This window comes from Paenibacillus sp. CMAA1364, assembly GCF_054373195.1.
Genome location: NZ_JBITNB010000021.1, coordinates 1 through 56,032 on the forward strand (window position 1 = coordinate 1; position 56,032 = coordinate 56,032).

Annotated in this window: 70 protein-coding genes and 1 other annotated feature (1 of these 71 cut by a window edge); all 70 genes read left to right on the top strand. The window is 41.5% G+C overall.

All coding sequences use genetic code 11. From position 1 onward, the window contains the following. Positions 1-751 precede the first annotated feature (751 nt). Positions 752-1,213, top strand: coding sequence for a CtsR family transcriptional regulator (locus ACH8E3_RS12210; protein WP_458632987.1), 462 nt, complete (start codon positions 752-754; stop codon positions 1,211-1,213). A gap of 27 nt (positions 1,214-1,240) precedes the next feature. Continuing rightward, entirely contained in the window at positions 1,241-1,765 is a 525-nt protein-coding gene (locus ACH8E3_RS12215; protein ID WP_458632923.1) for a UvrB/UvrC motif-containing protein, read from the top strand. Positions 1,766-1,792: 27 nt separating this feature from the next. Next, positions 1,793-2,866, top strand: coding sequence for a protein arginine kinase (locus ACH8E3_RS12220; protein ID WP_458632924.1), 1,074 nt, complete (start codon positions 1,793-1,795; stop codon positions 2,864-2,866). A gap of 32 nt (positions 2,867-2,898) precedes the next feature. Beyond that, positions 2,899-5,361 carry an ATP-dependent protease ATP-binding subunit ClpC gene (gene clpC, locus ACH8E3_RS12225; RefSeq protein ID WP_458632925.1) on the top strand — a complete coding sequence of 821 codons (2,463 nt, stop codon included), beginning with the start codon at positions 2,899-2,901 and terminating at the stop codon, positions 5,359-5,361. Between the two features lie 170 nt (positions 5,362-5,531). After that, entirely contained in the window at positions 5,532-6,899 is a 1,368-nt protein-coding gene (radA, locus tag ACH8E3_RS12230) for a DNA repair protein RadA (RefSeq protein ID WP_458632926.1), read from the top strand. A 14-nt stretch (positions 6,900-6,913) separates the two neighbouring features. Further along, entirely contained in the window at positions 6,914-7,990 is a 1,077-nt protein-coding gene (disA, locus tag ACH8E3_RS12235; protein WP_458632927.1) for a DNA integrity scanning diadenylate cyclase DisA, read from the top strand. 56 nt (positions 7,991-8,046) lie between these two features. Beyond that, positions 8,047-8,772, top strand: coding sequence for a CDP-diacylglycerol--serine O-phosphatidyltransferase (gene pssA / locus ACH8E3_RS12240; RefSeq protein ID WP_458632928.1), 726 nt, complete (start codon positions 8,047-8,049; stop codon positions 8,770-8,772). 418 nt (positions 8,773-9,190) lie between these two features. Then, the gene (locus tag ACH8E3_RS12245; protein WP_458632929.1) at positions 9,191-10,279 is read left to right on the top strand and encodes a PIN domain-containing protein; all 1,089 of its coding nucleotides are present in this window, start codon (positions 9,191-9,193) and stop codon (positions 10,277-10,279) included. A gap of 63 nt (positions 10,280-10,342) precedes the next feature. Continuing rightward, positions 10,343-11,035 carry a 2-C-methyl-D-erythritol 4-phosphate cytidylyltransferase gene (gene ispD, locus ACH8E3_RS12250; protein WP_458632930.1) on the top strand — a complete coding sequence of 231 codons (693 nt, stop codon included), beginning with the start codon at positions 10,343-10,345 and terminating at the stop codon, positions 11,033-11,035. A 2-nt stretch (positions 11,036-11,037) separates the two neighbouring features. Then, positions 11,038-11,520, top strand: coding sequence for a 2-C-methyl-D-erythritol 2,4-cyclodiphosphate synthase (gene ispF / locus ACH8E3_RS12255; protein WP_458632931.1), 483 nt, complete (start codon positions 11,038-11,040; stop codon positions 11,518-11,520). Positions 11,521-11,522: 2 nt separating this feature from the next. Beyond that, complete coding sequence (gene gltX / locus ACH8E3_RS12260) at positions 11,523-12,986, top strand: glutamate--tRNA ligase (RefSeq protein ID WP_458632932.1); 1,464 nt, start codon at positions 11,523-11,525, stop codon at positions 12,984-12,986. A gap of 484 nt (positions 12,987-13,470) precedes the next feature. Continuing rightward, positions 13,471-14,163, top strand: a complete 693-nt coding sequence (epsC, locus tag ACH8E3_RS12265) for a serine O-acetyltransferase EpsC (RefSeq protein WP_458632988.1) — start codon at positions 13,471-13,473, stop codon at positions 14,161-14,163. A gap of 26 nt (positions 14,164-14,189) precedes the next feature. Beyond that, positions 14,190-15,596 (top strand): cysteine--tRNA ligase, encoded by a 1,407-nt coding sequence (gene cysS / locus ACH8E3_RS12270; RefSeq protein WP_458632933.1) that lies wholly within the window; start codon positions 14,190-14,192, stop codon positions 15,594-15,596. Then, positions 15,593-16,030, top strand: a complete 438-nt coding sequence (locus ACH8E3_RS12275; protein WP_458632934.1) for a Mini-ribonuclease 3 — start codon at positions 15,593-15,595, stop codon at positions 16,028-16,030. Before cysS ends, ACH8E3_RS12275 begins: the two co-directional genes overlap by 4 nt. A gap of 35 nt (positions 16,031-16,065) precedes the next feature. Further along, positions 16,066-16,812, top strand: a complete 747-nt coding sequence (rlmB, locus tag ACH8E3_RS12280; protein WP_458632935.1) for a 23S rRNA (guanosine(2251)-2'-O)-methyltransferase RlmB — start codon at positions 16,066-16,068, stop codon at positions 16,810-16,812. A gap of 6 nt (positions 16,813-16,818) precedes the next feature. Further along, entirely contained in the window at positions 16,819-17,340 is a 522-nt protein-coding gene (locus ACH8E3_RS12285; protein WP_458632936.1) for an NYN domain-containing protein, read from the top strand. A 170-nt stretch (positions 17,341-17,510) separates the two neighbouring features. Further along, the gene (gene sigH / locus ACH8E3_RS12290) at positions 17,511-18,161 is read left to right on the top strand and encodes an RNA polymerase sporulation sigma factor SigH (protein WP_458632937.1); all 651 of its coding nucleotides are present in this window, start codon (positions 17,511-17,513) and stop codon (positions 18,159-18,161) included. Between the two features lie 393 nt (positions 18,162-18,554). Further along, the gene (gene rpmG, locus ACH8E3_RS12295) at positions 18,555-18,704 is read left to right on the top strand and encodes a 50S ribosomal protein L33 (RefSeq protein ID WP_082865682.1); all 150 of its coding nucleotides are present in this window, start codon (positions 18,555-18,557) and stop codon (positions 18,702-18,704) included. A gap of 27 nt (positions 18,705-18,731) precedes the next feature. Further along, on the top strand, positions 18,732-18,923 hold the full coding sequence (gene secE / locus ACH8E3_RS12300; protein ID WP_458632938.1) for a preprotein translocase subunit SecE: 192 nt from the start codon (positions 18,732-18,734) through the stop codon (positions 18,921-18,923). Positions 18,924-18,945: 22 nt separating this feature from the next. Then, positions 18,946-19,482 (top strand): transcription termination/antitermination protein NusG, encoded by a 537-nt coding sequence (gene nusG / locus ACH8E3_RS12305; RefSeq protein WP_458632939.1) that lies wholly within the window; start codon positions 18,946-18,948, stop codon positions 19,480-19,482. A gap of 68 nt (positions 19,483-19,550) precedes the next feature. Then, positions 19,551-19,976 carry a 50S ribosomal protein L11 gene (gene rplK, locus ACH8E3_RS12310; RefSeq protein WP_458632940.1) on the top strand — a complete coding sequence of 142 codons (426 nt, stop codon included), beginning with the start codon at positions 19,551-19,553 and terminating at the stop codon, positions 19,974-19,976. A gap of 88 nt (positions 19,977-20,064) precedes the next feature. Next, entirely contained in the window at positions 20,065-20,757 is a 693-nt protein-coding gene (gene rplA / locus ACH8E3_RS12315) for a 50S ribosomal protein L1 (RefSeq protein WP_458632941.1), read from the top strand. A gap of 70 nt (positions 20,758-20,827) precedes the next feature. After that, positions 20,828-20,984, top strand: a sequence feature (ribosomal protein L10 leader region). A 59-nt stretch (positions 20,985-21,043) separates the two neighbouring features. Continuing rightward, a complete protein-coding gene (gene rplJ, locus ACH8E3_RS12320; protein WP_458632942.1) occupies positions 21,044-21,547 on the top strand; it encodes a 50S ribosomal protein L10 in 504 nt (167 codons plus the stop codon). Positions 21,548-21,611: 64 nt separating this feature from the next. Beyond that, a complete protein-coding gene (rplL, locus tag ACH8E3_RS12325; protein WP_458632943.1) occupies positions 21,612-21,971 on the top strand; it encodes a 50S ribosomal protein L7/L12 in 360 nt (119 codons plus the stop codon). 156 nt (positions 21,972-22,127) lie between these two features. Further along, positions 22,128-22,751, top strand: coding sequence for a class I SAM-dependent methyltransferase (locus ACH8E3_RS12330; RefSeq protein WP_458632944.1), 624 nt, complete (start codon positions 22,128-22,130; stop codon positions 22,749-22,751). A gap of 325 nt (positions 22,752-23,076) precedes the next feature. Then, complete coding sequence (rpoB, locus tag ACH8E3_RS12335; protein ID WP_458632945.1) at positions 23,077-26,622, top strand: DNA-directed RNA polymerase subunit beta; 3,546 nt, start codon at positions 23,077-23,079, stop codon at positions 26,620-26,622. A gap of 85 nt (positions 26,623-26,707) precedes the next feature. Beyond that, the gene (gene rpoC / locus ACH8E3_RS12340) at positions 26,708-30,322 is read left to right on the top strand and encodes a DNA-directed RNA polymerase subunit beta' (protein ID WP_458632946.1); all 3,615 of its coding nucleotides are present in this window, start codon (positions 26,708-26,710) and stop codon (positions 30,320-30,322) included. Positions 30,323-30,492: 170 nt separating this feature from the next. Then, positions 30,493-30,744: a ribosomal L7Ae/L30e/S12e/Gadd45 family protein gene (locus ACH8E3_RS12345; protein ID WP_458632947.1), complete on the top strand. Its 252-nt coding sequence runs from the start codon at positions 30,493-30,495 to the stop codon at positions 30,742-30,744. A gap of 138 nt (positions 30,745-30,882) precedes the next feature. After that, complete coding sequence (gene rpsL / locus ACH8E3_RS12350) at positions 30,883-31,302, top strand: 30S ribosomal protein S12 (RefSeq protein WP_458632948.1); 420 nt, start codon at positions 30,883-30,885, stop codon at positions 31,300-31,302. A 45-nt stretch (positions 31,303-31,347) separates the two neighbouring features. Continuing rightward, entirely contained in the window at positions 31,348-31,818 is a 471-nt protein-coding gene (rpsG, locus tag ACH8E3_RS12355) for a 30S ribosomal protein S7 (RefSeq protein ID WP_458632949.1), read from the top strand. Positions 31,819-31,862: 44 nt separating this feature from the next. Next, positions 31,863-33,941 (top strand): elongation factor G, encoded by a 2,079-nt coding sequence (gene fusA / locus ACH8E3_RS12360; RefSeq protein ID WP_458632950.1) that lies wholly within the window; start codon positions 31,863-31,865, stop codon positions 33,939-33,941. Positions 33,942-34,039: 98 nt separating this feature from the next. Continuing rightward, on the top strand, positions 34,040-35,230 hold the full coding sequence (gene tuf, locus ACH8E3_RS12365; RefSeq protein ID WP_458632951.1) for an elongation factor Tu: 1,191 nt from the start codon (positions 34,040-34,042) through the stop codon (positions 35,228-35,230). 360 nt (positions 35,231-35,590) lie between these two features. After that, positions 35,591-35,899, top strand: coding sequence for a 30S ribosomal protein S10 (gene rpsJ / locus ACH8E3_RS12370; protein ID WP_458632952.1), 309 nt, complete (start codon positions 35,591-35,593; stop codon positions 35,897-35,899). Between the two features lie 41 nt (positions 35,900-35,940). After that, positions 35,941-36,564: a 50S ribosomal protein L3 gene (gene rplC / locus ACH8E3_RS12375; protein WP_458632953.1), complete on the top strand. Its 624-nt coding sequence runs from the start codon at positions 35,941-35,943 to the stop codon at positions 36,562-36,564. Between the two features lie 25 nt (positions 36,565-36,589). Then, on the top strand, positions 36,590-37,213 hold the full coding sequence (gene rplD, locus ACH8E3_RS12380; RefSeq protein WP_458632954.1) for a 50S ribosomal protein L4: 624 nt from the start codon (positions 36,590-36,592) through the stop codon (positions 37,211-37,213). Then, complete coding sequence (rplW, locus tag ACH8E3_RS12385; protein ID WP_458632955.1) at positions 37,213-37,506, top strand: 50S ribosomal protein L23; 294 nt, start codon at positions 37,213-37,215, stop codon at positions 37,504-37,506. The genes rplD and rplW overlap by 1 nt, the downstream gene beginning before the upstream one ends. A gap of 30 nt (positions 37,507-37,536) precedes the next feature. Beyond that, positions 37,537-38,367, top strand: a complete 831-nt coding sequence (gene rplB / locus ACH8E3_RS12390) for a 50S ribosomal protein L2 (protein WP_458632956.1) — start codon at positions 37,537-37,539, stop codon at positions 38,365-38,367. A gap of 70 nt (positions 38,368-38,437) precedes the next feature. Continuing rightward, entirely contained in the window at positions 38,438-38,716 is a 279-nt protein-coding gene (gene rpsS / locus ACH8E3_RS12395) for a 30S ribosomal protein S19 (RefSeq protein WP_458632957.1), read from the top strand. A 33-nt stretch (positions 38,717-38,749) separates the two neighbouring features. After that, on the top strand, positions 38,750-39,082 hold the full coding sequence (rplV, locus tag ACH8E3_RS12400) for a 50S ribosomal protein L22 (protein ID WP_458632958.1): 333 nt from the start codon (positions 38,750-38,752) through the stop codon (positions 39,080-39,082). A 14-nt stretch (positions 39,083-39,096) separates the two neighbouring features. Next, positions 39,097-39,762: a 30S ribosomal protein S3 gene (gene rpsC, locus ACH8E3_RS12405; protein ID WP_458632959.1), complete on the top strand. Its 666-nt coding sequence runs from the start codon at positions 39,097-39,099 to the stop codon at positions 39,760-39,762. Between the two features lie 2 nt (positions 39,763-39,764). Beyond that, positions 39,765-40,199, top strand: a complete 435-nt coding sequence (gene rplP, locus ACH8E3_RS12410) for a 50S ribosomal protein L16 (protein ID WP_458632960.1) — start codon at positions 39,765-39,767, stop codon at positions 40,197-40,199. After that, a complete protein-coding gene (gene rpmC / locus ACH8E3_RS12415; protein ID WP_458632961.1) occupies positions 40,189-40,386 on the top strand; it encodes a 50S ribosomal protein L29 in 198 nt (65 codons plus the stop codon). Before rplP ends, rpmC begins: the two co-directional genes overlap by 11 nt. A 44-nt stretch (positions 40,387-40,430) precedes the next feature. Continuing rightward, positions 40,431-40,697, top strand: coding sequence for a 30S ribosomal protein S17 (gene rpsQ, locus ACH8E3_RS12420; RefSeq protein ID WP_438348977.1), 267 nt, complete (start codon positions 40,431-40,433; stop codon positions 40,695-40,697). A gap of 36 nt (positions 40,698-40,733) precedes the next feature. Further along, the gene (gene rplN, locus ACH8E3_RS12425) at positions 40,734-41,102 is read left to right on the top strand and encodes a 50S ribosomal protein L14 (RefSeq protein WP_458632962.1); all 369 of its coding nucleotides are present in this window, start codon (positions 40,734-40,736) and stop codon (positions 41,100-41,102) included. A 52-nt stretch (positions 41,103-41,154) separates the two neighbouring features. After that, the gene (gene rplX / locus ACH8E3_RS12430; RefSeq protein WP_458632963.1) at positions 41,155-41,508 is read left to right on the top strand and encodes a 50S ribosomal protein L24; all 354 of its coding nucleotides are present in this window, start codon (positions 41,155-41,157) and stop codon (positions 41,506-41,508) included. 31 nt (positions 41,509-41,539) lie between these two features. Beyond that, a complete protein-coding gene (rplE, locus tag ACH8E3_RS12435) occupies positions 41,540-42,082 on the top strand; it encodes a 50S ribosomal protein L5 (RefSeq protein ID WP_458632964.1) in 543 nt (180 codons plus the stop codon). Positions 42,083-42,129: 47 nt separating this feature from the next. Then, on the top strand, positions 42,130-42,315 hold the full coding sequence (locus ACH8E3_RS12440) for a type Z 30S ribosomal protein S14 (protein WP_068591169.1): 186 nt from the start codon (positions 42,130-42,132) through the stop codon (positions 42,313-42,315). Between the two features lie 31 nt (positions 42,316-42,346). Next, positions 42,347-42,745, top strand: coding sequence for a 30S ribosomal protein S8 (gene rpsH, locus ACH8E3_RS12445; protein WP_458632965.1), 399 nt, complete (start codon positions 42,347-42,349; stop codon positions 42,743-42,745). Between the two features lie 32 nt (positions 42,746-42,777). Further along, a complete protein-coding gene (rplF, locus tag ACH8E3_RS12450) occupies positions 42,778-43,320 on the top strand; it encodes a 50S ribosomal protein L6 (RefSeq protein ID WP_458632966.1) in 543 nt (180 codons plus the stop codon). 83 nt (positions 43,321-43,403) lie between these two features. Continuing rightward, positions 43,404-43,772: a 50S ribosomal protein L18 gene (gene rplR, locus ACH8E3_RS12455; RefSeq protein ID WP_458632967.1), complete on the top strand. Its 369-nt coding sequence runs from the start codon at positions 43,404-43,406 to the stop codon at positions 43,770-43,772. 28 nt (positions 43,773-43,800) lie between these two features. Next, entirely contained in the window at positions 43,801-44,298 is a 498-nt protein-coding gene (gene rpsE, locus ACH8E3_RS12460) for a 30S ribosomal protein S5 (RefSeq protein ID WP_458632968.1), read from the top strand. A 12-nt stretch (positions 44,299-44,310) separates the two neighbouring features. Next, the gene (gene rpmD, locus ACH8E3_RS12465; RefSeq protein ID WP_458632969.1) at positions 44,311-44,496 is read left to right on the top strand and encodes a 50S ribosomal protein L30; all 186 of its coding nucleotides are present in this window, start codon (positions 44,311-44,313) and stop codon (positions 44,494-44,496) included. A 43-nt stretch (positions 44,497-44,539) separates the two neighbouring features. Beyond that, positions 44,540-44,980, top strand: a complete 441-nt coding sequence (rplO, locus tag ACH8E3_RS12470; protein ID WP_458632970.1) for a 50S ribosomal protein L15 — start codon at positions 44,540-44,542, stop codon at positions 44,978-44,980. Beyond that, positions 44,981-46,279 carry a preprotein translocase subunit SecY gene (gene secY / locus ACH8E3_RS12475; protein WP_458632971.1) on the top strand — a complete coding sequence of 433 codons (1,299 nt, stop codon included), beginning with the start codon at positions 44,981-44,983 and terminating at the stop codon, positions 46,277-46,279. A gap of 39 nt (positions 46,280-46,318) precedes the next feature. Continuing rightward, positions 46,319-46,963, top strand: a complete 645-nt coding sequence (locus ACH8E3_RS12480; RefSeq protein ID WP_458632972.1) for an adenylate kinase — start codon at positions 46,319-46,321, stop codon at positions 46,961-46,963. Between the two features lie 5 nt (positions 46,964-46,968). Then, positions 46,969-47,184, top strand: coding sequence for a hypothetical protein (locus ACH8E3_RS12485; RefSeq protein WP_458632973.1), 216 nt, complete (start codon positions 46,969-46,971; stop codon positions 47,182-47,184). A 58-nt stretch (positions 47,185-47,242) separates the two neighbouring features. After that, positions 47,243-47,551: a KOW motif-containing protein gene (locus ACH8E3_RS12490; RefSeq protein ID WP_458632974.1), complete on the top strand. Its 309-nt coding sequence runs from the start codon at positions 47,243-47,245 to the stop codon at positions 47,549-47,551. Positions 47,552-47,553: 2 nt separating this feature from the next. Then, positions 47,554-47,769 (top strand): translation initiation factor IF-1, encoded by a 216-nt coding sequence (gene infA, locus ACH8E3_RS12495; protein ID WP_068537283.1) that lies wholly within the window; start codon positions 47,554-47,556, stop codon positions 47,767-47,769. Positions 47,770-47,837: 68 nt separating this feature from the next. After that, complete coding sequence (gene rpmJ / locus ACH8E3_RS12500; protein ID WP_438348991.1) at positions 47,838-47,951, top strand: 50S ribosomal protein L36; 114 nt, start codon at positions 47,838-47,840, stop codon at positions 47,949-47,951. A 19-nt stretch (positions 47,952-47,970) separates the two neighbouring features. Then, positions 47,971-48,339: a 30S ribosomal protein S13 gene (gene rpsM, locus ACH8E3_RS12505; RefSeq protein WP_458632975.1), complete on the top strand. Its 369-nt coding sequence runs from the start codon at positions 47,971-47,973 to the stop codon at positions 48,337-48,339. A gap of 19 nt (positions 48,340-48,358) precedes the next feature. Further along, positions 48,359-48,754: a 30S ribosomal protein S11 gene (rpsK, locus tag ACH8E3_RS12510; protein ID WP_068537278.1), complete on the top strand. Its 396-nt coding sequence runs from the start codon at positions 48,359-48,361 to the stop codon at positions 48,752-48,754. A 134-nt stretch (positions 48,755-48,888) separates the two neighbouring features. Beyond that, complete coding sequence (locus ACH8E3_RS12515) at positions 48,889-49,833, top strand: DNA-directed RNA polymerase subunit alpha (RefSeq protein ID WP_458632976.1); 945 nt, start codon at positions 48,889-48,891, stop codon at positions 49,831-49,833. 32 nt (positions 49,834-49,865) lie between these two features. Beyond that, positions 49,866-50,231: a 50S ribosomal protein L17 gene (gene rplQ, locus ACH8E3_RS12520; RefSeq protein WP_458632977.1), complete on the top strand. Its 366-nt coding sequence runs from the start codon at positions 49,866-49,868 to the stop codon at positions 50,229-50,231. Between the two features lie 150 nt (positions 50,232-50,381). Then, positions 50,382-51,152, top strand: a complete 771-nt coding sequence (truA, locus tag ACH8E3_RS12525; RefSeq protein ID WP_458632989.1) for a tRNA pseudouridine(38-40) synthase TruA — start codon at positions 50,382-50,384, stop codon at positions 51,150-51,152. 202 nt (positions 51,153-51,354) lie between these two features. Further along, entirely contained in the window at positions 51,355-51,792 is a 438-nt protein-coding gene (gene rplM, locus ACH8E3_RS12530) for a 50S ribosomal protein L13 (RefSeq protein WP_458632978.1), read from the top strand. A gap of 20 nt (positions 51,793-51,812) precedes the next feature. Beyond that, on the top strand, positions 51,813-52,205 hold the full coding sequence (gene rpsI, locus ACH8E3_RS12535) for a 30S ribosomal protein S9 (RefSeq protein WP_458632979.1): 393 nt from the start codon (positions 51,813-51,815) through the stop codon (positions 52,203-52,205). A 192-nt stretch (positions 52,206-52,397) separates the two neighbouring features. Beyond that, complete coding sequence (locus ACH8E3_RS12540; protein WP_458632990.1) at positions 52,398-53,090, top strand: phosphoadenylyl-sulfate reductase; 693 nt, start codon at positions 52,398-52,400, stop codon at positions 53,088-53,090. Between the two features lie 31 nt (positions 53,091-53,121). Next, entirely contained in the window at positions 53,122-54,291 is a 1,170-nt protein-coding gene (gene sat, locus ACH8E3_RS12545) for a sulfate adenylyltransferase (RefSeq protein ID WP_458632980.1), read from the top strand. A 71-nt stretch (positions 54,292-54,362) separates the two neighbouring features. Then, positions 54,363-55,127 carry an N-acetylmuramoyl-L-alanine amidase CwlD gene (gene cwlD, locus ACH8E3_RS12550; RefSeq protein ID WP_458632991.1) on the top strand — a complete coding sequence of 255 codons (765 nt, stop codon included), beginning with the start codon at positions 54,363-54,365 and terminating at the stop codon, positions 55,125-55,127. 56 nt (positions 55,128-55,183) lie between these two features. Then, positions 55,184-56,032, top strand: the 5' portion of a protein-coding gene (locus ACH8E3_RS12555; protein ID WP_458632981.1) for an Mrp/NBP35 family ATP-binding protein. It continues 252 nt past the right edge of the window; the window shows 849 of its 1,101 coding nt (coding positions 1-849); the start codon lies at positions 55,184-55,186; its stop codon lies beyond the right edge, outside the window.

Here is a 56,032-nt window from a genome sequence, read left to right on the forward strand (position 1 = left end):
GCCGATGGTACTTGGACCGCAGGGTCCTGGGAGAGTAGGACGTCGCCAAGCACAAGAACCACTGTTGATGTATATCGACAGTGGTTTTTATTTGTGTATTTAGTTGCTCGAAGTACAACTAAATTCCATTGAATCGTCCTATGCGCAAATTTAATTGCAAAACCAACACTTAGTTACTCCAAACCAGCTGCTTTCTGCTAATATCCAAGTTTTAAATGTCTTTTAAGCAACTAATACACACTCCAGTACCTCATCTATCCATTTAAGTACTATATAAGCAACTAATCTGGTTACATCATAAGCAACTAATGCTCGCTACATCACAAGCTGCTTCCATATAACTGCACTCATGTTTCAATCCCGCTCTTCCACGCATCCACTCATGATTCCGTATTGTCGCGTTACTACTAACACATGTATACCCAATCTAACAGGCGGATTCGAACCTCAATACACCCCTTTTACACTATTGCTTATCGTCATTTCTCAGAGAGGTATTATCCCTGATCATACATAAATTTGGGGATAAAGCAGACCCTTCATATAAATATGAGTCACCTGGAATATTTTCAATTAGACAGGACCACACTAAAAATACAATAGACCCCTTGGCAAACGCCAAGAATGTGCTATAATATTAACAAAGTCAAAGAAAGTCAAAGTCAACCGATGAAGAGATGAGGAATTGAAGTGTATCTTGGAATGTGGGTTACCCACGATAGAGTTGAGTTTGATAACTGGAGGGTGAATGATGCGTAATATCTCTGATGTTATTGAACAATATCTGAAGAATATTCTGCATGAAAGTCCCGAAGGAACAGTGGAAATTCAACGCAATGATCTAGCTGAGAAGTTTGTGTGTGTGCCATCACAGATTAATTATGTCATCAGTACTCGCTTTACGCTTGAGAAGGGCTATCTTGTGGAAAGTAAAAGAGGTGGTGGAGGTTATATTCGAATTCAACGAATAGACCTTCCTGAACACGCCGATTTGCATACCCATCTTAGACAGACGATTGGTGAAGATATGGACCAGACGACAGCAGAAGGCCTGATCTATCAACTGGAGGGATCTTGTTTCCTAAGTAAACGCGAAGCAACTTTAATGCGTGCAGCGATCTCTAGAGAATGCCTTATGATCAAGCTACCTTACAGGGATGAGATACGTGCCAGAATGATGAAAGCGATGCTGATCTCTTTATTAGGCAAATGACCTACGAACAAAGGGAGGAAGACCGACATGCTTTGTCAAGAATGCGAGAATAAACCGGCAACACTTCACTTCACCAAAATCGTAAATGGAGAGAAAACCGAATTTCACGTCTGTGAATCATGCGCACGTGACAAAGGAGAGATGATTCCCGGGGTTACAGGGGGATTCTCTATTCATAGCTTATTGTCAGGATTTATTGATTTCGACACAGCCAAGAAGGTAGGGGCGGGTACATCGAAAGTTGAGCAAACACTACGTTGTGAAGAATGTGGAATGACATATTCGCAATTCAGTAAAGCTGGGCGATTCGGATGTAGTGCTTGTTATAAGTATTTCAATGATCGATTAGACCCACTATTCAAAAGAGTTCACGGAAGTACAACGCATGTTGGTAAATTGCCCATTAGGGGTGGCGTTCAAATACAAGTTAAACGGCGTTTACATGATCTTAAATCTGAGTTACAACAGAAAATAATCCAAGAAGAATTTGAAGAAGCTGCAGCGCTTCGTGATCAGATACGAGAACTTGAAAAGGGTTTGTCAGGAGTGTAAAGTTCTTTTTATAAGGAGGAATGTGTGATGCCAAATCTCCGTTTTACCGAACAAGCACTTAGTGACTGGATGCTACGTTCTACGCATGATTCTGATATTGCCATAAGTAGCAGAGTTCGAGTGGCACGAAATTTACAGCATGTTCCGTTTCCTTTGCTTGCAACAAGTGAGCAATCTTTGGAAGTTAGAGATAGTCTAACAGATATGAATAAATACGAAGAACTTAATACTTATGGTATATTTTACATGCTTCATCTAGATGATATTACCGCATTGGACAAAAGGGTGCTTGTTGAGAAACATCTAATAAGTCCCAATCTGGCAAATGAATCAGAGCATGGTGCAGTTATTCTAAGTGAAGATGAGTCGATAAGCATCATGATTAACGAAGAAGATCATTTGCGGATTCAATGTCTGTATCCCGGTTTCCAAGTACGCGAGGCCTGGGAGAAAGCAACATCCCTTGATGATATATTTGAGGCACATATAGATTACGCATTTGATGATCGACGAGGATATTTAACGAGTTGTCCCACGAATGTTGGTACAGGACTTAGAGCTTCCGTCATGATGCATCTACCTGCACTTGTCATTACGAAACAGATCAACCGCATTTTATCTGCCGTATCTCAAGTGGGTTTGACGGTGAGAGGAATTTACGGTGAAGGCAGTGAAGCAGTAGGTAATATTTTTCAGGTATCAAATCAGATAACACTAGGACAGACAGAGAATGAAATTATCGACAATCTGGATAGTGTTGTGTTACAAATTATTGAGCATGAGAAGAATGCTCGCGAGCGATTAGTGAGTGAATCTAAATTAAGAATGACAGATCGTGTGCAACGCTCATATGGTATTCTGTTGTATGCTGAAATGTTAGATTCAAAAGAAGCTGCCCAAAGACTATCTGATGTTCGATTAGGTGTAGATTTGGGTATTATTAATGGACCAAGTAGTTCTGTTATGAATGAATTGAATGTGATGACCCAACCAGGGTTTCTACAGAAGACTTTCGGGGAAGCAATAAACAGTGAAGAACGTGACGTCTTTAGGGCCAAGTTAATCCGAGAGAAGTTAAGTTCACAAGATAATAAACAATAAGGGTACTTTAAATATCATGGAGGTGTAGGAGTATGATGTTCGGGAGATTTACGGAACGGGCGCAGAAAGTACTTGCTTTAGCCCAAGAAGAAGCGGTTCGTCTAGGTCATAATAATATTGGTACAGAGCATATTCTTCTAGGCTTAATACGTGAAGGAGATGGTATCGCTGCGAAAGCTCTAGTCGCACTGGGTCTAGGTCTTGAGAAGATTCAAGATGAGGTAGAGACGTTGATTGGTCGGGGACAGGAACAGCCAACTAATATTGCTTACACACCAAGAGCTAAGAAAGTTATTGAACTCTCTATGGATGAGGCTCGTAAGCTTGGACATACCTATGTAGGAACAGAACATATTCTACTAGGTCTGATTCGCGAAGGCGAAGGTGTGGCTGCACGAGTACTTAACAATTTAGGAGTTAGTCTGAATAAAGCTCGTCAACAAGTATTACAACTGCTGGGTAGTAACGAGACGGTATCTAGTCACAGTGGAACACAGGTGAATGTGAATACACCCACTTTAGATAGTCTAGCAAGAGATCTAACGGCTTTTGCCAGAGAAGGTAATCTAGATCCTGTTATCGGTCGTAGTAAGGAAATTGAGCGAGTCATTCAGATATTGAGTCGTAGAACGAAGAATAATCCAGTATTAATTGGAGAACCTGGTGTAGGTAAGACAGCGATAGCTGAAGGGTTAGCTCAGAAGATTATTCAGAATGAAATACCAGAGACACTTCGCGATAAAAGAGTGATGACGCTTGATATGGGATCCGTTGTTGCTGGAACGAAATATCGCGGTGAATTCGAAGATCGTCTCAAAAAGATCATGGAAGAAGTTCGCCAAGCAGGTAACATTATTCTGTTCATCGATGAGTTGCATACATTGATTGGAGCAGGTGGAGCAGAAGGCGCTATTGATGCCTCTAACATTCTTAAACCTTCACTTGCCCGTGGTGAGTTACAATGTATTGGAGCGACAACGCTAGATGAATACCGTAAATATATTGAAAAAGATGCAGCATTGGAGCGCAGATTCCAGCCGATTACAGTGGATCAACCCTCCCCTGAAGAAGCGGTTCAGATTCTGTTCGGCTTGCGTGATCGTTATGAAGCGCACCATCGTGTGAAAATTACAGATGAAGCTATTGTTGAGGCGGTTAAATTATCTGATCGTTATATTACAGATCGTTTCTTACCCGATAAGGCTATCGATTTAATTGATGAAGCTGGTTCAAAGGTAAGACTGAATTCATACACGATTCCTCCTGATTTGAAGGAACTAGAGAATCGTCTAGAAGATATTCGTAAAGAAAAGGATTCTTCAGTTCAAAGCCAAGAATTCGAGAAAGCTGCAGCGCTTCGCGATACGGAACAGAAGATTCGCGAAGAGTTAGACATAACGAAGAATCAGTGGAAAGAAAAACAAGGAAGCACTGACTCTGAAGTGACACCTGACGATATCGCACAGATTGTTGCTAGTTGGACGGGTGTTCCAGTAAGTAAATTAAAAGAAGAAGAGACGCAACGTCTTCTGAATATGGAATCCATTCTACATGAACGTCTTGTAGGGCAAGAAGAAGCGGTTAAGGCAGTGAGTAAGGCGGTACGTCGTGCACGTGCTGGACTCAAAGATCCAAAACGTCCAATAGGTTCATTTGTATTCCTAGGGCCTACGGGTGTAGGTAAGACAGAATTAGCACGTGCAATGGCAGAGGCACTATTCGGAGATGAGAATGCAGTTGTACGGATCGATATGTCTGAGTATATGGAGAAACATGCGACATCTCGTCTAGTTGGAGCACCTCCTGGGTATGTAGGATATGAAGAAGGTGGGCAATTAACGGAGAAAGTACGCCGTAAGCCTTATTCTGTTGTTCTGTTGGATGAAATCGAGAAGGCACACCCAGAAGTGTTTAATATTTTGTTACAAGTACTTGAGGATGGTCGACTCACGGATTCCAAAGGACGTGTGGTTGATTTCCGTAATACATTAATTATCATGACTTCCAACGTAGGTGCTGAAGCGATCAAGCGTAATTCAACGTTAGGATTCACAGCAACACAAGATGGTGGGGCAGATTATTCCAACATGAAGGATAAAGTCATGGGCGAGCTAAAGAAAACATTCCGTCCAGAATTCTTGAACCGTATTGATGAAATTATTGTGTTCCATTCCTTGGAAGAGAAACATATTGCCAAAATCGTCACCTTGATGTCAGAGGAACTACGCAAACGGTTGAAGGAATTCGATGTTGACTTTATCTTGACAGATGAAGCCAAAGCCTTCTTAGCCAAAGAAGGTTACGATCCAGCATTTGGAGCTAGACCACTTCGTCGAGCCATCCAAAAGCATATTGAAGATCGTTTATCAGAAGAGTTACTCATGGGCACGATTAGCAAAGGGGATTCCCTTCTAATTGATAAGGGAGAAGATGGATTAACCGTCACCAAGACAGAACCATTGGCCCTTTCAGATGTTGCGGAAGAACAACAATAGATTAGACTAAAGGATCACTAAAGAGTAGCACTCTCCTATAAAAGGGGGTGCTACTTTTATTTGGTTAGATGCAGCAACTCATTATATATTATAATAAAGATAAGGATGTTCATTTTTTAATCCAAATGTACGATAAACCATAATAGAGGGTTAAAATAAAGGAGAAGGTCATGGCTAAGCTCAAAGTAAAGTTTAACTGTACGGAGTGTGGATATGAATCTCCGAAATGGTACGGTAAATGTCCAGGATGTCAGGCATGGAACTCGATGGTCGAGGAAATTGAAAGTGTTGTGAAGACGCAGGGAATGAACTCTTCTCTTTTTCAGAGTAAAGAAAAGCCTCTCGCCATCATAAATATAGAAAGTAGCAAGGAAGCTAGAGTGAACACAGGGATTGGGGAACTGAACCGTGTGCTTGGTGGAGGAATTGTACCAGGATCGTTAATCCTCGTCGGAGGGGACCCGGGTATTGGTAAATCAACGTTATTACTTCAAACATCACACTCACTCTCCATCTTTGGTCTTCGCGTACTATATATTTCTGGTGAGGAATCCGTACAACAGACGAAGTTAAGAGCTGATCGATTAGGAGCACTCTCCGCTGAGTTATTTGTTCTATGTGAGACGAATATGGAATCCATCGAAGTGGCTATTGAGAATGTGAAGCCAGACTTTCTTGTTATCGACTCGATACAGACCGTATATATTCCAGAGGTATCTAGTGCGCCGGGTAGTGTTTCTCAGGTTCGTGAATGTACAGCTCGATTTATGCGTGTATCTAAAGGTCTAGGTATCGCAACTGTATTAGTTGGCCATGTTACCAAAGAAGGTGCCATCGCAGGGCCAAGAATGTTAGAACATATGGTGGATTGTGTTCTCTATTTTGAAGGGGAGAGACATCACACATATCGCTTGCTAAGGGCTGTGAAGAACAGATTTGGTTCAACAAACGAGATCGGGATATTTGAGATGAATGAGAGCGGTCTGAAAGAGGTGGAGAATCCATCCGAGTTATTTCTTTCGGAAAGACCTCTTGGTGTCGCGGGTTCTACAGTTGTTGCTAGTATGGAAGGTACAAGGCCTGTGCTCGTTGAATTACAAGCATTGATTACGTCGACCAATTTCCCCTCACCTCGTCGAATGTGTACCGGAATAGATCATCATAGAATGAGTCTGATTATTGCGGTTCTCGAGAAAAGAATGGGGATGTTCTTACAGAATCAAGATGCGTATCTCAACGTCGCCGGTGGTGTGAAGCTGGATGAGCCAGCGGTAGACTTAGCCATAGCGGTAAGTATAGCATCGAGTTTTCGGGATGTTCCAACCAAGGCATATGATGTATTCTTTGGTGAGGTTGGTCTCACAGGTGAAGTTAGAGGTGTATCGCGTGTGGAGCAACGTGTGAAGGAAGCGGAGAAGTTGGGATTCAAGAGAGTGATCTTACCTGAGAAAAGTCTGAAGGGATGGCGTCATCCCAAAGGAATTGAACTTATAGGTGTAACGACAGTTGCACAAGCATTATCTGTTGCGTTAGATTAGGGGGTATTTATATTATGAAGGAAACCAATCAAATAGATATCATGAATGACTTATTAAAGTTAGTTGCACCGGGAACCCCCTTTAGGGATGGGCTTGAAAATGTCTTGCGTGCAAAAACAGGTGGATTAATCGTTGTTGGTTACAGCCCAGAAGTTATGGAGGTTGTCGATGGCGGATTCTCAATCAACTGCGATTTCTCACCCAATTATTTGTACGAATTAGCGAAGATGGACGGAGCTATAATATTAAGCGAGGACCTGAAGAGGATCTTGTATGCTAATACACAATTGATCCCTGATTCCTCCATATCATCTTCTGAGACAGGTATTCGTCATAGAACTGCGGAGCGAGTGGCTAAACAAACAGGGAAGCTTGTAGTATCGATCTCACAGCGTCGTACGATCATTACTCTATATCAAGGTAACTTACGTTATTCTCTAAAAGAGATTGGTGTCATTCTCACCAAAGCTAACCAAGCGATTCAGACGTTGGAGAGGTATCGTTCGGTACTTAATCAAGCGCTGACGAATCTTTCGGCATCCGAGTTTGAAGAACTTGTTACGATTCCAGAAGTGCTCAGTGTGATCCAGAGGGTAGAAAGGGTTGTTCGGATTAAGACGGAGATCAAACGATATATTACTGAATTGGGAAATGAAGGCCGTCTTATCAGTATGCAATTGGAGGAATTAGTTAGTAATATGGAAGTTGAAGCCTGGCTTCTGTATAGAGATTATGCGAAGGTAGACAAGGAAGATAAGATCCGTGAGATCATCGCAGGACTTAAACGGGCTACGGATGATGAATTGTTAGATCTTAACTATATTGCTCGATTGTTAGGATATTCTTCTTCTTCTGTCACATCAGAGGAATCTATTGTTCCTAGAGGGTATAGAGTACTTAACAAAATCCCTCGATTGCCTAATGTAATCATAAATAATCTGCTCGAGCGATTCGAAGAATTCCCTAGAATTATGAAAGCATCGGTCGAGGAATTGGATGAAGTGGATGGCATTGGAGAAGTTCGAGCGAGGAATATTAAAGAGGGTCTACATCGTCTTCAAGAGCAAGTATTTATTGACAGACAAGTGTAAATACCATACAATCAATGGGTGATTGAGGCTTAAATGAACGATACTGAGGTGGATAAATGATAACAAAATCAATTCCGAACATGTTTACGTTAGGTAACTTGGCTCTGGGAATGATAGCAATGATGATGGCGCTGGATGGAAAGTTTAGCATGGCCGCGATTATGATTATTATTGCAATGTTGTTGGATGGTCTAGATGGACGTGTAGCGAGGGCGCTAAATGCGCAGAGTGAGTTCGGGAAAGAGCTTGATTCTCTTTCAGATATGGTGTCTTTTGGAGCAGCACCTGCACTTCTTTTGTATATGGTTGCATTACAAGGAATGCCAGATTCAATTGCATGGACAGCGACAGCCATCTTTCCGATGTGTGGAGCTTTTCGTTTAGCAAGATTTAATGTTAGAACAGGAACAGCAGGTTACTTCGTCGGTTTACCAATTCCAGCAGCTGGGGGAGTACTAGCGACGTTAACTCTTTTTCATAATGAAATATCCGGAACTTATATGATTATTATTATGTTGTTGTTATCTTATTTAATGGTGAGCAGAGTAAGATATCCTAACTTCAAGAAGATTGGTCTTCCTAAAAAGGTCATCGTTGGTGCTCCTGTGGTGATTGTAATTGCTGTAGCCATTGCAGTGATGTTCCCAGAACAAATATCTAAAGTCATATTTATTCCTCTTGCCGTTTACGCGATTTACGGTGTTAAGAAAAGTATAGATCGATCGATCAGACAACGAAGAAAAAAAAAGAATGAAGAAGATCCTCTTCACATCGATCGTTAATAGTACGGTATATTTATAAAAAGCATTTATTTCCTGCCTTCAAGGCAATGAAATAAATGCTTTTTGTCTATTACAGATTTATTAACTCCATCATGACATATTAAATAATCCTAACGTAGCGCATTTGGTGGACACATGTGTTGCTATGGTGACGTAGTAATAAGTCAGATACTTGAATTTGAAAACCCTGTAAACCTAACGAACACATAGGACCCTTCACCTTTACTATTATGAATTTCATTCATTATATGCCAGTTGTTTACTTATTCTCAACTAAAAACAAATCGAGATTTGCAAAAGGTTATCTTAGCGTAATTTAAAATAAATTATTATGCGAGATAGGGATAACCTTATCGGAACTGGATCATACTGGATAATGATGAAGTAGCAGTATATATTTGAGGAGGTGTGGGTACTGATGTTAAAAAGAAGTATTTTGGTATTTATCGGTCTATGTGGTGTTTGGTTTGGATATGCGTTATATGATTCATTAGGTCAATCATTTCCCGAATGGATGAACCTATTCGGTGGGAAGGAAAGTGTTGGAGGAAGATTAGTTTTCACAGCGTTAGGTGCTATTTTATTTATGTTGATTGGCTCATTGAGTATAGAAAAACTGGTGGTTAGATTGCAATCATTTGTAGCGTCTTTCTCTAGAATGCCTATGAATGAACTTGCAGCGGGAGCAGCAGGATTAACAGGAGGGCTCTTACTAGCCTTGTTGCTGTATCCTAGCCTTGCATGGATCGGAACGGTAGGACAGTTGATCGCCGTTGGGTTGACACTTGTGTGCGGATATATAGGGTTTAGAATTGCTATGGAGAAAAGAGTGGAACTGGCTGCATTATGGACAACGGGAAGATGGAGTAGGGAAGAATTATCGGATGAAAGAAAGTTAGAGGAGCATAAGATCCTTGATACAAGCGTCATTATTGATGGTCGAATTGCGGATATTTGTAAGACTGGATTCATTGAAGGGACGATTGTCATTCCTGAATTCGTACTTGAGGAGTTGCAACATATTGCCGATTCATCTGATCTACTGAAGCGCAACCGCGGACGTAGGGGTCTTGATATTTTGAACAAAATTCAAAAAGAACTAGATATTAAAGTGATGATCTATGAAGGAGATTTCGAGGAGATATCTGAAGTGGATAGTAAACTTGTTAAATTGGCTAAGGTGTTAAAGGGAAAAGTGGTTACAAATGACTTCAACTTAAATAAAGTGTGTGAATTACAAGGTGTCTCTGTTCTTAATATTAATGACCTTGCTAATGCGGTTAAGCCGGTTGTTCTGCCAGGTGAAGAAATCATGGTTCAGGTAATTAAGGATGGTAAGGAACATGGACAAGGTGTAGCCTATCTTGATGATGGTACGATGATTGTCGTAGAAGGTGGACGGGAGTACATTGGAATGTTGATGGAAGTGTTAGTGACAAGCGTTCTTCAGACGTCTGCTGGACGAATGATCTTTGCGAAACCGAAACTGTTGGAAAAAGCTCAGTAAAAACGGTATGATGGAGATAACTATTTCTTCGTAGTACATGGGGATGAAGACAGGGGTATCAATATGGACAATCGTCTGGGAATCGTTATTGTATCTGCCGGTAAAGGTTCTCGTATGGGTACGAAAGAGAGTAAACAGTATTTAAAGCTTGCGGATAAACCTATTATTGTACATACACTTGAAGTGTTTAATAGGTTGCCATTAGTAAGTGAGATTGTCCTAGTTACAGGTGAAGAGGATATAGAACGTGCGAAGGCATGGGTACAGGATTATCACTTGAGCAAAGTAGTGAAGGTAATATCAGGTGGAAGCGAGAGACAACATTCTGTATATAAAGGTTTATTAGAAATCCAATCAGAATGGGTTATGGTCCATGATGGGGTGAGACCGTTCGTGCATCCATCGGATATAGAGCAATGTTATGAAGTGGCATTACGTGTCGGAGCATCAGTCTTGGCTGTACCTGTGAAGGACACCATTAAGAAAGTGGATGCATCCGGAATTATTGTGGCGACACCAGATCGCCAGAGTCTGTGGGCTATTCAGACCCCACAGACTTTTCGTATTTCAGATCTTCTGAGAGCACACGAAGATGCACAGCGTGTTGAATTCGTAGGCACAGATGATTCTATGCTAGTGGAAAGAATCGGAATTCCTGTTGCAGTTGTACAAGGAAGTTATTCCAATATCAAACTGACGACACCAGATGATTTAGAGTATGCTGAATTTATTGAGGAACGTAAGGGGGAAGCTTAATTATGATACGTGTTGGACAAGGGTTCGATGTACATCAACTAGTAGAGGGTAGACCATGCATTATAGGGGGGGTAACCATTCCTTATGAGTTAGGACTAGTTGGGCATTCCGATGCGGATGTTCTGTTGCATGCAGTTACCGATGCGATACTAGGTGCTTTAGGCTTAGGGGATATTGGGAAGCATTTCCCAGATACGGATCCTCGTTATAAAGATGCGGATAGTCTTAAGTTGTTGGAAGAAGTATGGGTTCTTGCTAAAGAAAAGGGATATTCACTTGGTAATATTGATTCAACTATCATTGCTCAGAAACCAAAGATGGCACCATATATACCTCAAATTGCGGAAGTTATCGCCATGGCGCTTGATGCTGATATCAGCCAAGTGAATGTTAAAGCGACAACAACGGAGCAATTAGGATTCGTCGGAAGAGGCGAGGGAATCGCTGCTCAATCAATTGTATGCTTAACGAAGAAGGAGGGATAATCATGACCAATGAAGTGCGCGTGCGCTATGCACCTAGTCCGACAGGACATTTACATATTGGTAATGCTAGAACAGCTCTTTTTAATTATTTATTTGCTCGTAATTTAGGTGGGAAATTGATTGTTCGAATTGAGGATACAGACCTGAAGCGTAACGTAGAGGGTGGAGAAGAAAGCCAACTTAAATATTTGAAATGGTTGGGTATCGATTGGGATGAGAGTATAGATGTAGGGGGCGAATACGGACCATACCGTCAGACAGAGCGTCTCACGATGTATGAGAAGTATTGGCAGGAATTATTAGATAAGGGATTTGCTTATCATTGTTATTGTACAGAAGAGGAATTGGAACAGGAGCGCGAAGGTCAGATTGCTCTTGGGCAGACACCTCGTTACTCTGGACAACATCGTGATTTAACAGATGAACAATGTCGTGCTTTTGAAGCAGAAGGACGTATAGCTAGTATCCGCTTTAGAGTGAAAGAGGACACGACATATACCTTTGACGATATGGTAAAGGGAGAGATCTCCTTTAACACGCATGATACTGGAGATTTCGTAATTGTGAAGAAGGATGGGATTCCGACGTACAACTTTGCTGTTGTTGTTGATGACCACCTGATGAAAATTACACATGTATTACGTGGAGAAGATCATGTTTCTAATACGCCACGACAGTTAATGATCTATGAGGCACTAGGTTTTGAACCTCCACAATTTGGGCATATGACGTTAATTGTGAATGAACATCATAAGAAACTCAGCAAACGTGATGAATCGATTGTGCAATTTATTGAACAATATGATCAATTGGGATATTTGCCAGAGGCTCTGTTTAATTTCATCTCTCTACTCGGATGGTCACCTGAGGGCGAAGAGGAAATGTTTAGTAAGGATGAATTGGTCAGTATTTTCAATGCAGCACGTTTATCCAAGAGTCCCGCGGTGTTTGATCAGAATAAGTTAGCTTATATGAACAATCATTATATTAAGCAGGCAGACCCAGAACGTATTGCTAAGTTAGCTATCCCCCATCTACAAATGGCAGGGCGCTTACCTGAGGAATTGAATGCAGAGCAAGAGGATTGGGCGAATTCACTTATTGCTCTGTATCAAGAGCAACTCAATTGTGCTTCGGATATCGTGGCGTTATCGGAGATGTTCTTCCGTACTGAAATCGAATGTGGTGAAGAAGAGAAGGCTATCCTAGCCGAGGAACAGGTGCCTACAGTGTCAGCGGCTCTCCTTGCTAAGTTGAACGCCTCAGAGGAATTCAGCCCAACGAATATAGCTGTTCTTATTAAGGAAGTTCAGAAAGAGACAGGTTTCAAAGGGAAGCAATTGTTCATGCCTATTCGTGTAGCGTTAACAGGACAGATTCATGGCCGTGACCTGAATCAGACGATCTATCTTCTGGGGTTAGATAAGGTTAAGAACAGGCTTAAATCACAAATCGCTGGCTCATAACATAATGTAAGAAATGAATTTCTCTTAAAGACCTTGTCAGTTGGCTTTCTATTCGTTATAATACACCCAACTAACTTTATGCTACTATGTGTAATAGTAGGTCGTATGTCTTTTGGAATATGTGTGAATAGCTAAGATCAGGAGAAGTACATTATTAAGGCATGTTCCAGAGAGGATAACCAGGCGAGTTCATACTCTCCTAAGGCTGTGAGTTATCTATATGTCGGTAATCGAAATGCGCCTGTGAGCTGATTGATCAATGAATAGAGTTGTATTCTGCTCTATAGATTAGATCTGTCCGGATTGTCATCCGTTATAAGACACTAAGATGAGATGGATATCATATTCAATGTGTATTATGAGTATGTTGAACAACTCAAGCAGAGTGGAACCGCGGTCAACGCCTCTGCAGCATATGCTGCAGGGGTGTTTTTTGATTTCTATATGGATGACATGGACACGGGTATTGTAATAAGGAAAGCCGATAAGTGTCGAAGAGGAGAACGATATGTTTAAGAACATGAAGTCAGATATCCAAGCGGTATTTGAAAATGATCCCGCAGCTAGAGGATTATTCGAAGTTATCTTCACCTATTCGGGACTTCACGCCATCTGGGCACAGAGAATTTCTCATATGTTTTATAGACGTCGTTGGTTTACATTGGCAAGGGTTATCTCACAAGCTAGTCGTTTTATGACAGGTATTGAGATTCACCCAGGTGCAACGATTGGAAAGAGACTATTTATCGATCACGGAATGGGCGTCGTTATTGGCGAGACGTGTGAGATTGGCGACGATGTAGTCATATATCAAGGGGTAACTCTTGGAGGAACAGGGAAGGAAAAGGGTAAACGACATCCGACGATTGGCAATAATGTCGTTATCGCATCGGGTGCTAAGGTGTTAGGTTCTTTCACAGTAGGAGATCAATCTAATATTGGAGCTAATTCGGTTGTCTTAAAGGAAGTCCCACCCAATAGTACTGTTGTGGGTATTCCCGGTAAGATTGTGAAGAAGGATGGAAGACGGATTGATCGCCTTAGCCACCAATTACCCGACCCCGTCAGAGATGCCATGCAGTTGCTTGAGGGGCAGATTGATGCACTTCGCCATGAACTGGAACGTGTGAAGCAAGAAAACCAACAGTTGCACAAACAAGAACAAAATCAAGATTAATAGCTTGAACGAAAGGAATGGAACATATGGCTCTAAAAATGTATAACACACTCACTCGTAGTAAGGAACTCTTTATACCGCAAGAACCTGGAAAGGTAAAAATGTACGTATGTGGACCAACCGTCTACGATTTTATTCATATTGGTAATGCACGTCCTATGATCGTATTTGATATCGTTAGAACCTATCTCGAACAGCTTGGTCATGTGGTGAACTATGTTGTTAATTTTACAGATGTAGATGATAAGCTTATTCGTAAGGCCGAACAAATGGATCTCACAGTTCCGGAGGTTGCAGATACTTTTATAGGGGCATTCTATGAAGATTTAGAAGGAATGGGATTGACGCGTGCTACGATCAATCCTCGTGTGACAGATAATATTGATTCCATCATTGAATTCATTCAAGAACTTGAAGCTAAGCAATTCGCTTATGAGAATGGTGGGGATGTATTCTACCGTACCCATAAGTTCAAGGAATATGGCAAGCTATCCCACCAAAATATTAAGGAATTGCAGTTCGGCATTCGAATTGGTGTGGATGAGCGGAAGGAACATCCAGAGGACTTCGTGCTTTGGAAGGCCGCAAAGACCGGAGAAATCTCTTGGTCAAGTCCATGGGGTGAGGGAAGACCGGGATGGCATATTGAATGCTCAGCTATGGCTCGGCGTTACTTAGGTGATACAATCGATATTCATGGCGGTGGGCAGGATTTACAATTCCCTCATCATGAATGTGAAGTAGCCCAGACCGAAGCATTAACGGGTCAGAAATTCGCGAATTACTGGATGCATAATGGCTATATCAATATTGATAATGAGAAAATGTCTAAGTCGTTAGGTAATGGTATATTGGTCAAGGATTTACGTAAACAGTATAGATGGGAGTCTATCCGCTACTTTATGTTATCTAGCCAATATCGCAATCCACTCAATTTTAACAATGAGACGATGGAGCAGGCAGAGAAAAGTATAGAGCGGATTCGTAATGCCGTGAATAATCTTAAACATCGCCTAACTGCGGTATCTACAGGGATGCCCGAAGATGTTAATGAGTCTTTAAGTGTAAGACTTGCAAACATTTTAGATACTTATCATGCCAAAATGCAAGATGATTTCAACACACCAGACGCGATTACAGCGATGTTTGAGTGGGTGAATGAAGCGAACTTGTTACTACAACAACCTGTTGTAAAGGCAGTAGATATACACGCGTTACTTCATGCTTTTGAAGAAATGAATAGCGTGTTAAGATTATATGCTGTCGGAGACACTGACCTTCTTGATGAGGAAGTGGATACGCTCATCAGTGAACGGGAGCAGGCACGCAAGGATAAACAATGGGGTCGTGCAGACGAAATTCGTGATCTACTAGCTTCGCGCGGTATTTTATTAGAAGACACAGCGCAGGGAATGCGATGGAGACGCAAATGACGGAGGGTAACGACTTGAACCCATTCGAGGGTGGATTATTCCCGTTCCCTCCGACAAAAAAGGCTAATCTGATCCCCCCAATTGTATTAGCATACATTGGAGATGCCCTTTATGAAGTGGCTGTACGTCAATATTTAATCTCTAAGCCCAACCTTAGACCACATCATCTTCATACATCAGCTACGAAGATGGTGTCGGCGAAAGCGCAAAGCAGAATCATAACCTATCTGGATCAATTCTTAACTGAAGAGGAAAAGAATGTAGTTCGGCAAGGCCGTAATGCGAAGTCCGGAGGGGTTCCAAAGAATGCTGATGTGTTGGAATATCGCCATGCTACTGCCTTCGAATCTTTAATTGGATATCTCTATTACACGGAACAAATAAAGAGAATGAATGAACTCATATTACTTAGTATTAAGTTCATGGATCAATAAGCTGTCAAATTGAAAACGGAAGAAGGACGAAGAAGATGGAAGAGGAAATGATTGCTGGGAAACATTCTGTAACCGAAGCACTGAAATCGGGTAGAAGTATCAATAAAATATGGATCTCTGAAAATGCTCAAAAACATTTAACGCTACCCATTGTGGCTGAAGCTAAGAAACGTGGAGTTGTGATTCAGCAAGTCGACAAACGAAAGTTAGATCAACTAGTGCCAGATGTTCAGCACCAAGGTGTTGTAGCACAAGTGGCACCTTATGAATATGCAGAAGTAGAAGATATTCTACTGCATGCACAACAAAAAGGTGAGGTACCTTTCTTGTTATTGCTCGATGAAATAGAGGATCCTCATAATTTGGGGTCCATTTTAAGAACGGCAGATTGCACAGGTGTGCATGGTGTGATCATTCCCAAACGTCGCTCTGCTCAAGTGACGGCAACCGTATCTAAGACATCTGCAGGAGCTGTTGAATATGTACCTGTAGCCCAAGTGACTAATCTAGGACAGACCATTGATAACTTGAAAGAACAAGGTATCTGGGTTGTGGGGACAGACGTTGATGCAGTTCAAGAATTATATGAGACGGATGTATTCACGGGACCAGTAGCCATCGTTGTGGGTAACGAGGGTAAAGGTATGGGTCGATTAATAAGAGAGAAGTGCGATGTGTTGGTAACATTGCCTATGGCAGGGAAGATTAACTCGTTAAATGCATCCGTAGCTGCTGGAGTGGTCATGTACGAAGTGGTTCGTCAACGTCGTAAGTCAGAGTAGTTAACGATGGTAGACTTGCAGGATGTTCTTCTTGTAGATGCATACAACATCATTGGGGGATGGCCCGAGCTGGCCAGACTAGCAACCATGAATATGCAAGAAGCGAGGGACCGTTTACTTGAGAGACTAGCAAATTATCAGGCGTTCTCTGGAAAAAGAGTCATTGCAATCTTTGATGCCTATCGTGTGCCAGGCCTTGGCAAGTCTTTCTCACAGAATAAAGTATCCGTCCATTTCACCAAGGAAAAGGAGACAGCTGATGAGACAATTGAACGCTTAGTAGTAGAAATGATGCACAGGCGTCGTCAAATCTACGTTGCAACGAGCGATTCGATCGAACAGCATGTTGTTTTTGCAAAGGGAGCATTACGTATATCAGCTCGTGAATTACTTATTGAGGTAGAGAATTGTGAACAAGAAATTCAAAAACAAATTGAATTGGACAAGAGCGTTACCAATGGAAATACATTAGATACGAAATTAAGCGAAGAACAGCGAATGATGTTTGAACGCTGGCGACGAGAATGACAAAGTGGAGTAGATAATCAACTGGTAAAACCTACAAACTCCAACCAATGTTGTTATAGTTGTCTTAAATTAGCTATATTGTGGTTGACGGTTGTAGGTTACATAATATATACTGGGGCTATATTTCACAGAGTAACGGTGTACCTTTCGTTGCAGCCGGGGGGATTCTGGTGGGTGTCGACTTTAAGGATTTAGTAGTGTCAGATTATGTATCTCTCAGTGATGAGGATATTGTTCAAGCTTTCCGATTAGGGGAGAGTGAAGCACTTGAGTTCTTGATTAATAAGTATAGAAACTTTGTACGAGCTAAAGCCAGATCCTACTTCTTGATTGGTGCTGATCGCGAAGATATCGTTCAAGAAGGAATGATTGGGTTATATAAATCGATAAGAGATTTCAAAGCGGATAAGCAATCCTCGTTCAAAGCGTTCGCTGAATTGTGCATTACAAGACAGATAATTACAGCGATTAAGACAGCTACACGACAGAAGCATATTCCATTGAATTCTTACATATCGCTGGACAAGCCCATTTATGATGAAGATTCAGATCGAACGTTGCTAGATGTCATTACCGGCACTCAAATATGCGACCCGGAGCAACTAGCAATTAATAAGGAAGAGTTTATGGGCCTTGAAGAGAAAATGTCAGAAATTCTAAGTGATCTTGAACGTAGAGTGCTCATGTTGTATTTAGATGGGCAATCCTATCAGGAAATATCGATAGATTTAGATAGGCATGTTAAGTCAATTGACAATGCCCTTCAACGTGTTAAACGTAAGTTGGAAAGATACTTAGAAGAAAAAGATAACTATAAATAATGCTTAGATAGAAAAGGCTCATTTGCGAGTCTTTTTTTTATCACGGAATGGGATATGGATGTTTAGAGCCTGTAAGAATGACTATACTAGTATATGATTGCAGATGGCTCTGGAATAGAGAAGATAGATTGACAACGACTTTTCGAAGCGGGATAAAATGGTCACTTGTGAGGTTCAATCTTTCGTTGACATGATATGAGCCATGTGATAGAGTGATTTAGGTAAGCCTAAATTCGCGTGGTTTTAATGGATAAGAGAGTATCAGTCATCATGTATTCTTTCTTGTTCATCTCGCAGAAATGGCTTTTTCTTTCAGCGATGGAAGTGAAACTGTTTCTAATTGGGATCAATATAGGGTCTTCTTGAAGAAGACATCTACGGGAGGTGCACATCATGCGGGTAATTATCACTTTGGCTTGTACAAATTGCAAACAAAGAAACTACGCAACCACAAAGAACAAGCGGAATCACCCCGACCGCATGGAGATGAAGAAATTTTGCAAGTATTGTAACGAGCAAACTCCTCATCGCGAAACCAGATAAGATAGTCTTATTGGAGGTGTAGTCGGCGTGAAACGTAAGTTCAAGTCAATTTTTTCCTTTTTCTCTGAGAGCTGGGCAGAACTTAAAAAGGTTCGCTGGCCTAATCGTAAAGAGCTGACAAACTATACACTAATCGTTATCGGTACAGTTACGTTTGTTACGATTTACTTTTGGGTGCTCGACATCGGTATTTCCGCTGTGATCGAAGCGATTATTTAAGAAGGGTCCCAGGTGGCGTAATATGGAAAAGAGCTGGTATGTTGTTCATACCTATTCAGGGTATGAGAATAAGGTCAAAGCCAATTTGGAAAAACGTGTAGAGTCGATGGGTATGGAAGATAAGATATTCCGTGTTCTTGTTCCTATGGAAGAAGAAATCGTAAACAAAGACGGTAAGAAAAAGACTGTCATGCGTAAAGTTTACCCTGGATATGTCATTGTCGAAATGATCCAAACTGATGATTCTTGGTATGTTGTTCGCAATACACCAGGAGTAACAGGTTTCGTAGGTTCAACAGGCTCAGGTTCTAAACCTACAGCCCTGCTTCCTGAAGAAATGGAGCAGATTCTCAAGCATATGGGAATGAATGAACCGAAACCCCATGTTGAATTTGAACTTAAGGAATCCGTTAAGATTAAAGTCGGACCTTTTGCGAATTTCGTTGGCTCTGTCGAAGAAATTTTGGTGGACAAGAGTAAAGTCAAGGTACACGTTAATATGTTTGGACGGGAAACACCAGTTGAATTGGATTTCGATCAAGTGGAAAAGATTGATTAATCTTTATGTTTCTTGTGGGAGGGCAGCGATGTCCGCTTAACCACTATTGAGTCAAGGAGGTGTTTTACATGGCTAAAAAGGTAATCAAAATGGTAAAACTGCAGATCCCTGCAGGTAAAGCGAATCCGGCACCACCGGTAGGTCCAGCATTGGGTCAAGCAGGTGTCAACATTATGGCATTCTGTAAAGAGTTCAATGCGCGTACAGCAGATCAAAATGGATTAATTATTCCAGTTGAAATCTCTGTATTTGAGGATCGTTCCTTTACATTCATCACCAAGACTCCTCCTGCTGCAGTTCTACTTCGCGTAGCTGCAAAGATTGAGAAGGGTTCTGGAGAACCAAACAAGAAGAAAGTTGCTACAGTGAATCGTACAGTTGTACGTGGAATCGCTGAGCAAAAAATGCCTGACCTTAATGCTGCATCCGTTGAGGCTGCAATGCGTATGGTTGAAGGTACTGCTCGTAGTATGGGAATCAAGATCGAAGATTAGTATTAGATTTTTCTGCGACACGCAGATCTGAATAAGATCAGCAAATGTGGGAGGAATATCCGCTAATACCACAAAGGAGGAATATTTCATGGCTAAACATGGTAAGAAATATCAAGATGCTGCTAAACTAATTGATAGTGAAACAGTATATGAGCCTTCAGAAGCCGTATCTTTGGTGAAAAAGGCAGCGACTGCTAATTTTGATGAAACTGTTGAAGTAGCTGTTCGTTTGGGTGTAGACCCTCGTAAACAAGACCAAGCCGTTCGTGGAGTAGTTGTCTTGCCACATGGTACAGGTAAAACTCAACGCGTATTGGTATTTGCAAAGGGTGACAAAGCGAAAGAAGCGGAAGCGGCTGGTGCAGATTTTGTTGGTGATGTAGATATGATCAACAAGATTCAACAAGGTTGGTTCGATTTCGATGTCTGCGTAGCTACACCTGATATGATGAGTGAGGTTGGTAAACTGGGTCGTCTGCTTGGTGGTAAAGGTCTAATGCCTAACCCTAAAGCGGGAACAGTTACTTTTGATGTTGCCAAAGCTGTTCAAGAAATTAAAGCGGGTAAGATCGAATACCGTCTCGACAAAGCGGGTCAAATTCACGCGCCAATCGGTAAAGTATCATTTAGCGATGAACAGTTGAATGAGAACCTTAAATCATTGGTAGAAGCGTTGAACCGTGCGAAGCCAGCATCTGCTAAAGGTGTATATCTGAAGGGGATTGCTATTTCCTCTACGATGGGTCCAAGCGCACGCGTAAACTCAGCAACTTACAAATAAACTTATATTGACTTGGTTGATATAATTTGATAATATGTAAGAGTTGTTGTAAATGACTTCGTATTAATTATAAAGTTGAATATGCTTACCGTAGACAGTAGGTGCCTGTGGCATAATTTCCTACCGAGGTGTTGTGATAGAACGTCAGAATGACTTGGATGCAAATCCAAATAAATGATGCTTCATCAGGCCTTCGTGAAATCTGCGAAGGCTTTTTAAATGCCTAAGTAGAATGGTCAGTGGTTTGTTATACTGCTGTACAGTAAACTATCAGGAGGTGTAGAGAATGGCAAATGCAAAAATTATTCAAGCTAAACAAGATGCAGTAGATGTTGTAACGGAAAAGTTGCGTAATAGTGTAACTACTGTTGTAGCGGATTACCGCGGATTGAACGTTACCCAAATCACTGAATTGCGTAAGCAACTTCGTGAAGCAGGTATTGAAATGTCAGTATTGAAAAACTCTTTGTTGCGTCGTGCGACTGCTGCTACTGAACTTACAGAATTGGATGAGATCTTAGTTGGTCCATCAGTTGTAGTGTTTGGTGCAGAAGATGTTGTAGCGCCTGCAAAAATTCTTAACGATTTCGCTAAGAAGAATACGGCATTAGAAATTAAGGGTGCTGTAGTAGAAGGTAAAGTCGTTAGCGTTGATCAAATTAAAGCGTTGGCAGAACTTCCGTCTCGCGATGGACTTCTTTCCATGCTTCTCAGTGTATTGCAAGCGCCTGTGCGTAACTTCGCACTTGTCGTTAAAGCAGTTGCTGAAAAAGAAGATCAAAGCGCTTAATGTCTTTGATTCTTATAAGTTCCGTATTAAACAAAATATTATAATATAAATTGGAGGTTCCACCATGACTAATGAACAAATTTTAGAAGCGATTAAAGGTATGTCTGTATTGGAATTGAACGATCTTGTTAAAGCAATCGAAGAAGAATTCGGCGTAACTGCTGCTGCTCCAGTAGCTGCTGCAGGTGCTGTTTCAGCTGCTGCTGAAGAGCAATCTGAATTTGACGTAGTATTGACTGGCGCTGGTGCTTCTAAGATCAACGTAATCAAAGCAGTTCGTGAAATCACTGGTCTTGGTTTGAAAGAAGCTAAAGATCTAGTTGACAACGCACCAAAAGCTTTGAAAGAAAAAGTATCAAAAGAAGAAGCAGAAGCTGTAAAAGCAAAATTAGAAGAAGTAGGCGCATCTGTAGAATTGAAGTAATTACTTCTTATCGTTCTATAGCAGCAATGCTTGCTATCATCTTTAGAGAAACAAACCCCTTGAATTTAGTTCAAGGGGTTTGTTTATAATTAATGTATGTCTAAGATGAAGAAAATAGGAAAAAATAGAAATAAACGAATAATTCGGAGGTTTAAGATGCCGCAGCATTATTATTCGAACGAACCCATAGTACAACATGATAGAAAAACAAATGAACAGGTCTTAAGAGGAGAAAAATACCAATTCATCAGTGATGCGGGTGTATTCTCGAAGAATGGTGTGGATTTTGGTAGCAAAGTATTAATTGAAGCTATGGATATAGGGCGTGAAGCTCATGTGCTTGATGTCGGATGTGGATATGGACCGATTGGATTGGCTGCAGCGAAGTTAGCAAGCAATGGTCATGTGACTATGATTGATGTAAATAACAGAGCGATTAAGTTGGCTAAAGAAAATGCTCAGTTAAATGGTATATCGAATGTTTCCATTGTGGAAAGTGATTTATACACAGCGGTGAAGGGACAACGGTTCGACGTTATTCTAAGCAATCCACCCATCCGTGCAGGAAAAGAAACAGTCCATGCCATATTTGAACAAGCATATGATCACTTGATTGAAGGCGGAACATTGTGGGTCGTCATTCAGAAAAAGCAGGGGGCTCCTTCTGCTAAAGACAAACTAGAGAAGTGTTTCGGGGAAGTACAAGAAGTAACCAAGGAAAAAGGTTATCGTATATTTAAGGCCGTCAAACAAGGTGGGAATTCGAATCTAAACTATTGACTTGACATTTCAGATATGATACTATTATGAAATGTCAGTATTAGGATAGGCTTCTTGTCTTTAGTTTGCTCAAATATGTTGGTTGCTATTAGTTACTAAACATATAAGGTGTATATCACATAAAGATATGCATGTGTTGTGATGCTAAAGATTTTAAAGCCTATGCGATGTAAGACCCATTGGGATTTGCTCTTTGTTCGAAAGAATTCGGGTAAGGGCTTTTCTTTATTTGTGGGAGCGAGGTCTGTATGGTTACATTATAAATGCCCAAACAGAGGTTCGCAATGTATTTTTAAAGTGAGTAGACATGAGGGGTGAGTTAAAGTTGGCGGGACATCTTGTTCAGTATGGTCGACGCACTCGGCGAAGTTATGCGCGAATTAACGAAGTACTCGAAATTCCGAACCTGATTGAAATTCAACAAAAATCTTACGATTGGTTTTTGGAAGAAGGATTACGTGAGATGTTTCACGATATTTCGCCGATCCAAGATTTCACAGGTAATTTGGTTCTAGAGTTTATAGACTACAGTCTGGGTGAGCCTAAATATAGCATGGACGATGCTAAAGAGCGTGATGTTACGTATGCGGCTCCGTTGCGTGTTAAGGTAAGGCTTATCAACAGGGAAACAGGAGAAGTCAAAGAACAAGAAGTGTTCATGGGTGACTTCCCACTGATGACGGAGACAGGTACATTTATTATCAACGGTGCAGAACGGGTAATTGTCAGTCAGTTGGTACGCTCTCCTAGCGTCTATTTCAGCACCAAAATTGATAAGAACGGAAAACGGAATTATTCAGCAACTGTGATTCCTAACCGTGGAGCATGGCTTGAACTGGAGACAGATGCGAAGGATATTATGTATGTCCGTATTGATCGTACTCGTAAAATTCCAGTAACAGTTCTACTTCGCGCACTGGGATTTGGTAGTGATGCTGAAATTCTAGATTTATTAGGTGACGATCAATATATTCTTAATACGTTGGATAAAGATAACACGGATTCAACTGAGAAAGCGCTCATAGAGATTTATGAACGTCTTCGTCCAGGTGAACCACCTACGTTAGACAATGCAAAGAGTCTATTAGTGGCAAGGTTCTTTGATCCGAAACGTTATGATCTTGCGAATGTAGGTCGGTATAAAATAAACAAAAAATTACACATTAAAAATCGCTTGTTTAACCAAAAGTTGGCGCAAAACTTAGTTGACCCAGAAACGGGAGAAATCTTGGCAGAATCTGGTCAAATGGTAGATCGTCGATTGTTGGATGAATTGATTCCTTACTTGGAGAATGGTGTTGGTCTTAAGACTTATCATGTGGCCAATGGAGCGCTTAATGCGGGTGAAGTTCCACTTCAAAGTATTGACGTGTTCTCACCTAACGAAGAGGGTAAAGTTATCAAAGTGATTGGAAATGCCAATATTGATAAATCGATTAAGAATATTACACCAGCTGATATTATTTCATCCATCAGTTACTTCCTTGATTTACTTCAAGGTGTAGGGAATACAGATGACATTGACCACTTGGGTAACCGTCGTCTACGTTCTGTTGGTGAATTGCTTCAGAATCAATTCCGTATAGGTCTTTCTAGAATGGAACGTGTCGTTCGCGAGAGAATGTCTATACAGGATGCGAACGTGATTACGCCACAAGCGTTAATTAACATTCGACCTGTTATAGCATCGATCAAGGAGTTCTTCGGTAGCTCCCAGTTGTCGCAATTTATGGATCAGACTAACCCTCTTGGCGAATTGACACATAAACGTCGTTTATCTGCTTTGGGACCTGGTGGTCTGACTCGTGAGCGTGCTGGTTTCGAAGTTCGAGATGTGCATCCGAGTCATTATGGTCGGATGTGTCCAATCGAGACACCGGAAGGTCCGAATATCGGTTTGATCAACTCATTATCCACATTTGCTCGTGTCAATGAATATGGATTCATTGAAGCGCCATATCGTTGGGTTGATCCGAAGACAGGAATCGTTACGGAACATATCGATTATCTAACTGCGGATGAAGAGGACAACTATGTTGTTGCACAGGCGAACGCTATATTGACAGAAGATAGTAAGTTCCAGGATGACATTGTTATCGTTCGTTATAACAAGCAGGCTGACAACATTCTATCTATGCCAAGTGATCGCGTCGATTATATGGACGTTTCTCCTAAGCAAGTGGTATCAGTCGCTACGGCGCTTATACCGTTCCTTGAGAATGATGACTCTAACCGAGCATTGATGGGATCTAACATGCAACGTCAAGCGGTACCGCTTCTCATTCCGAAAGCTCCACTAGTTGGAACTGGAATGGAACATAAAGCAGCAAAAGATTCTGGTGTATGTATTGTATCCAACTGTGACGGTATTATTGAACGATCTTCAGCCAATGAAATTTGGGTACGCCGTGTTGAGATGGTGGACGGCAATGAAGTGAAGGGTGATATCGAGAAACATAAACTTCATAAATTTATGCGTTCGAACCAAGGAACCTGTATTAATCAACGTCCTATCGTTAAAAGAGGAGACGTTGTGAAAAAAGGGGACATCCTTGCAGATGGACCATCTACGGAAATGGGCGAACTTGCTCTTGGACGAAACGTTGTCGTTGCGTTCATGACGTGGGAAGGTTATAACTACGAGGATGCTATTCTTCTAAGTGAGAAGATGGTAAAAGAAGACGTATATACTTCAATTCATATTGAAGAGTATGAGTCTGAAGCTCGTGATACGAAGCTTGGACCTGAAGAAATTACACGTGATATTCCTAACGTAGGTGAAGATGCACTACGCAATTTGGATGAGCGTGGCATTATCCGCATAGGTGCCGAGATTAGTGCTGGAGACATTCTAGTTGGTAAAGTCACACCAAAAGGTGTAACGGAATTAACTGCAGAAGAGCGACTGTTACATGCTATCTTTGGAGAAAAGGCTCGCGAAGTACGTGATACATCTCTACGTGTTCCACATGGTAGTGATGGTATTATCGTTGACGTGAAAGTCTTCACTCGTGAGAATGGTGATGAGTTACCTCCAGGTGTTAACCAAATGGTTCGTGTATATATTGCACAGAAGCGTAAAATCTCTGAAGGTGACAAGATGGCAGGACGACATGGTAACAAGGGTGTCGTTGCGCGTATTCTACCTGAAGAAGATATGCCATTCCTTCCAGATGGTACACCAGTTCAAGTTGTATTGAACCCGTTGGGTGTGCCATCGCGTATGAACATCGGTCAGATTCTTGAAGTACACATTGGTATGGCAGCAATGAGACTAGGAATTCATATTGCTACGCCAGTATTTGATGGAGCTAATGAGGAAGATGTCTTCGATACGATGGAAGAATCGGGTATGCAACGTAACGGTAAGACGAAGTTGTATGATGGTCGTACCGGTGATTTGTTTGAACGTGAAGTTACTGTTGGTGTCATGCATATGATCAAATTGGCACACATGGTTGACGATAAAATCCATGCTCGTTCAACAGGACCTTACTCTCTTGTTACACAACAACCATTGGGTGGTAAAGCTCAATTTGGTGGTCAACGTTTCGGAGAGATGGAAGTATGGGCGTTGGAAGCTTACGGTGCTGCATATACATTGCAAGAGATCTTGACTGTTAAATCGGACGATGTTGTCGGTCGAGTTAAAACGTACGAGTCCATTGTTAAAGGTGAGAATGTGCCGGAACCAGGTGTTCCAGAATCATTTAAGGTTCTAATTAAAGAACTTCAATCCCTTGGTATGGATGTTAAGATCCTTAGTGGTGATGAACAAGAAATCGAGATGAAAGAACTCGATGATGAAGATGAAGTGGCAGGCGACAAGTTGAGTCTCAACTTGGAAGGCGCGGAAGTCGGACGGGAATAAGAAGAATGTGATCGGCAGTTAGGCTTGCCTTGCTGCCCAATCACGTTATTTACTAATGTAATACTAGATTAAGGAGGGTTGCTCCTTGTTGGACGTTAATAATTTTGAGTATATGAAAATAGGGCTTGCTTCTCCTGAGAAGATTCGATCATGGTCCCGTGGAGAAGTTAAAAAACCGGAAACGATTAACTATCGTACGCTTAAACCGGAAAAAGAGGGTCTGTTCTGTGAGAAGATCTTTGGTCCAACAAAAGATTGGGAATGTCATTGTGGTAAGTATAAGCGTGTTCGTTATAAAGGTGTTGTCTGTGATCGTTGTGGCGTTGAAGTAACTCGCGCTAAAGTCCGTCGTGAGCGCATGGGACACATCGAACTTGCTGCTCCTGTATCTCATATCTGGTATTTCAAAGGTATTCCAAGCCGTATGGGTCTAGCATTGGATATGTCTCCAAGATCACTCGAAGAGATCATATACTTCGCGTCATATGTTGTAACAGATCCTGGCGAAACACCACTAGAGAAGAAACAACTTCTGTCTGAGAAGGAATATCGTAGTTATCGCGAGAAATATGGCTTCGGTTTCCATGCAGGCATGGGTGCAGAGGCTGTCAAGAAACTTCTACAAGATATTGAAGTGGATAAGGAATTAGTATTCCTAAAAGAAGAACTGCGTACAGCACAGGGTCAACGTCGTAACCGTGCGATCAAGCGTCTTGAAGTAATTGAGGCTTTCCGCAATTCTGGTAACAAACCAGAGTGGATGATTATGGACGTGCTGCCAGTTATTCCTCCTGAACTTCGTCCGATGGTACAGTTAGATGGAGGGCGTTTCGCAACGTCTGACCTCAATGATCTATATCGTCGTGTCATAAACCGTAACAATCGTTTGAAACGTCTACTTGATCTAGGAGCGCCTGACATTATTGTTCAGAATGAGAAGCGTATGCTACAAGAAGCTGTGGATGCACTAATCGATAATGGTCGTCGTGGCCGTCCGGTTACAGGTCCTGGTAATCGCCCGTTGAAATCTTTAAGTCATATGCTTAAAGGTAAACAAGGACGTTTCCGTCAGAACTTGCTAGGAAAACGTGTAGACTATTCTGGTCGTTCTGTTATAGTCGTGGGTCCTTATCTGAAGATGTACCAATGTGGTCTTCCTAAGAAAATGGCGCTGGAGTTGTTCAAACCTTTCGTAATGAAAGAATTGGTCAACAAAGGGTTAGCTCATAACATAAAGAGCGCTAAACGTAAAGTTGAACGCGTCAGTCCTGAGGTATGGGACGTACTAGAAGAAGTGATTAAAGAGCATCCGGTGCTACTTAACCGTGCCCCTACACTTCACCGTCTTGGTATCCAAGCGTTTGAACCAATCCTAGTTGAAGGTCATGCAATTCGACTTCATCCACTTGTATGTACAGCATATAACGCGGATTTCGATGGTGACCAAATGGCTGTTCACGTTCCATTATCTGCGGAAGCTCAGGCGGAAGCTCGTATTCTTATGTTGGCATCAGGCAATATTTTGAATCCGAAAGATGGTAAGCCAGTCGTAACACCATCACAAGATATGGTTCTTGGAACTTTCTACCTCACAATGGATAACAAAGAAGAAAAAGGATCAGGAATGATCTTGCGTACTGTGAATGAAGCACTATCCGCTTACCAACGTGGAGAAGCTGGTCTGCATGCACGTGTTGCTATTCCTGTTAAAGCTCTTGGGAAGACGATCTTCACGGAGAAACAACAAGGAGCTATGTTGCTCACAACGATTGGTAAGATTATCTTTAATGAAATCTATCCAAGTTCATTCCCTTTTATTAATGAGGCGACGCGTGAGAACTTGTTCCAAGGAACACCTGAAAAGTATTTTGTGTATGAAAAAGGTGCTAATATCCGTGAGTTGATGATGAATCTTCCGATTAGTGGTGCGGTAGGTAAGGAATATCTAGGACAAATTATTGCTCGTTGTTTCGAGACATATCATACAACGGAAACGTCTATCATTCTTGATGACATCAAACAACTTGGATTTACGTATTCTACACGTGCAGGAATTACAGTTGCGGTATCTGACGTTATTGTTCCTGTCGAGAAACAGGGAATCCTTAAGGAATCTGACGCCAAGGTTACTGTTGTTACGAATCAATACCGTCGTGGTTTGATTACGAATGAAGAGCGTTATGATAGAGTCATTGATATTTGGTCCAAAACGAAGGACGAGTTAACAGATGTCCTTATGAAGTCGATGGATCGTTACAATAACATCATGTTAATGGTTGACTCTAAAGCTCGTGGTAACAAATCTCAGATCACACAGTTGGGTGGTATGCGTGGATTGATGGCTAACCCATCAGGACGCATCATCGAACTTCCGATCAAATCCAACTTCCGTGAAGGACTAACGGTTCTTGAGTACTTCCTATCAACTCACGGTGCGCGTAAAGGTCTAGCCGATACAGCACTACGTACAGCGGATTCAGGATACCTTACACGTCGTCTTGTTGACGTAGCTCAAGATGTTATTGTTCGCGAAGAGGATTGTGGAACAGATAAAGGATTTAGCGTTGCTAAGATTCAAGACGGTAAAGAAGTTATCGAGGATCTTTATGATCGTATTGAAGGACGTTATTGCTTCGAAACGATTCGTCATCCAGAGACAGGCGAAATCATTGTTAAGCGTAATGATTTAATTGACTCTGATAAAGCGAGTGCTATTGTTGAAGCTGGTGTTGAGAAACTCCAAATACGTTCTGTTCTTAGCTGTAGAGCTCGTCATGGTGTATGTAAGACTTGTTACGGACGCAACTTGGCTACTGGTAAACACGTTGAGATTGGTGAAGCGGTCGGAATTATCGCAGCGCAATCAATCGGGGAACCAGGAACACAGCTTACAATGCGTACGTTCCATACTGGTGGTGTTGCAGGAGACGATATTACGCAAGGTTTACCGCGTATTCAAGAGCTCTTTGAAGCACGTAATCCAAAAGGTCAAGCAACGATCAGTGAGATTGATGGTGTAGTGAAAGAAATTAGAGAAACCAAAGATCGCCGTGAGATTGAAATTCAGGGTGAAGCAGAGACGAAAACGTATCTCGTTACTTATGGATCTCGTCTTCGCGTTAGCGAAGGACAAGAGATTGAAGCTGGTGACGAATTAACGGATGGATCTATTGACCCTAAGGAAATCTTGCGTATCAAAGGTATTCGTGGTGTGCAGAATTATATTCTACAAGAAGTTCAACGTGTATATCGTAACCAAGGTGTAGAAATTAATGATAAACACATTGAGGTTATGATTAAGCAAATGCTTCGCAAGATTCGAATTGTTGATGCTGGAGAGACAACATTGCTTCCAGGAGCATTCTCGGACATTCATGAATATGAAGCAGCTAACAAAGTAGCAATTCTATCTGGTAAAGAACCAGCAGTTGCGAAACCAGTTCTTTTAGGAATAACCAAGGCTTCCTTAGAAACAGACTCATTCTTATCAGCCGCATCTTTCCAAGAAACAACTCGCGTGTTGACGGATGCTGCTATAAAAGGTAAAGTCGATAAACTTCTTGGATTAAAAGAGAATGTTATCATCGGTAAATTAATACCTGCGGGTACAGGTATGAATAGATACCGTAGTGTGACATATGCTGATCCAGAAGCTGCAAACAAAGGGTTAGAAACAAAAGAACCTGTTTCAGTAGAATAGATTTAGTGGGGTGTATTGAAGTTATGCTTATTACAGATAACTTCAATGCACCAACTATATTATCATGAGAGATTCAAGAATACGCTTGACATCACTTTTATGAGATGCTAATATATCATAGGTGCACGAGTGTTTGGGTCATGCCTGTTCTTTTGGAGGAATCGTAAACGATGTCTAATGATAAAGGATTGCAGGATATGCATGTACGTATCGGGACTAAACAAACCGTTAGATCGGTGGAATTAGGCCAAGCTACGGAAGTTTATGTGGCTTTAGATGCGGAACAACGGCTTATTTCAAAGATTGTAGCGTTGTGCGAGAAGCATAATGTGAACATAACGTATGTGGATACCATGATTGAATTGGGTGAAGCATGCAGCATTGAAGTGGGTGCAGCAATGGCTGCTGTCATCAAACAATAGTTTTGAAAGATGTTTTTGTTAAGAAGGAGAATACTTCTGGCAAGAACTTTTCATTTGTCTTTTTATGAACCGCCTGGCTCTGTGGGCTTGGAAAATGGTTATAGAGAGACATTATTATGGGAAGGGGGTGGCAACAAAATGCCAACAATTAATCAGTTAGTTCGTAAAGGACGTCAATCTAAGATTTACAAGTCTAAATCCCCAGCTTTGCATAAAGGGTACAACGCTTTGAAGCGTGAAGAGACTGGATTGAGCGCTCCACAAAAACGTGGTGTATGCACGCGTGTAGGTACTATGACTCCACGTAAACCAAACTCCGCACTTCGTAAGTATGCCCGTGTTCGTTTGACGAATCGTATAGAGGTGACTGCTTATATTCCAGGAATCGGACACAACTTGCAAGAGCACAGTGTCGTATTGGTTCGTGGAGGAAAAGTAAAAGACCTTGCAGGAGTACGTTATCACATCGTTCGTGGTGCACTTGATACTGCAGGTGTAAACAATCGTATGCAAGCTCGTTCCAAATATGGTACGAAGCGTCCTAAGGTTAAAAAATAATATTGAATCCAATAAGGATTGATGAATTGAGAAAGGGGGATATCTATGCCACGCAAGGGTCCAGTTACTAAAAGAGACGTATTACCAGATCCGTTGTACAACAGCAAGCTTGTAACACGTCTAATCAACCGTATCATGTTGGATGGTAAGAGAGGTACTGCTGCAACAATTCTATACAATGCGTTCAAGATTATTCAAGAACGTACGGAGAGTGATCCGATGGAAGTGTTTGAAACAGCTATCAAGAATATCATGCCAGTTCTAGAAGTTAAAGCTCGTCGTGTAGGGGGTTCTACTTACCAGGTACCTCTAGAAGTGAAGCCTGAAAGACGTACTGCTTTAGGTCTTCGTTGGCTTGTTAATTACTCCCGCAACCGCGGAGAGAAGACAATGGAAGAACGTTTGGCTGCAGAAATTATTGATGCTTCCAACAACACAGGCGCTGCTGTTAAGAAGCGCGAAGATACACACAAAATGGCTGAAGCTAACAAAGCGTTTGCTCACTACCGTTGGTAGAATTATTGCATTAACAATTTTGAATTTGAAGGGAGACTATTTTTATGACAAGAGAGTTCTCCTTGAATAATACACGTAATATCGGGATCATGGCTCATATTGATGCTGGTAAGACAACTACCACGGAGCGAATTTTGTTCTACACAGGCATTACGCACAAAATCGGTGAAACACACGAGGGTGCTGCGCAAATGGACTGGATGGAGCAAGAGCAGGAGCGCGGAATTACAATTACTTCCGCTGCTACTACAGCTTCTTGGAAAGGTCACCGTATCAATATCATTGATACCCCGGGACACGTTGACTTCACAGTTGAAGTTGAACGGTCCCTTCGTGTATTGGATGGGGCAGTAGGTGTATTCAGTGCAAAAGAGGGCGTAGAACCTCAGTCCGAAACCGTATGGAGACAGGCTGACCGTTATGGCGTACCACGTATTGCATATGTCAACAAGATGGATATTATTGGTGCTGATTATCTTAACGTTATTGATGCTATGCGCGATCGTCTACGTGCGAATGCAGTAGCAATTCAATTGCCTATCGGTGCTGAGAGTGACTTTGATGGTATTATTGACCTTATAGAGCAAAAAGCTCACATCTTCAAAGATGATCTTGGTCAAAATATTGAAATCACTGAAATTCCTGAGGATTACAAGGAAAGAGCTGAAGAACTTCGTGCTGAAATGGTTGAAAAAATCGCTGAGCTAGACGAAGATCTTACAATGAAATTCCTTGAAGGTGAAGAGATCTCTGTTCCAGAATTAAAAGCTGCACTTCGTAAAGGTGTTGTAGAAACGAAGATCTTCCCAGTTATCTGTGGATCTTCTTACCGCAACAAAGGAGTTCAGTTGATGATGGATGCAGTAGTTGATTATCTTCCTGCACCAACGGATGTTCCTTCAATTATTGGTCACTTGGATGATGGTACAGAAACTGTGCGTCATTCGGATGATAGCGAGCCATTTGCAGCACTAGCATTTAAAATTATGACAGACCCTTACGTTGGAAAACTTACGTTCTTCCGTGTATATTCCGGTATTCTGAATTCCGGTTCATATGTACTGAATGCAACGAAGAACAAACGCGAGCGTATCGGTCGTATTCTACAAATGCATGCCAACAGTCGTCAAGAGATTTCTGTAGTTTACTGCGGAGATATTGCGTCAGCTGTAGGTTTGAAAGATACAAGTACAGGGGATACACTTTGTGATGAGAAGTTCCCGGTAATCTTGGAGTCCATGGACTTCCCAGATCCAGTTATCTCTATTGCAGTTGAACCTAAGACAAAAGCTGACCAAGACAAATTGGGTGTAGCTCTCGGTAAATTAACTGAAGAAGATCCTACGTTACGTGCTCACACAGATGAAGAGACGGGTCAGACTATTCTGGCTGGTATGGGTGAACTTCACCTTGATATCATCATTGAGCGTATGCGTCGTGAATTCAAAGTTGAGACCAATGTGGGTAAACCACAGGTTGCATATCGTGAAACATTCCGTACTCCAGCACGTGTTGAAGGTAAGTTCGTACGTCAATCCGGTGGTCGTGGTCAATATGGTCACGTATGGGTAGAATTCGAACCGCTTGAAGCAGGTACTGGTAATCAGTTCGAGAGCAAAGTTGTGGGTGGATCTGTTCCTAGAGAATATGTCGCTCCAGCACTTGCAGGAATTGAAGAAGGAATGAAGAATGGTGTTATTGCAGGCTTCCCTCTAGTTGACGTCAAAGCAACTATCGTAGATGGTTCTTATCATGATGTCGATTCCAATGAGATGGCATTTAAAGTAGCTGGTTCTTTAGCGCTTAAAGCTGCTAAAGATAAGTGTAAGCCAGTTCTTCTTGAGCCAATCATGAAGGTGGAAGTAACAGTGCCAGAAGAGTACATGGGTGATGTTATGGGACTACTTAGTTCCCGTCGTGGACGTATCGAAGGTATGGACGCTCGCGCAGGAGCGCAAGTTGTTCGTGCTAAGGTGCCTCTATCCGAAATGTTCGGATACTCAACAACACTTCGCTCTGGTACGCAAGGACGCGGTGTGTTCTCAATGGAACTATCTCATTATGAAGAAGTTCCGAAGAGCATTTCTGAAGAAATTGCTGCTAAGCACAAAGGTGAAGAGTAATTTAAGTTTCCCATGCATAACAGAGTGGAAGTCGAATGATCTCACTCTGCTGTGTATGAACACAAACAATTTATATATTGAAGGAGGATGTATTTAAAATGGCAAAAGCTAAATTCGAACGTAATAAAACACACGTAAATATCGGTACTATTGGTCACGTCGATCACGGTAAGACAACTCTTACTGCAGCAATTACAACTGTATTGAGTAAAACTTACGGAGGTGCTGCAATCGCATTTGATCAAATCGATAAAGCTCCAGAAGAGCGCGAGCGCGGAATCACAATTTCTACATCACACGTAGAATATGAGACTCCTAACCGTCACTACGCACACGTTGACTGCCCAGGTCACGCCGACTATGTTAAGAACATGATCACTGGTGCTGCACAAATGGATGGAGCGATCCTTGTTGTATCTGCAGCAGACGGTCCAATGCCACAGACTCGCGAGCACATCCTATTGTCTCGTCAAGTTGGTGTTCCATATATCGTAGTATTCTTGAACAAGTGTGACGTTGTTGAAGACGAAGAGCTTCTTGAATTGGTTGAAATGGAAGTTCGTGACTTGTTGAATGAATATGACTTCCCAGGTGACGATACTCCAATCTTCAAGGGTTCTGCTCGTGAAGCTTTGGCTAATCCAGAAGGCGATTGGGCTAAGAAGATCGTTGAAATGTTTGAAGTCATCGATACTTATGTTCCAGATCCAGTTCGTGATACTGACAAACCTTTCTTGATGCCAATTGAGGATGTATTCTCAATCACTGGTCGTGGTACTGTTGCTACTGGTCGTGTTGAGCGTGGTACAGTTAAAGTTGGAGAAGAAGTTGAAATCATCGGTATTGTTGAAGAGTCCAAGAAATCAGTAGTTACTGGTGTGGAAATGTTCCGTAAATTGCTAGATTCTGCTCAAGCTGGTGACAACATCGGAGCATTGCTTCGTGGTGTTGACCGTACACAAATTGAGCGTGGTCAAGTACTTGCTAAGCCAGGTACTGTTAAGCCTCACACTGATTTCTCAGCTCAAATCTACGTATTGTCTAAAGAAGAGGGTGGACGTCATAAGCCTTTCTTCACTGGATACCGTCCACAGTTCTACTTCCGTACAACTGACGTAACTGGTGTTATTTCTTTGCCAGAAGGAACTGAAATGGTTATGCCTGGGGATAACATTACTGTATCCGTAGCATTGATCAACCCAATCGCGATTGAAGAAGGTACTAAATTCTCCATTCGTGAAGGCGGACGTACAGTAGGTGCGGGCGCAGTAGCATCAATCACTAAGTAAGAACGAATTCGTTCTTATTATTATAAGCAACAGTGTACTATAACGAGCAACAGTGTGATGTGAACGCAATTTAATTGAGGGCCTTATCCGTAAAGGATAAGGCCCTCAATGTTTTATAGTATATGACATTGTATTTTTAAATGGATAAGAAGTGTTATCTATCTCTGCTCGTTCCATTATCTTTAAGAAAAAACTTGCAATATCTTTTAGTATTATATATAATAATGAATGTTGTTCTGAGACGTTGCGATGAAGTGAGAGGTTACTGACACACCAGGCCCCTTTGCCATGGGGTGGTGGTTAGAAAATTTTCGCGGAGTATGTCCGATACCAAATTGGGCGATAGAAGGAGGGACTAAAATGGCAAAGCAAAAGATTCGTATTCGTTTAAAAGCTTATGATCACAGAATTTTGGATCAATCTGCAGAGAAGATTGTTGAAACTGCAAAACGTTCGGGTGCAAGTGTATCCGGGCCGATTCCACTTCCGACTGAGAAACAAATCATTACTATTCTCCGTGCGGTACACAAGTATAAGGATTCGCGGGAACAGTTCGAGCAACGCACACACAAGCGTTTGATCGACATTGTTGATCCGACTCCACAAACAGTGGATGCCTTAATGCGTTTGGACTTGCCGTCCGGTGTAGATATTGAAATCAAATTGTAATTATTAAGAAATAGACTTTTTAAATGAAAAGAGGTGTCAACATGAAAGGTATCTTAGGAAAAAAACTCGGTATGACTCAAGTATTTACCCCTGAAGGTAATGTAATTCCTGTAACGGTAGTCGAAGCAGGACCTTGTGTTGTTTTACAAAAGAAAGATCTAGAGAACGATGGTTATGAAGCAGTTCAACTAGGCTTTTCCGATAAAAAGGAAAGAAACGCGATCAAGCCTGAAATAGGTCATGCGAAAAAGGCAAACACTGCGCCTAAGCGCTACGTTCGCGAAATTAGCGGAATTGATTCCACAACTGTTGAAGTGGGTCAAGAATTGAAAGCTGATGTGTTCACTGTGGGTGAATTTGTTGACGTAACAGGTACTTCCAAAGGTAAAGGTTTCCAAGGTGTAATTAAACGTTGGGGTCAAAGTCGTGGACCAATGTCTCACGGATCACGTTATCACCGTAGACCAGGTTCCATGGGTTCGATTCAAGCGAACCGTGTTCCTAAAGGTAAAAGACTTGCAGGACATATGGGACATACAACGATTACTGTTCAAAGACTGGAAGTAATCAAGGTAGACGTGGAACGTAATGTTCTTCTTATCAAAGGTGCTATTCCAGGACCTAAGAATGGTTATCTGAAAATCAAAGAAACGGTGAAGAAGTAATCACCTGTAGAAAGGAGAAACAACAATGCCCAAAATAGTCCTTTTTAATATTGACGGTAGTGAAGTTGGAGAAGTGGAATTGAGTGACAGTGTGTTCGGTATTGAGCCGAATGTACATGTTATGAACCAAGCTGTCTTGCTTCAAAGAGCTTCAACTCGCCGTGGTACTCACAAAGTCAAGGGACGTTCTGAAGTTCGTGGTGGTGGTCGTAAGCCTTGGAAACAAAAAGGTACAGGACGCGCACGTCAAGGATCAATTCGTTCCCCACAGTGGAAAGGCGGCGGTGTAGTATTTGGACCAACACCACGCAGTTATACTTTCAAGTTGCCTAAGAAGGTTCGTCGTTTAGCGATTAAATCTGCATTGTCATCAAAAGCGATCAGTAATGATATTATCGTTCTAGATGCATTGACATTGAATTCGCCTAAAACGAAGGAATTCGCAGCGATATTGAATAATTTAAAAGTTGAACGTAAAGCGCTAATTGTTACCCCTGATTATGATGATACAGTAGCTAAGTCTTCTCGTAACATTCCAGGTGTGAAATTTGTAGCAGCGGACGGCATTAATGTCCTTGACGTACTATTGTACGACAAGTTGATCATTACGAAAGAAGCAGTTCTGAAGGTAGAGGAGGTGTTCGCGTAATGAAGGATCCACGCGATGTGATCAAGCGTCCAGTTATTACGGAACGTACGGCCGAATATATGAATGATATGAAATACGCATTTGAAGTTGAGATTCGTTCTAACAAGACTGAGATTAAACAAGCTGTTGAAGCTATTTTCAAAGTTAAAGTTACTAATGTTAACACGATGCGTGTTCCGCAGAAATTCAAGCGTCATGGCAAATATTCTGGTTACAGATCAGAATGGAAGAAAGCTATTGTAACGCTAAGTAAAGATAGCAAGCCGTTAGAGTTTTTTGAATCAGCTGAGTAATTAAATAGCTAAAGTAAGGAGGGAAATTTAATGCCAATTAAAAAGTATAAACCGACATCGCCGGCTAGAAGAAATATGTCAGTGTCTACATTTGAAGAGATCACTACAAACGAACCGGAGAAATCCTTGTTGAGTCCGCTATTCAAAAATGCTGGACGTAATAACCAAGGTAAAATTACTGTGCGTCATCATGGCGGCGGTCATAAGCGTAAATACCGTATTATGGACTTCAAACGTACTAAAGACGGCATACCAGGTCGCGTTGCTACGATAGAATACGATCCGAACCGTACTTCAAATATTGCTTTGATCCATTATGCAGACGGAGAGAAGCGTTACATTATTGCTCCTCAAGGTCTAAAAGTTGGAGATGTGATCGAATCTGGTCCTGCATCTGATATCAAGATTGGTAATGCACTTCCTTTAGGAAACATTCCAGTCGGTACTGTAATTCACAACATTGAATTACAACCAGGTAAAGGCGGACAATTGGTTCGTGCAGCAGGAACTGAGGCTCAGCTTCTTGGTAAAGAAGAAAAGTACGTAACAGTGCGTTTGTCTTCTGGAGAAGTTCGTCACATTCTTAAAACTTGTCGTGCTACAATCGGTTCTGTGGGTAACGGAGATCACGAACTAATTAAGATTGGTAAAGCAGGACGTAATCGTTGGTTGGGCAAACGTCCAACAGTCCGCGGAGTAGTAATGAACCCGAACGATCACCCACACGGTGGTGGTGAAGGACGTGCTCCAATTGGTCGCAAATCTCCATTATCACCTTGGGGTAAACCGACACTTGGTTACAAAACACGTAAAAAAGGTAAAGCTTCTGACAAATATATCGTTCGTGGCCGCACGAAGTAATGCACATTGTGCATAACATTGTGAAGAGTACGAAAGTAACGAGAAGATTTGATGAAGGGAGGATTCACATATGAGTCGAAGTTTAAAAAAAGGACCTTTCGTCGATGCTTACTTGTTGAAAAAGGTAGAAGTGATGGAAGAATCAACTAAAAAGGCAGTTATTAAGACTTGGTCCCGTCGTTCCACTATATTCCCGCAGTTCATTGGACATACTTTCGGTGTATATGATGGCCGTAAACACGTTCCAGTATATGTAACAGAAGATATGGTTGGACACAAATTGGGCGAGTTCGCTCCAACTCGTACTTACAAAAGTCATTCGGATGACGATAAGAAAACAAGAAGATAATTTTAAGCTCTTTGTCTGAGAGGAGGTAAAACAATGGAAGCAAAAGCACATGCTAAATCTATTCGGATTTCTTCTCGAAAAGTTCAACTGGTTGTTGACTTGATTCGTGGCAAGCAAGTAGGCGATGCAATCGCAATTCTTCGCCACACTCCGAAAGCCGCTTCCCCGGTTGTGGAGAAATTGTTGAACTCAGCGATTGCAAATGCTGAGCACAATTATTCACTAGATATTAACAAATTGTTTGTTAGTGAAGTATATGTAAACCAAGGGCCAACGATGAAACGTTTCCGTCCTCGTGCGATGGGTCGCGCTAGCAAGATAAATAAACGTACTAGCCACATTTCTTTGGTGGTATCTGAAAAATAAGGGAGGGATAACGAGTGGGTCAAAAAGTAAATCCGATTGGATTGCGTGTAGGTATTATTCGTGACTGGGAATCAAAATGGTTCGCAGGCAAGGATTTTGGTACTCTATTGGTAGAAGACTTTAAAATTCGTGATTACGTTAAGGCTAAATTAAAAGATTCAGCTGTCTCCCATATTGAAATTGAAAGAGCTGCTAATCGAGTGAATGTTACTATTCATACTGCTAAGCCTGGTATGGTTATTGGTAAGGGTGGCGCTGAAGTAGAAGTACTTCGTAGCCAAATTACTAAAATTGCAGATGGTAAGAAAGTTCACATTAACATATCGGAAATCAAACACCCTGAACTAGATGCTATTCTCGTTGCAGAGAGCATTGCACAACAATTGGAACGTCGCGTTTCATTCCGTCGTGCTTTGAAACAAGCTATGCAAAGAACAATGCGCTCTGGTGCGAAAGGGATTAAAACACAAGTCGGCGGACGTCTTGGCGGTGCTGAGATTGCTCGTTCAGAAGGCTACAGCGAAGGAACTGTTCCACTTCATACGCTTCGTGCTGATATTGACTATGGTACAGCTGAAGCTGCTACTACTTTCGGTCTTATCGGAGTGAAGGTGTGGATCTATCGTGGAGAGGTTCTTCCAGCGGCTAAGAAACAGGCTGTGCAGGAAGGAGGCAACTAATCATGTTGGTACCAAAACGTGTAAAACACCGCAAGCAACAACGCGGTCATATGAGAGGTCAAGCTAAAGGCGGAACTGAATTGAACTTCGGTGAATTCGGTCTAGTAGCTCTTGAGCCTTCATGGATTACTAACCGTCAAATAGAAGCTGCGCGTATCGCTATGACTCGTTACATCAAGCGCGGTGGTAAAGTGTGGATCAAGATTTTCCCGGATAAGCCAGTTACACAGAAGCCTCTAGAAGTTCGTATGGGTAGTGGTAAAGGTAACGTGGAAAAATGGGTAGCAGTAGTTAAGCCTGGTAAGATTATGTTCGAACTTGGTGGAGTTCCTGAAGATATCGCTCGTGAAGCGATGCGTCTTGCAGCTCATAAGTTACCAATCAAAACAAAGTTTGTGAAACGTGAAGAAGTGGGTGGTGAAGCAAATGAAAGCTAGTGAATTTCGCAACTTAACCTCCGCTGAGATAGAGCAAAAAATATCCGGATTTAAAGAAGAACTCTTTAATCTCCGTTTTCAACTGGCTACTGGCCAGCTTGACAATCCAACTCGGATTCGTGATGTTCGTAGAGAAATTGCTCGTGCTAAAACGATTATCCATGAAAGATTACTTGGAATTAGTTAAATGAGTCGGACTGTCGTTGTCTATATTCAGGAAGGAGGCTTACAATGAGTGAGGAACGCAATGCTCGAAAAGTACAATTCGGTAAAGTAGTTAGTGACAAGATGGATAAAACAATTGTTGTCGCTATTGAAACTCATAAAAAGCATAACTTGTATCACAAGCGTATTAAATACACTAAGAAATTTAAAGCGCATGATGAGAACAATACTGCAAAAATCGGTGATTTCGTAAAAATCATGGAAACACGTCCATTATCTAAGGATAAACGTTGGAGACTAGTTGAAATCGTTGAAAAGGCGATTATTATCTAAACTCTTGTACCTTTTGTTCGAAAGGAGGAAATATTAATGATTCAACCATTTTCACGTTTGCATGTAGCCGACAACTCTGGAGCAAAAGAAATAATGTGTATCCGAGTTTTAGGAGGTACGGGTCGTCGTACAGCTGCAATTGGAGATATGATCGTATGTTCTGTCAAACAAGCAACACCAGGCGGCGTTGTCAAAAAGGGTGACGTTGTTAGAGCGGTTATCGTTCGTACAAAGCGTACTGTTCGTCGTAAAGACGGATCTTACATCACGTTTGATGAGAATGCAGCAGTTATTGTTAAAGACGATAAGAGCCCACGTGGAACTCGTATCTTTGGACCTGTTGCTCGTGAACTTCGCGACAGAGATTTCATGAAGATCGTTTCCTTGGCTCCAGAAGTTATCTAAATCAAATAACCTTTATCTTGCAAGATATAGCAATCCGCAGGAGGTGTAATAAATGCCAAAAGTGAAAAAAGTTCTAGAATCGCATAACAACAAGCTGCACGTCAAAAAAGACGACACAGTTATGGTGATAAGCGGTAAAGACAAAGGTAAGAAGGGCCGTGTTATCGCAGCTTACCCTCGTCACAATCGGGTCTTGGTTGAAGGTGTCAACATGATGAAGAAACATCAAAAGCCTAACCAATCTAATCCGCAGGGCGGTATCATTGAACAAGAAGCAGCAATTCACGTGTCAAACGTGATGCATATCGATCCTAAGAGCGGAAAAGTAACTCGTATCGGATACAAAGTATTGGATAACGGAAAAAAGGTTCGCGTAGCGAAACAATCCGGAGAAGTTATAGACTAATCGAATAGTGAAGAAAGGAGGTTCGTAACTCATGGCAGTAAGACTAAAAGAACGTTTTTTAAATGAAATAACACCTGCTTTGATGCAGAAGTTTGAGTATACATCAGTTATGCAAGTTCCGAAGATTGAAAAGGTAGTAATCAACATGGGTGTTGGTGAAGCCGTTTCTAACTCTAAAGTTCTTGATGCAGCTGTTAGTGATATGCAAATGATTTCTGGTCAAAAACCAGTTATTACAAAATCAAAGAAATCCATTGCTGGATTCAAATTGCGTGAAAATATGCCGATCGGTGTAAAAGTAACTCTTCGTGGTGAGCGTATGTATTATTTCTTGGATAAATTGTTCAGCATTACTCTTCCTCGTGTTCGTGACTTCCACGGCGTATCAAGCAAAGCGTTTGATGGTCGCGGTAACTACACACTTGGTCTTAAAGAACAATTGATCTTCCCTGAGATTGAATATGATAAGATTGATAAGGTTCGTGGTATGGATATCGTTATTGTAACGACAGCGAATACTGATGAAGAGTCCCGCGAGCTGCTCGCTCAAATGGGAATGCCTTTTGCGAAGTAATTTCGCAAATCCATTTCTCCGAAAATTATTAGGAGGTGTCAGTCTAAGTGGCAAAAACGTCAATGATAGTCAAACAACAACGTACGCCTAAGTTCAAAGTGCGTGGATATACAAGATGCGAACGATGCGGTCGTCCACACTCGGTCCTGCAAAAGTTTAAAATTTGCAGAATTTGTTTCCGTGAATTAGCTCATGCAGGCCAGATTCCTGGCGTGAAAAAAGCAAGCTGGTAAGAAGTCCATAACGGGAAGGAGGTTTACACACATGACTATGTCTGATCCAATTGCAGATATGCTAACTCGTATTCGTAACGCTAATACAGTACGTCACGAAACGGTAGAAATGCCTGCTTCAACAATGAAGAAACAAATCGCTGATATTCTTAAGCGTGAAGGTTTCATTCGTGATGCAGAAGTTATCGCTGATAACAAACAAGGTATTATCCGTATTTTCTTAAAATATGGACAAAATAACGAACGCGTTATCACCGGTTTGAAGAGAATCAGTAAACCAGGCCTTCGTGTTTATACGAAAAGTACAGAAGTACCTCGTGTTCTCGGTGGTTTAGGTATTGCGATTATTTCTACTTCAAAAGGTATTATGACTGATAAAGAAGCTCGTCAATCAAAAGCTGGCGGAGAAGTTATCTGCTACGTTTGGTAATATAATGTCACAAGACAAGGAGGTGCACACATATGTCTCGTATTGGTCGTAAACCAATCACAGTACCAAGTGGTGTAGATATCACATTGGATAGTTCTGTAATCACTGTTAAAGGACCTAAAGGAACTTTAACTCGTGAACTTCACAAAGATATGAAAGTATCTGTAGATAATAATGAGATTCTTGTTGAGCGTCCATCTGACAACAAAATGCATCGTTCTCTACACGGCACAACCCGCACCGTTGTCTCAAATATGGTTAGTGGTGTAACTGAAGGATTCACTAAATCTCTTGAGCTAGTAGGCGTTGGGTATCGTGCAAGTAAATCTGGGGATAACATTGTATTGAACGTTGGATACTCTCACCCAGTAGAAATCACTCCAGAAGCAGGTATTGAATTCGAAGTACCTGTAAATACAAAGATCCTTGTAAAAGGTATCGATAAAGAGCGTGTAGGTGCTTACGCTGCGAAGATCCGTTCAGTACGTGAGCCTGAGCCTTACAAAGGTAAAGGTATTAAGTACGAAGGTGAACGCATTATCCGTAAGGAAGGTAAAGCTGGTAAGAAGAAATAAGTTGTTACAACTTTTTCTTAACTTACCCTTTACATCTTACAGTGAAGCTTTGAAGGCAAACTGAAAGGAGTGAAAAGGAATTTATGATTATTAAAAAAGATAAGAACAAGGCTCGTACGAGAAGACATCTGCGTGTTCGTAAGAAAATTACTGGAACAGCTGCACGTCCTCGTCTTAACGTCTACCGTTCATCCAAACATATCTATGCTCAATTAATCGATGATGTTGCTGGCGTAACCTTGGCATCTGCATCAACGGTTGATAAAGAATTGTGTGAAGGAATTACCAATGGAGCTAACGTAGAGTCCGCTCGCAAAGTTGGCGAATTGGTAGCTAAACGTGCTAAAGAAAAAGGTTGTTCTTCGGTTGTGTTTGACCGTGGAGGTTACTTGTATCATGGACGGATTCAAGCTCTTGCTGAAGCAGCTCGTGAAGCAGGCTTAGAATTCTAAGATATTTTTTAAAAAGGAGGTTAACGACTTGCGTGTAGATCCGAATACTTTAGAACTGTCTGAAAGAGTTGTAAATATTAATCGTGTTGCAAAAGTTGTAAAAGGCGGACGCCGTTTTAGTTTCAGTGCATTAGTAGTTGTCGGCGATGGCAAAGGTTATGTTGGCGTCGGTATCGGTAAAGCAGGCGAAGTACCAGATGCGATCCGCAAAGGTATTGAAGACGCTAAGAAAAATCTAATATTTGTTCCAATCGTTGGAACTTCTATTCCTCACCTTGTTATGGGTCACTTCGGAGCTGGTCGCGTTTTGTTAAAACCAGCATCAGAAGGTACTGGAGTAATTGCTGGCGGTCCTGTACGTGCAGTACTTGAACTTGCTGGAATTGGTGATATCTTGACAAAATCTTTGGGTTCTTCGAATTCCATGAATATGGTCAACGCTACTTTAGAGGGCTTGTCCCAACTAAAACGCGCTGAGGATGTTGCGAAATTACGCGGCAAATCCGTCGAAGAATTGCTCGGTTAAGGAGGGAAAGTCATGACAAAATTACAAATTACCCTCGTCCGTAGCTTGATTGGTCGTCCTGAAGATCAACGTGCGACTGTCACCACACTAGGTTTGAAAAAAATCAACAAAACTGTTGTTCATAACGACAATCCCGCGATTCGCGGAATGATTAATAAAGTGTCCCATATGGTATCAGTAACAGAAATCGAAGGTTAATTCACCTTAGATTAGTCTAGTAAATAAGGAGGTGCAACGAACGATGAAATTACATGAGCTATCCCCAGCCCCGGGATCTACTAAAGTGCGTAAGCGTGTTGGACGTGGTCCAAGTAGTGGTACGGGTAAAACATCAGGTCGTGGTCATAAAGGTCAGAATTCACGTTCTGGCGGTGGTGTCCGTCCTGGATTTGAAGGTGGACAAAACCCGTTGTATCGTCGCTTACCTAAACGCGGATTCACTAACCCTACGCGTAAAGAATATGCGATTATCAACATTGAAGATCTTAACAACTTTGCGGCAGATACAGAAGTAACACCTGAATTTTTGTTCGACAACGGAATCGTGAAAAATGCTAAGAGCGGAATCAAGATTCTAGGCAACGGCGAATTAACTATTAAGCTGACTGTCAAAGCGAATAAGTTTTCTCAATCTGCGGTGGAGAAAATCGAGGCTGCCGGCGGTAAAACCGAGGTGATCTAATTGATTAAGACGATCAAAAATATTTGGCATGTTGAAGATCTACGTAAAAGGATCATGTTTACGCTATTCGTACTGTTTATCTATCGTATTGGTACTTTCGTACCCGTACCTGGTGTAGACAAATCCGTCTTAGCATCTACGAACAACGCGGGAGCTGATTTGTTAGGTCTCCTTAACACATTCTCTGGCGGCGCACTTCAGAACTTCTCGATTTTCGCCCTAGGGATCACGCCTTATATTACGGCATCCATCATAGTGCAATTGCTCTCTATGGATGTAATTCCAAAACTTGCCGAGTGGGCCAAACAAGGCGAACACGGTAAGAAAAAGTCAGCACAATTGACACGGTATGGCACCATTATCTTGGGATTAATTCAGGCTTTTGCAATGTCAATCGGATTTAACCGTATGTATGGTACTGAAATGGTACCGAATGCTACGTTTACGAAATATCTTCTGATTGCTATCGTATTGACTGCGGGTACTGCCTTTCTCATGTGGTTAGGTGAGCAAATTACGGAAAAGGGTATTGGTAACGGGATTTCGATCCTTATCTTCGCGGGTATTGTGGCCAATATTCCTAACTATATTACTTCAACTGCAAATTCATCTTTCATTCAGGAGAATCAAGTATTCTTGAATTCCCTGAAGACGATCCTTCTTGTGTTTGTCGTATTATTGATTGTTGTTGGAGTTATTTATATCCAACAAGCGATCCGTAAGATCCCTGTACAATATGCAAAGCGTGTTGTTGGTAACAAGATGTATGGCGGTCAGAACACACATATACCGCTTAAGATTAATGCTGCGGGTGTAATTCCAGTTATTTTCGCAATTTCGTTGCTTCAATTTCCAGTCATCATTGCAAACTTCTGGTCAACCCAGATTTGGGCACAGTGGGTTACTAACAACTTAAGTCATGATAAACCACTTGGTATGGTCCTTTATGTTATGATGATTATTGGATTTACATTCTTCTATACATTTGTACAGATGAATCCTCAGCAAATGGCTGAGAATATGAAGAAGAACGGTGGATACATTCCAGGGATTCGTCCAGGAAAGGCTACTGAGAAATATTTAACTAAAGTCATGACAAGATTGACCATGACTGGCGCTATATTCCTCGCAGTTGTATCATTAATGCCGATATTCTTAGGTGCATTGGCTGGATTGCCTAAATCCGTTCAAATCGGGGGTACCGCACTACTTATCGTAATTGGTGTAGCGCTGGATACTATGAAGCAAATTGAAAGCCAATTGATCAAACGTCATTACAAAGGATTTATTAATAAATAGATCTGGATCCAATAGGAATTCTTGATAGGAGTGATAATCGTGAACATTCTTTTCATGGGACCTCCTGGGGCAGGTAAAGGTACGCAAGCTGCGGCTGTAGTAAATGAATTTGGCATTCCTCATATTTCGACTGGCGATGCATTTCGTTTAGCGATAAAGCAGGAGACAGCCATTGGAGTTAAGGCCAAGGAATATATGGATCAAGGCTTATTGGTACCGGATGATGTTACCATTGGGATTGTCGCTGAACGACTTCAGCAGTCCGATTGCGAAAAAGGTTTCTTATTGGATGGATTTCCAAGAACCCTTTCGCAAGCGGAGGCGCTGGAAGAAATTCTATCGGGCTTAAATACTCAACTGGATCATGTCATTAACTTGAAGGTAGATCGTGACAAGCTTTTGGCACGTTTAACTGGAAGACGGATCTGTAAGGACTGTGGAGCCACATATCATGTGATCTTTAACCCGTCCAAACAGGAAGGTGTATGTGATATAGACGGAGGGCCATTGTATCAACGTTCTGATGATAATGAAGAAAGTGTTGGTAAACGGCTTGATGAATATATCAACAAAACAGCGCCACTCCTAGATTTTTATGAGAGTAAAAGTTTATTGCGTCAGATCGATGGTGAACAAAATATAGATACGGTAACAACTGATATCGTATCCATATTGCGAGGTTAGTTGTAATGATCATTAGTGGGTCCGAAACGGAACTTGGGCTAATGAATGGAGCAAGACCTGTTGTAGCTACAATTCAACTTGTTGACCAGTACTTTCACAATGTAACATTGGAACCAACCTATATGGTCTACTATGGTCTTCTTACTAGCATTTACACTTCGGTCTTAGTCTCTGGATCCACCGCTATACGCAAATTAAACGAAATCACATTGTTATGTTAGACACAAGAGCGCAATATCGTGGCTTTTCACATAAAACTAAAGTGGCTGGTGATGATCTATGAACGACCGATCCGTACCGCATACTGGTCAGATTGTGAAGATATTAAGAGGTAAAGATGCCGGTCAGTTAGCGGTAGTTATCTCTCATGACGATAACAAGTTCGTCTATATCGCGGATGGGAACAAACGAAAGTTTGACCAAGCGAAGAAGAAGAATCTTCTTCATTTGGAGTCTCAATCCTACATTAGCAGTGAGATTGCAAACAGTTTAATGGAAAACGGTCGGGTTACGAATGGAAAGCTGCGTCACGCGCTCTTGAAGTTCAGACAATCTACCGAATCAAATGCAGAAGAGAAAGGAGACTAATTGTGGCTAAAGAAGATGTTATTGAAGTTGAAGGAACAGTTCTTGAGTTGTTACCAAATGCAACATTTAAGGTAGAACTAGAGAATGGTCATCAAATACTGGGTCATGTTTCAGGAAAGCTACGGATGCACTTTATTCGTATTCTGACAGGAGACAAAGTGGTCGTACAGTTATCACCTTATGATTTAACCAAAGGTCGTATAACGTATCGTAAATAGTAAGTTGCAATTGAGATAATCCTTACGAAGTTAGTTTTGCTTCGCAAAACTTTAGGGAGGTAATTAACATGAAGGTAAGACCTTCTGTAAAACCCATGTGCGAAAAATGCAAAGTCATTCGTCGTAAAGGGATAGTAATGGTGATTTGTGAAAATCCGAAACATAAACAAAAACAAGGTTAAGAAGGGGGTGTAGCGTAAAATGGCTCGTATAGCTGGAGTGGATTTGCCACGTGATAAGCGCGTTGAGATCGCCTTGACTTATATTTTCGGAATCGGTAAAACGACTTCCCAGAAAATTCTACAAGAAACAGGCATTAGTTCTGAAACTCGCGTCAGAGATTTGACAGAAGATGAAGTCAGCAAATTGCGTGAAACGATCGATAAAACGGTTAAAGTTGAAGGTGACCTACGTCGTGAAATTTCCTTAAATATTAAACGTCTCGTTGAGATTGGTTGCTATCGTGGTGTGCGTCATCGCCGTGGGTTGCCGGTTCGCGGACAACGTACTAAGACGAATGCACGTACACGTAAAGGCCCTCGTCGTACGGTAGCGAATAAGAAGAAATAATAAGGGGGGATAAAAGACAATGGCAAAACCAAAAAAAGTCGTACGTACTAAACGTCGCGACCGTAAAAATATTGAATCTGGCGTGGCTCATATTCGTTCCACGTTCAACAATACAATCGTAACAATCACTGATCCACATGGTAATGCAATATCATGGGCAAGCTCAGGCGGGCTTGGATTCAGAGGTTCTCGTAAATCCACACCATTTGCTGCTCAAATGGCTGCTGAAACTGCAGCTAAAGCAGCAATGGAGCATGGAATGAAATCTGTAGAAGTTATGGTTAAAGGGCCTGGTGCTGGTCGTGAAGCAGCTATTCGCTCTTTACAAGCCGCTGGTCTGGAAGTCAACCTTATTAAGGATGTAACTCCAGTTCCACATAACGGTTGCCGCCCACCTAAACGTCGTCGTGTCTAATTAAGTCAACCTGAACAATGTGGTATATTACCGGCACAATCTGCTAACAATGGTTGTTTAGGGATACTACTTGGGATATGTTTGATAAAAGTGACCGGGTCATATAGGAGCGACGTTTGAAGGAGGGTACATGCGTGATTGAAATCGAAAAGCCAAAGATTGAGACCATTGACGTAAATGAAGATGGTAACTATGGTAAGTTCGTAGTAGAGCCACTAGAACGAGGGTACGGGCAGACCTTGGGGAATTCACTTCGCCGGATCTTGCTGTCATCCTTGCCTGGTGCAGCCGTCAACTCTGTTCAGATTGATGGAGTTCTGCATGAATTCTCAACAGTTCCAGGAGTAATGGAAGATGTAACGGAGATTATTCTGAATTTAAAAGCTCTATCCCTTAAAATTCATTCTGACGAAGAGAAAGTGTTCGAGATTGATGCAGAAGGTGAAGGAGTAATTACAGCAGCTGATATTCGTGCCGATAGTGATGTGGAGATCCTTAATCCGGAACTTCATATTGCAACATTAAATCCTGGCGCTAGACTTCATATGCGTATTTTTGCTAGTCGTGGTCGTGGCTATGTTACAGCAGATAAGAACAAGCGTGATGACCAACCCATTGGTGTCATTCCGATTGATTCTATCTACACACCGATTTCTCGTGTCAATTATGGCGTAGAGAATACTCGGGTTGGGCAAGTTACGAATTATGACAAGCTTACAATGGAAATCTGGACGGATGGAAGCATTAGACCAGAAGAAGCAGTGAGTCTTGGAGCTAAAGTATTGACCGAGCATTTGATGTTGTTCGTTGGTCTAACTGACGAAGCGAAAGATGCTGAAATTATGGTCGAAAAAGAAGAAGATAAAAAAGAAAAAGTTCTTGAGATGACGATTGAGGAACTTGATCTATCCGTTCGTTCATATAACTGTCTCAAACGTGCTGGTATTAATACAGTACAAGAACTTACAACTAAATCTGAAGAAGACATGATGAAGGTCCGTAACTTGGGTCGCAAGTCTTTGGAAGAAGTACAAGAGAAGCTCGAGGAACTAGGCTTAGGACTTCGGACAGAAGAATAGCTTCTTAGATCGTTAGTGAAGGAGGGAAAAACATGGCATACCAAAAGTTGGGCCGCGATGCTAGTGCACGTAAAGCACTATTTCGTGATCTAGTAACGGATCTATTCTTATACGAACGTATCCAAACAACGGAAGCGAAAGCGAAAGAGGTACGCTCCATAGCTGAAAAGTTAATCACTAAAGCTAAAAAGGGCGATCTTCATTCACGTCGTCAAGTTGCAGCATTTGTTCGTCGTGAAACATTGGATGGCGAGCAAGATGCTATTCAGAAATTGTTTAGTGATTTAGCACCTCGTTATTCTGGGCGTCCAGGTGGATACACACGTATCTTAAAACTAGGACCTCGTCGTGGTGACGCAGCATCCATGGTTTATCTAGAATTAGTAGACCGCGCGTAAACTATCGAAATGTAGAAAGGGTAAGCAGAACCACAGATTCTGTACTAACCCTTTTTTCACTTCATTTCGGAAAAAGGAAGCTCCGAAAGGGGCTTCCTTTTTAAATGATATGAAAGTGTTCGATTCGCAGGAGTTAATGGGGTGATGTAACTGCGCAATTTATGCATGCAGGTCAGTTACGATGGAACACGATACAATGGTTTTCAGACACAGGTAGATGGGAGAACGATTCAGGATCAGATCGAGAAAGCGATTAAGTCCCTATGTGGTGAAGATGTGAAGATTATCGCATCTGGCCGTACGGATGCTGGAGTACATGCCTATGATCAGGTATTTAATTTCCATATAACCTCTAGCATTCCAGTAGAACGTTGGGCGATGGCTCTCAACACGCGATTACCTGAAGATATCGTTATCACAAAAGCCAGTGAAGTATCTGAATTCTTTCATTCCCGTCATTGTGCTAAACGTAAGACGTATCGTTACACCGTAAATGCAAATCAATATATCGATGTATTTTGCCGTAATACTCAATTTCACCATCATGGGAGATTGGATATTGAGGCGATGAAGAAAGCTATCAAATATTTCATTGGAACATTTGATTTCTCATCATTTGCTTCCAGTGGTTCTACAAAGACATCTCATATTCGAACATTGTTTGACGCTTATATTGAAGTGGATGAATCATTGTCACGAACTTCATCTAGGGATCAAGGCGTAATTCATACATACGTTACTGGAGATGGCTTCTTACAGCATATGGTTCGTATCATGATGGGAACGCTTCTAGAGGTTGGAGAAGGCAAGAAATCTCCTCAGGATATTCCAGCAATTATTGCAGCTTTAGATCGTTCGCAAGCTGGACCAACTGCGGAAGGGAAAGGCCTTATGTTATGGCATGTAGATTACAATAATTGATGGAATAAAACTTTGTAAATCACTTGCGATTTGTTGATGGATGCTGTACAATAATAATTGTGTTTTCTTAATGGCTTTCCCACAGCCCCAAATAAGATATCCACAGTTTAATGAAATTTAATAATTACAATCAACTAACTACTATGATCGAAGATAAATGAAATATATTTGATTCTAGGACGAAAACAAGGAGGAAATATTTATGCGTACCACCTACATGGCTAAGCCGAATGAAGTAGAGCGCAATTGGCACATCGTTGATGCCGATGGTAAAACGCTTGGTCGTTTGGCAACAGAAGTTGCTGCTCTAATTCGCGGCAAGCACAAGCCACAATTCACAACACACGTTGATACTGGCGATTTCGTTATCGTAATCAATGCTGAGAAGATTCATTTGACAGGAAGAAAATGGTCGGACAAGAAATACTACCGTCACTCACAACACATGAGTGGTTTGAAAGTAACGACAGCTCAAGATATGCTTAAGACATTCCCAGAGCGTATTATTGAAGCAGCCGTTAAAGGTATGATTCCTAAGACTCGTATGGGCGACAAGATGCAATTGAGACTTAAAGTATATGCTGGTACGGATCATCCGCACGCAGCACAAAATCCAGAAGTTTACGAACTTCGCGGCTAATTTGAAAGGAGGACAGTTTCATGGCACAAGTACAATACTATGGGACAGGTCGTCGTAAACATTCGGTAGCACGTGTACGTTTAATACCGGGTGAAGGACGCATTGTCATTAATAAACGCGACATTAATGAATATTTTGGTTTAGAAACACTTAAATTGATCGTGAAACAACCACTTAACTTAACTGAAACACTAGGTAAATACGATATCCTCGTACTTGCTCATGGTGGAGGTACATCAGGTCAAGCTGGAGCAATCCGTCACGGTATTTCTCGTGCATTGCTTAAAGTAGATCCTGAGCTACGCTCATCACTTAAGAAAGCTGGATTCCTAACACGTGATCCACGTATGAAGGAACGTAAGAAATACGGACTTAAAGCAGCACGTCGTGCTCCTCAGTTCTCAAAGCGTTAATATTACTTGCTTATCAAGTATATCAAGCCCTTGGCCTATATTGGTCAAGGGCTTTTTTGTGTTTTTAATATGTTGCATTACTGAGATCACAACTATTATATTGACAAAGATGGAAAACTACTTATAATAGTATATAATTCATATGAAATTAGTTGGGATTAAATGTTGCTTGATTTGAGGGGAGATGGAATGATGAATTTGTTAGAAAAGGAACAACTTATTTCTGAGAAAGCGATTGAATTTGAACATGCAACACCTGAAGAAGTAATAAGTTGGGCTATAGAAACATTTCCTAATATTACGTTCGCATGTAGTTTTGGAGCTGAAGATGTTGTATTAGTGGATATGGTCCAGAAGATTAGTCCATCCACTGATGTGTTTTATCTAGATACAGATTTTCATTTCAAAGAAACATATCAGATAAGAGATATCATGATTGAGAAATATGGCATGAAATTTGTACGTGTATCCCCAAAGATCACGCCGGAAGAACAGGCATTAGAATACGGTGATACGCTATGGTCTACGGACCCTAATACGTGCTGTAACATACGTAAGGTAGAGCCCTTAACTCGTATCCTTACTAGTTATGATGCATGGATCACAGGAATTAGAAGAGATCAAGCACCAACGCGTGCTAATAGTAAAAAGGTGGAATATGATACGAAGTTCGGTTTGGTTAAATTCAATCCGATTGCCTCTTGGAGTAGTGAGGATGTGTGGGATTATATCCGTAAGCATAATGTTACTTATAACCCACTGCATGATCAGAACTATCCAAGCATTGGTTGTGAATATTGCACGCGTCAAGTTATGCCGGGTGAAGATGCTCGTGCTGGACGCTGGGCTGGAAATGACAAGACGGAATGTGGACTTCATAAATAATATTCGTTATATATAAATAAGGAGGATACACATGACAAAGATACTACCCCACGGTGGAAAGTTAGTTCAGCGAGTTGTACAAGGTGAAGAAAGAGAAAGATTATTGCAGGATGCACAACAATTCAAGCAAATTGCTATTAATGCATGGACCATTTCCGATTTGGATCTAATTGCTGTTGGTGCTTTTTCACCTATTACGGGGTTTCTAAATGAAGAGGATTATAAATCAGTTCTTTCTACAATGAGGCTTGCAGATGGCACAGTATGGAGCATACCGATTACCTTAGTTATTGATCCCATACAAGCATCAGAGTTGAAGGTGGATGAACAAGTTGCACTAGTAGGTGTAGAGGACGGAATTCTATACGCTACACTTGAGATCCAGAGCATTTACGAAGTGGATCATGCGCAAGAGGCAATTCACGTTTTTGGAACGAATGATACAGAACATCCAGGAGTTAACAAGTTATTTGAACGTTCTACAACCTATGTGGGTGGCTCTATACAATTATTAAATAGACCAGTGCCATCTAAGTTCAACGAATACTATTATATACCATCAGAAACACGTCAATTATTTCAGGATAAAGGATGGAAGAGCGTAGTTGGGTTCCAGACTCGAAATCCAGTACATCGGGCACATGAATATATTCAAAAGAGTGCAATGGAAATAGTAGATGCTCTTTTCTTAAATCCTTTAGTTGGTGAAACAAAATCAGATGATGTTCCTGCAGATGTAAGAATGAATAGTTATGTTGCTCTTTTGAAACATTATTATCCAGAAGATCGAACATTATTAGGCGTATTTCCAGCTGCTATGCGTTATGCTGGACCACGAGAAGCTATATTTCATGCTTTAGTACGCAAAAATTATGGTTGTACCCATTTTATCGTAGGTCGTGATCATGCAGGTGTAGGTGATTATTATGGTACGTATGAAGCACAAGAAATATTCAAGAACTTCACCGCTGAAGAAATAGGTATAACACCATTATTCTTTGAACATAGTTTCTTTTGTACGAAATGTGGCAACATGGCTTCTAGCAAGACTTGCCCCCATCCATCAGAAGATCATCTGACCTTATCGGGTACGAAGGTACGTGCATTACTTCGTGACGGTCAATGCCCACCACCTCAATTCACTCGTCCAGAAGTAGCTAAGATTCTTATTGAAGGAATGGCAGAACAAGTTCACGTATAAGGTACTATTTGTCCACCCCCGCCCATATAAATGTTAAGAGTATATATGGGACAGGGGGTATTTGTGTGTATATGTCCAAGCCTAAGCGAGTTACAATTTCGGTATGGATACGGATGAGAACGATCAAGAGGTTATTATTTGGGATTTGCTTACTCATAGTATTTGTAGCGATCGCAACCTATGAAATCCCTGACAAACAAGTCACTAACTATTGGAGTTTACCATTAGCAGGTAAGGTGATATCACTAGATGCAGGACATGGGGGACCAGATGGCGGAGCTGTAAGTCGTCAAGGTGTAATTGAAAAGGATATTAATCTGGCTATCACACTATACTTACGTGATTATCTGCAACAAGCTGGTGCAATTGTTAAAATGACAAGGGAAGGCGATTATGATCTTTCTTCGCCAAATACGAAGGGTTATTCGAAGCGAAAGACAGAAGATCTAAAAAAGCGTGTACGAATGATAGAGGAAGAGCAGTCCGATATGTTTATTAGCATTCATATGAATAGCATTCCATCTAATCGGTGGAGAGGTGCACAAGTGTTCTTTTATCCAACACATCCAGACAATGCGGAATTAGCCGCGCTTATGCAAGAGGAAATGAAACGTAATCTAGAGAATACAGATCGAATTGCCAAGACAGTGAACACGGTATATTTACTACAAGCGCTGAAGATACCTTCAGCATTGGTTGAAGTAGGATTCCTATCCAATACGGAAGAAGCTATGTTGTTAAAAGATGATAAGTATCAACGTAAAGTGGCTGCATCTATATATAAAGGGATTCTACGTTATACAGCGGGGGAGAAATCAAAGGTGTCGGCACAATAAGCGGAGAGATGGTATAATATGCAGATACCAAAATACGAAGATGAGGTGCTGCTGTTATGTTATCAAGAGAGCGTGTACAGGAAATCTTACAGCCCATTGCTGAGGCTACTAGTGGTAAAAGTCTGATTGAATTGCAGCTCATCCGTGATATTGTGATCAAAGATGATCGAGTTTCGCTTTCAGCAGTATACCTTGATGATAGCGATGAATATCGTGCTGAACTCGAAAAGATTATACGTGAACGTCTGATGGAATTTGGCGTAGAGGATATTCATATCCGTTTACGAGCAGCTACAGATTATGATCGCAAGCTTGCCTTTGGAGAAGAACTATCACAAGAGGATGAAGCCGTCTTGAAGAAGGGGCATGCTGCTGGCTTAGAAGATCATGACCTTATGAAAGAAGACTCAGGGGTCCACTTCATTGCCGTGGCGAGTGGTAAAGGCGGTGTTGGTAAGTCAACCGTTACAGTTAATTTAGCCGTTGCTCTAGCTCGTCAAGGTAAAAGAGTGGGTCTAATTGATGCCGATATATATGGCTTTAGTGTTCCGGATATGATGGGGTTAGAAGAAGGCCCAGTCGTAAAAGGTGATGTTATTATACCGGTGGAACGGTTCGGTGTGAAAGTCATGTCGATGGGGTTCTTTATACAAGAGAACAATCCAGTCATATGGCGTGGTCCGATGTTGGGTAAAATGTTACGACAATTCCTAAGTGATGTGGATTGGGGTGAATTGGACTACCTCTTGCTTGATTTACCACCGGGCACAGGTGATATCGCGTTAGATTTACACCAAATGTTACCTCAGAGTAAAGAGATTATTGTCACTACCCCTCATGCGACAGCAGCCTTTGTAGCTGCAAGAGCTGGTGCAATGGCAATTCAAACAGATCATGAAATTTTG

What these genes read in the sequence shown, in the direction of transcription:
- rpmG (WP_082865682.1), top strand. Translation starts at nt 18,555, where the DNA reads ATGCGGGTAATTATCACTTTGGCTTGTACAAATTGCAAACAAAGAAAC.
- rpsL (WP_458632948.1), top strand. Translation starts at nt 30,883, where the DNA reads ATGCCAACAATTAATCAGTTAGTTCGTAAAGGACGTCAATCTAAGATT.
- rpsQ (WP_438348977.1), top strand. Translation starts at nt 40,431, where the DNA reads ATGAGTGAGGAACGCAATGCTCGAAAAGTACAATTCGGTAAAGTAGTT.
- ACH8E3_RS12330 (WP_458632944.1), top strand. Translation starts at nt 22,128, where the DNA reads ATGCCGCAGCATTATTATTCGAACGAACCCATAGTACAACATGATAGA.
- ispD (WP_458632930.1), top strand. Translation starts at nt 10,343, where the DNA reads ATGGACAATCGTCTGGGAATCGTTATTGTATCTGCCGGTAAAGGTTCT.
- rpsM (WP_458632975.1), top strand. Translation starts at nt 47,971, where the DNA reads ATGGCTCGTATAGCTGGAGTGGATTTGCCACGTGATAAGCGCGTTGAG.
- rpsS (WP_458632957.1), top strand. Translation starts at nt 38,438, where the DNA reads ATGAGTCGAAGTTTAAAAAAAGGACCTTTCGTCGATGCTTACTTGTTG.
- cysS (WP_458632933.1), top strand. Translation starts at nt 14,190, where the DNA reads ATGGCTCTAAAAATGTATAACACACTCACTCGTAGTAAGGAACTCTTT.
- cwlD (WP_458632991.1), top strand. Translation starts at nt 54,363, where the DNA reads ATGTCCAAGCCTAAGCGAGTTACAATTTCGGTATGGATACGGATGAGA.
- rplE (WP_458632964.1), top strand. Translation starts at nt 41,540, where the DNA reads ATGGCAGTAAGACTAAAAGAACGTTTTTTAAATGAAATAACACCTGCT.
- sat (WP_458632980.1), top strand. Translation starts at nt 53,122, where the DNA reads ATGACAAAGATACTACCCCACGGTGGAAAGTTAGTTCAGCGAGTTGTA.
- rplQ (WP_458632977.1), top strand. Translation starts at nt 49,866, where the DNA reads ATGGCATACCAAAAGTTGGGCCGCGATGCTAGTGCACGTAAAGCACTA.
- rpmD (WP_458632969.1), top strand. Translation starts at nt 44,311, where the DNA reads ATGACAAAATTACAAATTACCCTCGTCCGTAGCTTGATTGGTCGTCCT.
- ACH8E3_RS12285 (WP_458632936.1), top strand. Translation starts at nt 16,819, where the DNA reads ATGGTAGACTTGCAGGATGTTCTTCTTGTAGATGCATACAACATCATT.
- rplD (WP_458632954.1), top strand. Translation starts at nt 36,590, where the DNA reads ATGCCCAAAATAGTCCTTTTTAATATTGACGGTAGTGAAGTTGGAGAA.
- rpsH (WP_458632965.1), top strand. Translation starts at nt 42,347, where the DNA reads ATGACTATGTCTGATCCAATTGCAGATATGCTAACTCGTATTCGTAAC.
- rplL (WP_458632943.1), top strand. Translation starts at nt 21,612, where the DNA reads ATGACTAATGAACAAATTTTAGAAGCGATTAAAGGTATGTCTGTATTG.
- rplV (WP_458632958.1), top strand. Translation starts at nt 38,750, where the DNA reads ATGGAAGCAAAAGCACATGCTAAATCTATTCGGATTTCTTCTCGAAAA.
- ACH8E3_RS12275 (WP_458632934.1), top strand. Translation starts at nt 15,593, where the DNA reads ATGACGGAGGGTAACGACTTGAACCCATTCGAGGGTGGATTATTCCCG.
- ACH8E3_RS12490 (WP_458632974.1), top strand. Translation starts at nt 47,243, where the DNA reads ATGAACGACCGATCCGTACCGCATACTGGTCAGATTGTGAAGATATTA.
- rplM (WP_458632978.1), top strand. Translation starts at nt 51,355, where the DNA reads ATGCGTACCACCTACATGGCTAAGCCGAATGAAGTAGAGCGCAATTGG.
- rpmC (WP_458632961.1), top strand. Translation starts at nt 40,189, where the DNA reads ATGAAAGCTAGTGAATTTCGCAACTTAACCTCCGCTGAGATAGAGCAA.
- ACH8E3_RS12540 (WP_458632990.1), top strand. Translation starts at nt 52,398, where the DNA reads ATGAATTTGTTAGAAAAGGAACAACTTATTTCTGAGAAAGCGATTGAA.
- rpsK (WP_068537278.1), top strand. Translation starts at nt 48,359, where the DNA reads ATGGCAAAACCAAAAAAAGTCGTACGTACTAAACGTCGCGACCGTAAA.
- rplP (WP_458632960.1), top strand. Translation starts at nt 39,765, where the DNA reads ATGTTGGTACCAAAACGTGTAAAACACCGCAAGCAACAACGCGGTCAT.
- gltX (WP_458632932.1), top strand. Translation starts at nt 11,523, where the DNA reads ATGACCAATGAAGTGCGCGTGCGCTATGCACCTAGTCCGACAGGACAT.
- rplO (WP_458632970.1), top strand. Translation starts at nt 44,540, where the DNA reads ATGAAATTACATGAGCTATCCCCAGCCCCGGGATCTACTAAAGTGCGT.
- ispF (WP_458632931.1), top strand. Translation starts at nt 11,038, where the DNA reads ATGATACGTGTTGGACAAGGGTTCGATGTACATCAACTAGTAGAGGGT.
- rplW (WP_458632955.1), top strand. Translation starts at nt 37,213, where the DNA reads ATGAAGGATCCACGCGATGTGATCAAGCGTCCAGTTATTACGGAACGT.
- rpmJ (WP_438348991.1), top strand. Translation starts at nt 47,838, where the DNA reads ATGAAGGTAAGACCTTCTGTAAAACCCATGTGCGAAAAATGCAAAGTC.
- nusG (WP_458632939.1), top strand. Translation starts at nt 18,946, where the DNA reads ATGGAAAAGAGCTGGTATGTTGTTCATACCTATTCAGGGTATGAGAAT.
- rplJ (WP_458632942.1), top strand. Translation starts at nt 21,044, where the DNA reads ATGGCAAATGCAAAAATTATTCAAGCTAAACAAGATGCAGTAGATGTT.
- ACH8E3_RS12345 (WP_458632947.1), top strand. Translation starts at nt 30,493, where the DNA reads ATGTCTAATGATAAAGGATTGCAGGATATGCATGTACGTATCGGGACT.
- ACH8E3_RS12210 (WP_458632987.1), top strand. Translation starts at nt 752, where the DNA reads ATGCGTAATATCTCTGATGTTATTGAACAATATCTGAAGAATATTCTG.
- tuf (WP_458632951.1), top strand. Translation starts at nt 34,040, where the DNA reads ATGGCAAAAGCTAAATTCGAACGTAATAAAACACACGTAAATATCGGT.
- rplN (WP_458632962.1), top strand. Translation starts at nt 40,734, where the DNA reads ATGATTCAACCATTTTCACGTTTGCATGTAGCCGACAACTCTGGAGCA.
- rplR (WP_458632967.1), top strand. Translation starts at nt 43,404, where the DNA reads ATGATTATTAAAAAAGATAAGAACAAGGCTCGTACGAGAAGACATCTG.
- fusA (WP_458632950.1), top strand. Translation starts at nt 31,863, where the DNA reads ATGACAAGAGAGTTCTCCTTGAATAATACACGTAATATCGGGATCATG.
- ACH8E3_RS12485 (WP_458632973.1), top strand. Translation starts at nt 46,969, where the DNA reads ATGATCATTAGTGGGTCCGAAACGGAACTTGGGCTAATGAATGGAGCA.
- disA (WP_458632927.1), top strand. Translation starts at nt 6,914, where the DNA reads ATGAAGGAAACCAATCAAATAGATATCATGAATGACTTATTAAAGTTA.
- radA (WP_458632926.1), top strand. Translation starts at nt 5,532, where the DNA reads ATGGCTAAGCTCAAAGTAAAGTTTAACTGTACGGAGTGTGGATATGAA.
- clpC (WP_458632925.1), top strand. Translation starts at nt 2,899, where the DNA reads ATGATGTTCGGGAGATTTACGGAACGGGCGCAGAAAGTACTTGCTTTA.
- rpsJ (WP_458632952.1), top strand. Translation starts at nt 35,591, where the DNA reads ATGGCAAAGCAAAAGATTCGTATTCGTTTAAAAGCTTATGATCACAGA.
- rlmB (WP_458632935.1), top strand. Translation starts at nt 16,066, where the DNA reads ATGGAAGAGGAAATGATTGCTGGGAAACATTCTGTAACCGAAGCACTG.
- rplF (WP_458632966.1), top strand. Translation starts at nt 42,778, where the DNA reads ATGTCTCGTATTGGTCGTAAACCAATCACAGTACCAAGTGGTGTAGAT.
- ACH8E3_RS12220 (WP_458632924.1), top strand. Translation starts at nt 1,793, where the DNA reads ATGCCAAATCTCCGTTTTACCGAACAAGCACTTAGTGACTGGATGCTA.
- rpsG (WP_458632949.1), top strand. Translation starts at nt 31,348, where the DNA reads ATGCCACGCAAGGGTCCAGTTACTAAAAGAGACGTATTACCAGATCCG.
- rplB (WP_458632956.1), top strand. Translation starts at nt 37,537, where the DNA reads ATGCCAATTAAAAAGTATAAACCGACATCGCCGGCTAGAAGAAATATG.
- rpsI (WP_458632979.1), top strand. Translation starts at nt 51,813, where the DNA reads ATGGCACAAGTACAATACTATGGGACAGGTCGTCGTAAACATTCGGTA.
- pssA (WP_458632928.1), top strand. Translation starts at nt 8,047, where the DNA reads ATGATAACAAAATCAATTCCGAACATGTTTACGTTAGGTAACTTGGCT.
- ACH8E3_RS12245 (WP_458632929.1), top strand. Translation starts at nt 9,191, where the DNA reads ATGTTAAAAAGAAGTATTTTGGTATTTATCGGTCTATGTGGTGTTTGG.
- ACH8E3_RS12215 (WP_458632923.1), top strand. Translation starts at nt 1,241, where the DNA reads ATGCTTTGTCAAGAATGCGAGAATAAACCGGCAACACTTCACTTCACC.
- rplC (WP_458632953.1), top strand. Translation starts at nt 35,941, where the DNA reads ATGAAAGGTATCTTAGGAAAAAAACTCGGTATGACTCAAGTATTTACC.
- rplK (WP_458632940.1), top strand. Translation starts at nt 19,551, where the DNA reads ATGGCTAAAAAGGTAATCAAAATGGTAAAACTGCAGATCCCTGCAGGT.
- rplA (WP_458632941.1), top strand. Translation starts at nt 20,065, where the DNA reads ATGGCTAAACATGGTAAGAAATATCAAGATGCTGCTAAACTAATTGAT.
- rplX (WP_458632963.1), top strand. Translation starts at nt 41,155, where the DNA reads ATGCCAAAAGTGAAAAAAGTTCTAGAATCGCATAACAACAAGCTGCAC.